The following is a 51262-nucleotide window of genomic DNA, read 5'->3' as shown; positions in this document are numbered from 1 at the left end:
ATCTGGTCGTAGGCCGTGAACGTCGCCCCGCCCGTCTCCGCCAAAACCTTCGTGATCGCCGCCGTCAACGACGTCTTGCCGTGGTCGACGTGACCGATCGTGCCAATGTTGCAGTGCGGCTTGGTGCGGGAGAACTTTTCCTTGCCCATGATTCCCATTCCTGCGGCGGGGACCACGCTGTTCCCCGGATCCTGGTCGGCCGCCCCGAACGTGAAGAGGGGCGAAAAACGCGGTCCGCTTAGAGGCTCGGCCGCCCGCGATCAAGGTCCGGCGCGCACGAGGCCCCCGGTGCGACGCCGTCTGTCAAGCGCCGAGCCGCCACATTGGACGACGCGGATACTGATGCTCACCACTTCCGGTGGACACTTTCGAGACACAGTGTGGCTTGCAGGGCATAGCGGACCTGAAGCGGCCGAGCTTAAGTGGCGACAACCACTGGTCACCCGGGTCCCGCAAACATGATGAAGAAGTTCCTCCTCGCCACCGCCGCCACGGCGCTGGTCTCGACGGCCGCCGTCGCTGCCGACCTGCCGCGTCGCGCCGCGCCGCCGCCGGTCTTCACTCCGGTTCCGGTCTTCACCTGGACGGGCTTCTACGCGGGTCTCGAGTCGGCCTACACCTTCACCGACAACCAGCGGATCACCACGATCGGCGTCCTGCCGGGCAATGCGAATAACGTGCAGGCCGGACGCCGCCCGTTCCTGACCTCGACCTCGCAGGACGGCATCGCCAACATCGGCGGCACCGCCGGCTACAACTATCAGTTCACGCCCGGCTCCGGCATCGTGGTCGGTATCGCCAACAGCATCGACTGGACCGACATCACCAAGAACCGAGTGGTTGTCGGCGCGCCGAACGCCGGCGGCACGATCCCCAACATCAGCCAGTTCCGCCAGAGCCTCGACTGGCTCGGCACCCTCACGGGCCGCGTCGGCTACGCGTTCGACCGGGTCCTGGTCTACGGCATGGGCGGTCTCGCCTACGGCAACGTGTTCCACGATGCCAACTTCTACCGGCCCGATGGCGCCCTGCAGTTCGCCGGCCGCTACGACGACTTCAAGACCGGCTTCGCCTATGGCGGCGGCATCGAGTTCGCGATCCCGACCGACAGCTTCCTGAACAACTTCGCGGTCGGCAAGTATCTCGGCATCAAGTATGACGCCGTGACCATCAAGGCCGAGTACCTGCACTACGACCTCGGTAGCCAGAGCGTCCTCGTCTCGGCCATACCGGGCCCCGGCAACAACGGCGCCTACATCTCGCGCTTCCGGACCGAGGGCAGCATCGTCCGCGCCGGCTTCAACTACAAGTTCGGCGGCTTCTAGGACCGAGCCGACAGGCGCAGCCCGGGAGCGAACCGCTCGGGCTGACATTCGCGGGCGCGTGCCGGGATCGGCGCGCGCCCGTCTTGTTTTCGGGCTGTCGCGCGGCGAGCCGCCCGGCGCGAGACGGCCTAGCAGGCGCGCAGATGCGCGATCAGCCGGGCCGCCGCTTCGTCCGGCGTGCCGGTGTTGAAGATGGTCAGGTCGGCCCGGACCCGGGCCTCGCGGGCCAGGCGCGCGGCGAGGTCGCCGTCCTCCGGCCGATTGCGGGCCGCGATGCGGCTGGCCAGGATCTCGGGGGGCGCCGTAACCTCGACCACGCTGACCGGAACGGTGCCGCCCCGGGCCTCCTCGACGATGCGGCGTGAGACGTTGCAGACCACGACATGCCCGCCCGCGGCGAGATCGGCGGCCTGCGCGGGAATCGCGTAACCGAGGCCGTGGGCGCGCCAATGCAGGGTGAAGGCGCCGGACGCGCAGCCGGTCTCGAAGGCGGCCCCGTCGATCTCGTCGTTGTCCTCGTCGCCGGAGGGCGGCCGGGTCACGAGGCGGCGGGGGAAGACGTAACGCGGGTCGCCCGCCAGCTCCGCCCGGGCCAGCCGGATCAGCGTATCCTTGCCGGCGCCGCTCGGGCCGACCACCAGGACCAGGCAGCCCGCCATCAGGCGACCCGCAGGCCGGCGCGCCAGACCTCCCGGACCACCGGCACCCCTTCCGCGCGCTGGACCCGGACCAGGTCGGCCCGCAGGCCCGCCTGCAGGGCGCCGCGGTCGGTCAGGCCGGTGGCGCGGGCGGGATTGGCCGTGACGGTGGCCAGCGCCTGCGGCAGCGAGATCGCGGGCGCCTGCTCGGGCAGCAGGAAGGCCGCCATCAGCAGGCTCGCCGGCACGTAATCCGACGACAGGATGTCGAGATGGCCGGCCTCGGCCAGCGCCAGGGCGGCGACGTTGCCGGAATGCGAGCCGCCGCGGATCAGGTTCGGCGCGCCCATCATCACGGTGATCCCGCGCCCGTGGGCGGCCTCGGCGGCCTCCAGGGTGGTCGGGAACTCGGCCAGCGCCACGCCCTCGCCGGCGGCGAGCTCGACATCGGCCAGGGTCGTGTCGTCGTGGCTCGCCAGGGGGATGCCCATCTCCTGGGCGAACTGGACCAGAGCCGGACGGTTGCGGCCGTTCAGCGCCTGCCCCTCCCGGATCTTGCGCTCGGTGTTGACCCGGATCTCCTCCAGGGTGCGGCCGCCCCGCGTGGCGTAGGTGTAGTACTTCTCCATATCCCGGAACTGGCGCTGGCCCGGGGTGTGGTCCATCAGCGAGATCAGGCCGATCGGGTAGCGCGCGTTGAAATCCGCCACCGTGTCGAGCACGTCCGCGGACGGCAGCTCGCAGCGCAGATGCGTGTAGTGCTCGGCCCGGAACAGGTTGCCGGCGCGCGCGGTCTCGATCGCCGCGGCGAGCTGCTTCAGTTCGGAGCCGAGGCCGCTTCCGTCGGGGTCGCTGCCGGCGCGCAGGGAATCGAACACCGTGGTGATGCCCGAGGCGGTGATCTGCGCGTCGTAGGCGAGCACCGCGCCGAGGGGATGCCAGCGGACCTTGGGCCGGGGCGCGAAATGGCTCTCGAGGTGATCGGTGTGCAGCTCGATCAGCCCGGGGATCAGGTGGTCGCCGCCGAGGTCGAGGCCGCGCTCGGGCGCGCGCCCGGTGCCGATCTCCGCGATGAGGCCGTCGGTCACGGCGAGCCAGCCGTGCTCGACCCGGTCCGGCAGGACCAGGATCGCGTTCTCGAGGATCAGGTCGCTCATCGGAACTCCTCTACAGCCTCGTCCCGCACGGTGACATCCAGCGTTCGGAAAAAGACGAAGTAAATCAAAAGTCTAGCGCGTCGTGCCGGCTCCGATTCCCGCCACGCCGCGCTAGGCCGCCCGGGCTTGCGCGAAGCGCGTCACGTCGACGATTCGCGTCGCCACAGCATCGCGCATCTCGCTGTCGTGAAAGATGCCGAGTACGCCGGCCCCGGCGGCCAGCTTCTCGCGCACGAGCGCGGCCACCACGGCGCGGTTGCTGGCGTCGAGGGAGGCGGTGGGCTCGTCGAGCAGGAGCAGCGGCCGGTCGGCGATCAGCCCCCGGGCGATGTTCACCCGCTGCTGCTCGCCGCCGGAGAAGGTGGCGGGCGGGAGGCTCCAGAGCCGCTCGGGCAGGTTGAGCCGGGCCAGCAGATCCTTCGCCCGCGCGCGCGCCGCGTCCTCGGACAGGCCGCCCTCGCGGCCGGCGGCCTCGACCACGTCGAGGGTCGAGACCCGGGGGATCACCCGCAGGAACTGCGACACGTAGGCGATGACCCGCGCCCGCAGGGCCAGCATCCGGCGCGGATCGGCCCGCACCACGTCCACCACGGCGTCCCCGTCGCGGACCAGGATCGCGCCGGCATCGCAGCGGTAATTGCCGTAGGCCATCTTCAGGAGCGAGGACTTGCCCGCCCCGGAGGGGCCACCGAGCACCACGCACTCGCCCGGCGCCACCGAGAGGCTCACCCCGCCCACCACCGGAAGAACGACGCCGCCGCGCAGGTGCAGGGTGAAGCTCTTGGCGACGTCCTGGAAGGTCAGAAGCGCGGTCATGCGGCGAGCACCGAGGAGACGAGGAGCTGGGTGTAGGCGTGCTCGGGATCGTCGAGCACGCGGTCGGTCAGGCCGGTCTCGATCACCCGGCCGGCACGCATGACGATGATCCGGTGCGAGAGCAGCCGCGCCACCGCGAGGTCGTGGGTGACGATGATCACCGCCAGGCCGAGCTCGGCCGAGAGCCGCCGGATCAGGTCGAGCAGCCGGGCCTGGACCGAGACGTCGAGCCCCGAGGTCGGCTCGTCCATCAGCACCAGCCTCGGGCCGGTGACGAGGTTGCGGGCGATCTGCAGGCGCTGGCGCATGCCGCCGGAGAAGCGCGTGGGCGGATCGTCGATCCGGTCGGCGGCGATCTCGACCCGGCCGAGCCAGTCGAGCGCCTGCCCGCGGATGCGGCCGTAATGGCGCTCGCCGACCCCCATCAGGCGCTCGCCGACATTGCCGCCGGCCGAGACCGTCATGCGCAGGCCCTGGGCCGCGTCCTGGCGCACGAAGCCCCAGTCGGTGCGCATCAGCGCCCGGCGCTCGGCCTCGCTCAGGCCGGCGAGGTCGCGCAGCACGCCGTCGCGCATCCGGTAGGAGACCGTCCCGGCATCCGGCGCCAGCTCGGTGGCGACGAGGGAGAGCAGCGTCGACTTGCCCGAGCCGGATTCACCCACGATCGCCAGCACCTCGCCGGGATCGAGGTCGAACGACACGTCGGCGCAGCCGAGGCGCGCGCCGTAGCGCTTGGTCAGGCCGCGAACCTGCAGCAGGGGCTCGCTCATCGGGTCACCTCTGCGGCGTCGGGCACGAAGGGCGGATCAAGGCGGAAGCTGTAGCCGTAGCGCTCGAAGCCGAGGCTCTCGTAGAAGGCGTGCGCCGGCTTGGCGTCGACATTCGAGGACAGGGCGAGCTTGTAGCAGCCCCGGGCCTGGGCGATGCGGAACGCCTCGCGCATCATCGCCCGGCCGAGGCCGCCGCCGCGATGCCCGGACGCGACCACCACACTCTCGACGAGGGCCGACGGCATGCCCCAATGGGCGATGTTGTCGAGGATGATGAGGCAGAAGGTGCCGACGATCCCGCCGTCGACCTCCGCCACGTAGACCCCGTAATCGGGATAGGCCGTGACGATCCGGTCGAGGAGCGTCTCGGCCTGATCGATTGTCGCCACCCGGCCGGCGTTCAGCTCGGCGTAGAGGGCGAGGACAGCCGGGAGGTCGGGCTTTCCGGCCCGGCGGACCGTGAGGCCGGTCATACCGCGTCTCCCGTGCCGACATGGCCGTCCGCGCGGCGCCCCTCGCAATGGTCGGTGTCCGAGCAGACGAACATCCGCCGGCCGGCATCGTCGAGGAGCATCTCGTCCAGATAGACGCCCTCGGCGCCGCACAGGGCACAGGGCTGGTCGAATTGCTGTACCCGGAACGGATGGTCCTCGAAGTCGAGGCTGCGCACCGAGGTGTAGGGCGGCACCGCGTAGATGCGCCGCTCGCGCCCCGCCCCGAACAGCTGCAGGGCCGGGCAATCATCCATCTTCGGGTTGTCGAATTTCGGCGTCGGCGACGGGTCCATCACGTAGCGGCCGGCGACCTCCACCGGGTAGGCGTAGGTGGTGGCGATGTGGCCGTGGCGGCTGATATCCTCGTAGAGCTTCACGTGCATGGCGCCGTACTCGCGCAGGGCGTGGAGCTGGCGGGTCTCGGTCTCGCGCGGCTCGAGGAAGCGCAGGGGCTCGGGGATCGGCACCTGGTAGACCAGCACCTGGCCCTCACGCAGGGGCGTCTCCGGGATGCGGTGGCGGGTCTGGATGATCGTCGCCTCGGTGGTCCGGGTGGTGGTGGCGACCCCGGAGGTGCGGGCGAAGAAGCGCCGGATCGAGACCGCGTTGGTGGTGTCGTCGGCGCCCTGGTCGATCACCTTGAGCACGTCCGCGCGCCCCAGGACCGCCGCGGTGACCTGCACGCCGCCGGTGCCCCAGCCGTAGGGCATCGGCATCTCCCGGGAGGCGAACGGCACCTGGTAGCCCGGCACCGCGATGGCCTTGAGGATGGCCCGGCGGATCATCCGCTTGGTGCCCTCGTCGAGGTAGGCGAAATTGTAGCCGGCTTCGGATCGGCTCGGCTCGATCATCGCTGTCGCGCTCACTCGGCCGCCTCCTGCACGCTGTCTGAATCTCGAAAAAACTCCGCGCGCAGGCGCCGGACCAGCTCCAGCTCCGCCTGGAAGTCGACGTAGTGGGGCAGCTTCAGGTGCTCGACGAAGCCGGTGGCCTGGAGGCTGTCGCAATGGGCGAGCACGAATTCCTGGTCCTGGGCCGGGCTCGTCACGGGCTCGCCGAGCTCCGCCGCCCGCAGTGCCCGGTCGACCAGGGCCATGGCCATCGCCTTGCGCTCGCTCTGCCCGAAGGTGAGCCCGTAGCCGCGGGTGAATTGGGGCGGCGTCGTCCCGGAGCCCGTGAACTGGTTGACCATCTGGCACTCGGTGAGTCGGATCCGGCCGAGCGGCACCGGGAAGCCCAGCTCCTCCGGCACGAACTCCACCGCCACGTCGCCGACCCGGACCTCGCCCACGAACGGGTGGGTGCGGCCGTAGCCGCGCTGGGTCGAGTAGCCGAGGCCGAGGACGAAGCCCTCGTCGCCCCGGGCCAGGGCCTGGAGGCGCAGGGCCCGGTCGGCCGGGTAATCCACCGGCTCCCGGGTGAGGTCGCCTACGGGGGCGCCGTCATCCGGAGGCGAAGGCTCGATCAGGCCGTCCTGGGCGAGCAAATCGGTGACCCGCGGGCAGGTGCCGGCATCGTCGCGCGGCTCGGCCTCGGCGGCGGGCTCGACCGTGCCCGCGGCGGCGAGCGCGAAGTCGATCAGCCGGTGGGTGTAGTCGAAGGTCGGCCCGAGCACCTGGCCGCCGGGCAGGTCCTTGAAGGTCGCCGAGACCCGCCGCGCCACCGCCATGGCGCCGGTATCGACCGGCTTCGAGGCGCCGAACCGCGGCAGCGTCGTCCGGAAGGCGCGGACCAGGAAGACCGCCTCGACCACGTCACCGCGGGCCTGCTTGAGGGCCAGCGCGGCGAGGTCGGGATCGTAGAGCGAGCCCTCGGCCATCACCCGGTCGACCAGCAGTGTCATCTGCTCGCGGATCTGCGCGACGGTGAGTTCCGGCACGGCCGGGTCGCCCCGGCGGGTCTCGGCGAGCAGCCGGTGGGCGTTGTCGATGGCGGCCTCGCCGCCCTTCACAGCCACATACATCGGTCAGCTCTCCGTGACGGCGGTGGAGCGCGGGAGGCCGGCGACGCGGCCGGGGGCGGTGAGGATCAGGTCGATTCCCAGGGGGAACCCGGCGCGGTTCTCGGCCAGCTGCCCGACGAACCGCTCCGGCAGGGGCGCGAGCGCGATCCGCGTCGTACCGTCGATCCCGGGACCGGTGAGACGCAGCCCCTCCCCGGCCGTGATCGTGTCCAGAGCCAGCACCAGGGTGGTCGAGGTGTCGGGATAGGCCGGCGTGCCCGGCGCGAAGCGGACGAACGGCGGGCATCGGGCCGGATCGCGGATCAGCGCGAAGGCCGCCCGGGCCGGGTCGTCGGTGAGCGGCGCCCCGGTGTGGAAGCGCAGATAGGCGGCGACCTCGGGCGCGGCCGCGAGGCCGGCATCGAGCCAGACCGGCGTGTCGGCATCGGTGAGCGCCAGCGCGATGGCGGCGAGTTCCGGGGTCAGCGGCGCCGGGGGTTCCAGCCCGGCCTCGAGGCGCCGGGGCAGGCCCGGGCGGGCGAGCGCGTCCATCACGGCGCGGAACGTCCCCTGCGCGTCGTGGACCGGATCGGCGAAGCCGGGTGCGAGCATGCTCAATCCTCCCCGCGGGCCAGCGTCAGGAAATCGACGCGGGTGGCGGCGGTGCGACGGGCCGCCCGATGGCGGGCGGCCTCGGCCTTCTCGGCAGCGGACCGGAGCGCGTCCTCGACCCGGGCGCGGCGGGACGGATCCTGCCAGAGCGCGTCGAGGGTGGCGGCGAGCCGCGCCTTCATGCGGTCGCGGCCGAGATGGTAGGCGAAGCCGGTGGCCCCGTCGGGGAGCCGGATCGCCGCCCGGGTCACGCTGACCTCGCCGAGATTGAACGGCCGCCCGTCGCCGCCGATTCGGCCCGTGGCCATCACCAGCCCGGTCTCGGGCGGGCGCAGATCCTCGATGGGCGGGGCTGCGAGGGTCTGCAAGGCGGCGTCGAGGTCGTCCCGGCTCGCATCGGCGCAGAGCGCCATCACGGCCCGGCGGGCCGCACTCTCATCCCGGCCTTGGTGAAGCGGGCTCGTCGCCATCGCGAATCCCTCTGTCGAGCTGTTGTCTAGTCGTGTAGACAACTAGCGTGCCGGGCGCAAATGAAGTTTGGATGACAGGATGGATGCACAGGAGCAGGCGCCCGGCCTCGTCCGGGGAGAGGGGCTGACGGCGTGGCGGCAGATCGCCGACGCGCTGACCGCCGATATCGCGGCCGGGCGTTACGCGCCGGGCCAGCAGATGCCGACCGAGGCGGCGCTCGCTGCGCGCTTCGCGGTCAACCGGCACACGGTGCGGCGGGCGCTCGCCGCCCTGGCCGAGGGCGGCCTCGTGCGCGCCAGCCAGGGGCGCGGCACCTTCGTGGAGGAGGCGCCGCTCGCCTACCCGATCGGCCCGCGCACCCGCTTCTCCGAGATCGTCACCGGGGCCGGGCGCGAGGCCTGGGGCGACCTGCTCGCCTCGGCCACCGTCCCGGCCGGCCCCAAACAGGCGGCGGCGCTGGCGATCGAGCCGGGCGCGCCGATCCTCGAATTGCTGACGATCCACCGGGCGGACGATGCCCCGATCTCGACCGCGCAGACCTGGCTGCCCCTGCCGCGCTTTTCCGGCTTCGCCGCGGCTTACGCCGAGCGCGGCTCGATCACCCGCGCCTTCGCGGCCTGCGGGGTCCACGATTACACCCGGCTCTCGACGCGGATCCGCGCCCGCCCGGCCGATGCCCAGGAGGCGGAGCGCCTCGACATCGCCCCCGGGCGGGTGGTCATGGTGGTGTCGAGCGTCAACATCGACTCCGCGGGCGTGCCGATCCAGGCGAACCGCACGCTGTTCGCCGCAGACCGGGTCGAACTGGTGATCGGCGGCTGAAATCGCTCAGCGCGCCGCCGGCCCGATGATCGCCCGGCGCAGGCGGGTCGAGACCCAGTCGATCGCCGCCACGGTGGCGAGGATCATCAGCACCAGGAACGCGACCTGCTGCAGCTCCAGGACGCGGATCAGCTCGGTGAGGTACTGGCCGATGCCGCCCGCCCCGACGATGCCGATGATCGTGGCCGAGCGGGTGTTCGATTCGAAGAAATACAGCACCTGGCTCGCCAGCACCGGCAGCACCCCGGGGATCAGCCCGAAGCGGATGCGGTGCAGGGCCGAGCCGCCCGAGGCGACGACGCCCTCGCCCGGTCGCCGGTCGCAGGTCTCGATCGCCTCGGAGAACAGCTTGCCGAACGCGCCGAAATCCGAGCACGCGATGGCGAGCATCCCCGCGAAGGGGCCGAGGCCAACGACGTTGATCCAGATCAGCGCCCAGATCAGCACGTCGACCGAGCGCATCACGTCGAGGCCCCGGCGCACGGCGAAATGCGCGAACGGGTTGGGCACGACGTTGCGGGCGGCGAGCAGCGCCACCGGGAAGGCCAGGATCGCCGCCGTCAGGGTGCCCAGGAAGGCGATGCCCAGCGTCTCGCCCAGGGCGTGCACAAAGGTGCCGAGATGCCCCTCCGGCGATGGCGGCAGCATCAGCAGCGCGAAGGAGCCGAGGCGCCCGAGCCCGTAGAGGAGGCGCGCGGGCGACATCTCGAACTGCCAGGCGCCGAAGCCGGCCAGCCCGATCAGGCCGCCGAGAAGCAGCGCGGCGCGCAGGCGCGCGGGCCAATCCGTCCGGAACTGCGCCGGGTAGCGGGCGCGCAGGCGCGCGAGCTCGGCCCGAGCCTCGGCCCGCAGGGTTTCGGAGCGGGCCTTGCTCATCGGGCCTCCTCGGTGCCGGTCAGCCGGTGGCGGACCTGCTCGGTGGCGAGGTCGATGCCGATGACGGTGAGGATGATCAGGCCGAGGATCGCGCTGACATCCGCGTAGTAGAAGTTGCGGATCGCGGCCAGAAACTCCTGCCCGATGCCGCCGGCGCCGACGAAGCCCAGCACCGCCGCCCCGCGAACGTTGATCTCGAAGCGCAGCAGCGCGTAGGAGGCGAAGTTCGACAGGACCTGCGGCAGCACGGCGAAGCGCACGGTCTCGATCCAGCTGGCCCCCGAGGCCGACAGGCCCTCGACCGGGCGCATGTCGATATTCTCGACCACCTCGGAGAACAGCTTGCCGAGCGCGCCCGTGGTGTGGACCGCCAGGGCCAGCACGCCGACCATCGGGCCGAGCCCGAAGGCGATGACGAACAGCAGCGCGAACACCACGTCGGGAATCGTGCGGCACACCTCCAGGAAGCGTTTGGCGACGAAACGCACCGTGGGCGACCGTACCAGGTTGGCGGCGGCCACGAAGCTGAGGGCGAAGCCCGCGAGTCCGCCGAGCAAGGTGCCGAGATAGGCCATCAGCACGGTCTCGCCGAGCAGGGCGAGCCATTTGGGCAGGCCCCAGTACCAGGCGCGCACATCCTCGAGCGGATGCTCGAGACCGACCGGCGGCCAGATCTGCGCGAGATAGGCGGTGAACTTGCCGATATTCTCGGCGAAGACCAGCGGCCGCACTTCGGCGGCGAGGGCCGCGAGCAGCGCCAGCACCGCCACGACGGCGAAGCTCGCGAGCGTGCGGCGGCGGGCGGCGCCGCTCGCCGCCGCGTACAGGCCGGAGAGGGCGGCTTCCCGCTCCGGCGGCAGGGGTGTCAGGCCGCGCAAGGCGGGGGTCCGATCAGGCTTGCGATCAGGACTTCTTGCGCTGCTCGTCGTTGAACTTCAGCATGTCGATGATCGGCTGGTAATCCTTGAGCGTCACCGGGGTGAGGCTGAGATCCTTGCCGTCGGACAGCTTGTCGAACGCCGCCTTGTCGGCGGTCGGCATGTCGAGGAAGGCCTGGCGGATCTTGGCCTTCAGGTCATCCGGCAGGCTCGCCAGCACGGCATAGGGGCCCTCCGGCAGGAAGTCGGACTTGAACACCACCCGTAAATCCGACTTCTGCATCGGCGTGCCGTCGGGCTTCTTCAGCATGCCCTTCGTGATCATGCGGGTCACGATCGAGTCGGTCTCGGAGTTCCACAGGTTCGCGGCGGCGTCGACGGTGCCCTGGGTCAGGGCCAGGACGGCATTCTCGTGGCTGCCGGCAAACACCGCCTTGGCGAAATGCTTGTCCACGTCGAAGCCGGCCCGCTTCAGGAAGAAGCGCGGCGCTTGGTTGCCGGAGGTGGAGTTCGGATCGACCAGGGCGAGGTTCTTGCCCTTGAGGTCTTCGATCGTCTTGTACGGGCTAGAGGCCAGCGTGTAGATCACCGAGTAATAGCCCGACGCGCCGGTCTCGTGCTGCGGGTTCACCATCGGATCGACCTTCACGCCGGTCATCACGGCCCGGGCGAAGGAAGCCGGCCCGTAAAACGCGATGTGGATGTTGCCGGCCCGCTGGCCCTCGATCACGGCGGCGTAGTCGCTGGCGACCCGCAGCTTCACCGGCATGCCGACCGCCTTGCTCAGGTAGTTCGCCAGAGGGGCGTAGCGGTCGTTGGTGCCGCTGGCATTCTCCATCGGGATGACCGCCAGGGTCAGTTCGGGATACTTGGCCTTCCAGTCCTGGGCGGCGGCCGGCAGGCCGAGGAGGGCGAGCGCCGCGGCCGCGGCGGCGAGGGTGCGTCGGGTGATCATCGTGTGGTCCTCGGGTGATGGATCGGCCGGCCGCCGGGCGGCGGCATGCCGGTGGTGAGGCGGTGGCGCCCGCAACGCGGCGCGAACCGGGTGAAAGCCGGGATCAGGAGCGTTTGCGCTGCTCGTCGTTGGCCTTCAGCATGTCCATGACCGGCTGGTAGTCCTTGAGCGTCACCGGGGTGACGCCGAGATCCTTGCCGTCGGAGAGCCGGTTGAACGCCGCCGTGTCGGCCTTGGGCAGATCGACGAAGGCCTGGCGGATCCTGGCCTTCAGGTCGTCGGGCAGGGTGGCCAGCACGGCGTAAGCGTCCCCGGGCAGGGCGCCGGACTTGAACACGATGCGGAAGTCCGACTTCTGCATCGGCTTGCCGGCGGCGTCCTTGACGACGCCCTTGGTGAGCATGCGCGTGAGATTGCTGTCCGTCTCGGAGTTCCAGAAGTTCGCCGCCGCATCCACGGTGCCCTGGGTCAGGGCCAGCACGGCGTTCTCGTGGCTCCCGGCATAGACGGCCTTGCCGAAATGCGTGTCGACGTCGTAGCCAGCCTGCTTCAGGAAGAAGCGCGGCGCCTGGTTGCCGGAGGTGGAGTTCGGATCGACCAGGGCGAGCTTCTTGCCCTTGAGGTCCTCGACCGTCTTGTACGGGCTGGAGGCCAGGGCGTAGATCACCGAGTAATAGCCCGCGGTTCCGGTCTCGTGCACCGGGCTCACCATCGGCTCGAGCTTCACCCCGGTCATCGCGGCACGGGCGAGCGAGGCCGCCCCGTAGAACGCGATCTGGATGTTGCCGGCGCGCTGGCCCTCGATCACCGCGGCGTAGTCGCTGGCGACCCGCAGCTTCACCGGCACGCCGAGCGCCTTGGTCAGGTAAGCGGTCAGAGGCGCGTAACGGTCGGCCGTGCCGCTGGCGTTCTCCGCGGGGATCACCCCCAGGCTCAGCTCGGGATACTTGGCCTTCCAGTCCTGGGCGGCGGCCGGCAGGCCGAGCAGCGCGAGCGCTGCCGCGGCGGCGAGGGTGCGTCGGGTGATCATCGTGTGAGTCTCAGATCCGTATCAGGCGCTGGATCGGCCGACCGCAATCGGCACACCAAGCCAGGCGCTTCCCCGCCCCGTCGTTTTTAGCGTTTTGGTCCCGACGCCGCCGGCTCAGGCGCCGATGGCGGCCTCGCGGATGGGCTGGACCGGCACGGGGCCCGGGAGCCCCGGCATGGCCGCCCGCTGCTCCGCCTCGCGCACGGCGGAATCGTCCAGCACCTCGCCGGCCTCCAGGCCGTAGAGGCGGCGCGCCACATCCTCGGTCAGGTCGAACGGGCCGCCATCGAACACCACCCGGCCGGCGGCGAGCCCGACGAGGCGGTCGCAATAGGCGCGGGCGAGGTCGAGGGAGTGCAGGTTGCACAGGACCGTGATGCCGTAGCGCCGGTTCACCGCGGCCAGCGCATCCATCACCAGGCGGGTGTTGCGCGGATCCAGGGACGCCACCGGCTCGTCGGCCAGCAGGATCTCCGGCTCCTGCACGAGGGCCCGGGCGATGGCGACGCGCTGCTGCTGCCCGCCCGACAGGCCGTCGGCCCGCTGGCCGGCGAACTCGCCCATGTCGAAGCTCTCGAGGGCGGCGAGCGCCATGGCCCGGTCCTCGTCGGACCACATCCGGAGCAGGGACCGATGGGTCGGCACATGGCTGAGCCGGCCCATCAGGACGTTGTTCATCACGTCCAGCCGGCCGACCAGATTGAATTGCTGGAAGATCATGGCGCAGCGGGTGCGCCATTCCCGCAGGGCCCGGCCCGTCAGGCCGGTGACGTCGCGGCCGTCATAGAGGATGCGGCCCGAACTCGGGTCGGCAAGCCGGTTGATCAGGCGCAGAAGTGTCGATTTGCCAGCTCCAGACCGGCCGATCACGCCGACGAAGGTCCCGCGTTCGATCTGCAACGAGACACCGTCCACGGCCCGGCGGCCGCCGTACTGACGCGTGAGATCCTCGACGACGAGCATTCATGTCCATCCGCTGCGGAATGCGCGCAGCTAAACGCCTCTTCGACGACGATTGGATGACGAATACCATCCGATTTACTTAGTCGGCACACCAAAGCGGCGGCCGCGCAGAGCGCTGTGCTCTATGTCCCGGACCAACTTGTGTACCGCTCCAGGAAATCCTCGATGGGAAGCGCACGAAAATCCGGCAGCGCCCGGCGCAGGCGCTCGTGGTCCCAGTCCCACCAGGCGAGGCGTTCCAGGCGCTCGGCGATCGCCTCGGGAAAGCGGCGGCGCACCGGCCGGGCCGGGTTGCCGACGACGATCGTGTAGGCCGGCACGTCGCGGGTCACGATCGCCCCCGCGCCGATTACGGCGCCGGTGCCGATGGTGCGGCCGGGCAGCACGACGACCCCGTGGCCGATCCAGACATCGTGGCCGATGGTCACCGGGTTGGACCGGCGGCGCTCGAAGAAGGATTCCTCGTCCACCTCCTCCGGCCAGTAGGCATGGGCCCGATAGGTGAAATGCGCCTGGCTCGCGCGCTCCATCGGGTGGTTGCCCGGGTTGATCCGGACGTGGGACGCGATCGAGCAGAACTTGCCGATGGTGGTGTAGATCACCTCGCCGTCCTGGCTGATATAGGAATAATCGTCGAGGACGGTCTCGGTCAGGCGCGTGCGGGCGCCGACCTCGGTGTAGCGGCCGAGATGGCACTCGGTGACCCGGGCGCTCGGGTCGATCGCGGGCGTGAGGCCCAGATAATGCTCAGCCATGGGCGCCCCCGAAGGGCAGGCGCGCTAGGAGCCGGAACGGCTCGGACCCGTCCTGGGACAGGAGGCACACGGCGTCGATCACCACGGGTTCCGGGCCGGAGGCGGCGTAGGCGTCGGTCAGCCGGCGCAGCCAGGCGGCGCGGTCGGGCTCCGGCAGGGCATCGGTCAGCGTCATGTGGAACCGGAAGGCTTCGAAGACATACGGGTAGCCCCAGCGGGCCAGGAGCGCGCGGCCGCGCGGATCGAGGCGCTCCGGGCGGCGCTTGGCGCGCTCGGCCTCCGAGAGCGGCGCCCGCAGCGGATCGAGGGCGGCGACGCATTCGGCGGCGAGCAGGCCGAGCGCCGGCGGCGGGGCTTCGGGCACCAGGGCGAGGAACGGCCCGAGCGCCGCGACCCGCAGCGGGCCGAGCGAAACCGGCGGGTGCCCGGCCGCGAGGTCCCGGGCGGTCGCGAGAAGGTCCGCCTCCTCGGCCGCCGGGGCGAGGCGCATCGGCGCCTTGAGGGTCGCGTGGAATCCGTAGATCCGGGCCCCCGCGGTGACCGCGGCGAGGTCGCCGAGCCCGTCCGGAGGCGGGACCGGGGCGCCGGCGACGTTGTCGTAGCCAAGCACGGCATTGCCGAAGGCAGCGAGCCCCGAGCCGGGCGCGGGGAGCCAGTAGAGGGCGTAGCGACGCGTCATGTCCCGACCTCCGGCTCCCGCGCGGTCACGCCGTCGGCGCGCAGGCGCGGTCGACGCTCGCCCGGCGCGGGCGCACATCCATGGCGTTGCCGCGCCACACGATGGCGCTCTGCACCCAGGCCCCCAGCCAGATCGCCGGGATCAGGGCGTCGCGCACCAGGAAGGCCGCCCACATCCGCGGCCCGCGATGCCAGCCCGCGCGGGCCGCGAGCCGGTCTTCGGCGCCATAGCACAGCCCGGCGAGGGCCGCAGCGCCCGCGAGCCCGGTCAGGCTGCCGGCCCAGAGGGCGATCAGGAGCGCCGGCAGCAGGACGCCGCTGCCGATCTCCGGGGCGAAGAACAGCGGGAAGGTCACCCGCCGCAGCCGGGCCCAGCGCAGCTGCCGGGCCCAGACCTCGCGGAAGCCGCGGGGGCCGAGCGGCTGCTCGAACGGGCTCGCGACCAGGTGGACGCGCTTGCCCGCCGCCCGCACCAGCTTGGTGGCGGCGGCGTCCTCGGCGATCTCGGAGGCCAGCGCCTGCAGGCCGCCCTGGGCCTCCAGGAAGGGCTTGTGCCAGAGCATGCTCTTGCCCTGCGCGAAGCCCAGGCCGAACGCCTCGGCGGCGTATTGCCAGCGCGCCTGCAGCGTATTGAGGAAGGCGCATTCGACCTCGGCCATGAAGCTGCCCGGACGGGCGCCCGCCGGGGTCGAGCAGACGAGGCCGGTCTCGTCCCGCCAGGCCGCCTGGAGCCGCTGGAGGTAGTCCGGCGGCATGGCCACGTTGGAATCGGCCAGCACGACCCAGTCATGCGCGGCGGCGCGCCAGCCGCGCAGGCAATTGTTGAGCTTCGGATTGTCGCTGATGCGCTCGTCGCCGAGGATCAGCCGGGCCGGCACCTGCGGGTGGTCGGCGATCAGGCGCTGCACCCGCGGCACGATCGGATCGTCGGGATCGGCCACGCAGAAGATCAGCTCGTAGGCCGGATAGGCGAGGTGGAAGCTGCGGGCCAGCATCTCGTCGCTGAACGCCTCGATCCCGTGGAGCGGGCGGACCAGGGAGACGGGGGCGCCGGCCGGGAAGGTGGAGGCGCCGCGGACCTGGCCGATGCGCCGGCCCGCGATCGCGATGCTGGCGATCTGGACGAGGGCCAGCATCGCGCCGAGGGACAAAGCCGACACCGTGGGGTCAATCATGCGGATCCCTCGTGTACGCTCGTGATCGGCCCGGCTCGCCGGCGAGCGCGCGTCGCATCAACGACTTAGAGCCGCACCCAGTCCGGGCGCGGCTCTAGCGGCCGGACCGCGTCAGTCGTGTGACAGAGCGCCCATCAGAACCGGAGGGTGAAATTGCCCTTCACGGCCTGGTCCTGGGCGCGGGCGCCGACCTGGCCGGTATAGGCCACGCCCAGGCTGGCGTTGGGCGCCACCGCCAGGTCGAGCCCGGCGCCGGCCACCAGCGCGTCCCGGTCGATCGGGACGCCGGCGCTCAGGAAGGAAGGCCCGCTGCCGAAGCTCAGCAGAGCCGTCGGCACTACGTCCCCGAATGCCCGCCGGTAGCCCAGCTGCCCGTGCGCCGTCAGCGGAAGCCCGAAGCCCAGATCCAGGCTGGTCTGCGCCCGCACCCCCGCCGTCACCGCGCCGAGGTCGTAGTCGCGCGCGTAGCTCACCAGCGCCGCCGCGCCCCCGGTCTCCGCGAACCCGTCGCGCCGGATGCCGATATAGGCCCCGCCCACGAACGGCTCGATATACGAGGCCGCCACCGCCGGCCCGTCCTTCGAGACCAGGGCCGAGGCCGCGCCGAACGCGAACCGGTAGCCGATCTCGCCGAACCCCTGGACGGTGTGGCCGCCGCCATGGCCGGTCGGGCTGTCCGACAGGCCGTAGAGCACGCTGCGCCGGGTGCGGGTGTCGGTATCGGCGTAGAGGGCGCCCAGCCGCACCGAGACCGGGCCGAACGCGTAGCCGCCGTAGACGCCGCCGAAGCCGCTCTTGAGCGTCGCGCTCTCCGCCCGGGCACCGCCGCCCTGCCGGCCGGCGCTGTCGAGGTTGGTCTCGGTGTAGCCGCCGACCAGGCCGAACCGGACCCCGCTCGGCAGCCGGATGTCGGCGCCGAGCGCGAAGCCGGCGATCTGCCGGTCGAGGTCGAAGGCGTTGCCGCCCCCGCCCGCCGTGCCGAACGCGCCGAAGCCCTGGCCCCAGAGGCCGAACACCTGCGGGTCGAGGGTGCGCACCGGGACCTGGGCCACCGGCGGCGCCCGGCCGGGCAGGTCGGCGGTGTAGGCCGCCGGGACGGTGCCGTAATCCAGGCCCGGGGCGTCGCCCCCCCGGCGCAGGCGGTCGAGCACCGCCTCGCGCACGAAGAACGCGGTCTCGTAGGCGGCCGAGACCGTGCTGGCATGGATGTCGCCCGAGAGCGCCCGGAAGCCGTCGGCGGCCTCGTCGGTGGTGAAGGCCAGGGCGGCGTCGTAGGCCCGGCCGGCCCCGGCCGCCTGGATCGCGTTGGCGGCGGCGATGCCGTTGCGGCCGGTGGCGCCGGCGGCGAGCGGCACGTCGTTGCGGGTGAGGGTCAGGTCGACCTCGTTGGGGCGGTAGCGCAGGCCCGGGGACAGGAAGGCGAGGTTGGCGCTGACCCCGTCGAACCGGCCGGAGACGCCGCCAGCGGCGGTGAGGATCGCGTAGGTGGTGCGCGGGTTGTAGGCGCCCGAGGCCGCCTGCACCTGCACGGTGCCGCCGGCCAGCGTCGCGGCGCCGCCGGCGGCGATCCTGTCGGCCTGTCCGGCGGCGTTGGCCTCGACCCGGTAGGTCGAGCCCGGGGCGAAGGCGACCGCGCCGGCGACGGTGAGCGTGCCGATCGAGTTGCCCGGCGCCACCGCACCGCCCGACAGCGCGTTGACGCCCCCGACGCTGCCCGAGCCGCCCAGCAGGCCACCGGCATTGACCGAGACGGTGCCCGCGATGGTGCCGTTGGCGTAGAGCGCGCCGCCATTGCCGATGCCGACATCGATGCCGAGGCGGTCGGTGGCGTCCATGCGCAGGGTGCCGGTGACGTTCCCGAAATAGCCGGCGGCGGCGTAGAGGTCGATGCGGCTCCAGTAGCTCAGCGGGCTGCCGTAGAAGGCGGCCAGCGCGTTGGTCTCGGTGTTGACGACGACCTGGTTGATCGTGTCGGTCGAGAGCTGGCCGTAGAGGCCGCCCTGGGGGGCGAGGGTGCGGGCGGCCGCGGTCGATCCGCCGTAGAGCGGGGCCAGCAGGATCGAGGCGTCGGGCCCGCCCGCGGGGGCGGCCTCGCGCGGGGCCTGGGCGAAGGACAGGGTCGGCAGGCCGTAGGTCAGGCGGGCCTGGTAGGCGGCCTGGTTGGCGGCGGAGGGGATGTAGGGGTTGCCCGTGATGTTGGGCGCCCCGGCCGCGCAGGCCGCGACGGTGTTGCCGCACTGGGCGGCGAGGTAGGCCTGGATCTGGCCCTGGGCCTGGACGAACTGGTTGGGTAGGTTGAGCGCGACGCCGGTCACCGCGGCGTTGTTGATATAGGCCGGGTTGGTGAAGGCCTGGGCGAGGTCGTAGGCCGAGAGGGCCCGGCTGCCGATGACGTCGAGCGGGTAGTGGACGCCGAGGACGATGCGGCTCTCGCCGTACTCGGAGGCGCGCAGCAGCAGGCTCTGGTATTGCTGCGGCACCAGCATCGCCAGCAGGTAGCCGCTGGTGAACGCGTAGGTGGTGTGGCCGCTCGGAAAGGACGGGTTCGTGGCGATGCCGTTGAGCGCCGTCGGATCGAACGCGTTGAACCGCTTGGGCGCGACCTGGACGGGGCGCGAGGATCCGTAGACGTCCTGGCCGGGTTGGGTGTTGTTCACCCCGTAGGCGAGATCGTAGACGCTGTTGGTGGTGTTGGGCAGGCCGTTATAGGTCGGCAGCGTGTAGCCTGCCGGCGCGACCGCGGGCACCGCCACGTAATTGGCCGGGGTCACGCTCGGATTGTTGGCCGCGCCGTTGGCGAAGTAGTTCTTGGCGACGCCCAGGTTGTTGCCCGTGAACGTGTTGGCATTGACCAGCAGGTTGACCACGCTGCCGAGTGCGCCGGCGGCGCCCTGGGCGACCCCGCGCTGGTAGATCGGTCCGAGCTGCGTGCCGAGGCCGCCGACGAGCTGCTGCGGGACGATGCCGTTGATCGGCGTCTGCCTGGGCAAGCCACCGCCGATATTGGCGGCGACGCCGTAGATGCCGAGCCCGACCGAGGACAGGTTGTTGCTGGCCGAAGCGAGGAGGTTCTTGTCGCTGATCGCCAATTGCTGCCGGGCGAGCCCGGCACCGTTGTTCAGCGCCGCCGTCTGCGACAGGTTCTGGTCCAGCGTCGCCTGCCCGGTCGCCGTCGCGTTGAGCGACAGGAACGGCGACAGCAGGTTGAGGACGTTGACGTCGGAGGCCGTCGTGTTGACGGTCTGCGCCTGCACACCCGAACCGCATGCGGCGACCATCAACGCCGCGATCGAGACCCCGTAGCGAAACGTCATTCCCGGCCCCCAAGCCTGCGACCATTCGGCCCGCGGCGGGACATTTAACGAATTCTACGGATGCGAATGCGTCATAATCCATTCACATTGCGCTGAATCACGGGCTGTATCTCCCGCGCAACAGGCGCTTATCTTAGCCGGCATAAATTTTCCGGTTTCGTTGCTTGCACGTTGCTTCATGCATGCCAGCCGCCGATGACCAAAGCTTCCCACGACTGGTCGAGCCCGTGGCATCGCCCAGCGGACGGCTCGCGTTATCTGCGGACAGATGTCAGTCCTCGGCATCCGCAGTGGGGGCCGCCGTATCAGTAAACACACCAGCCCTGAACTACACGAGGACCGACTGAACTTGGTCCCAATTGATAGCTTCGTATTATCGGCCATAGACGCGCGAATATAATGCTGCCGTGAATCGGCCCGGTAAAACGTCACTGAACCGTCATCGCGTAATCCTAATCCCGCCCCGCTTCCGAAGACGATTCAACGCGAGGGCCCATGTCCGATTCCGCCGTAATGCCGCAGCCGGTGGTGGGAGGCAGGCCAGCGAGCGGTCCGCGTCTCGACCACGGGATGCATCTGGGTGGCGTGGTCGCCTTCCTGGCTGTCCTGGTGGCCGGGCTCGGCTACGCGGTGGTGAGCCTGATCACCGACATGAACGCGGTCGGCGAGGCGCCGCTGGCCTACGGGGCCTTCGCGCTGCTCGGGCTCGCCCTGCTGATCGCCCTCGCCTTCGAATTCGTGAACGGGTTCCACGACACCGCCAACGCGGTGGCGACCGTGATCTACACCCACTCGATGCCGCCGCTGGTGGCGGTGGTCTGGTCGGGCTTCTTCAATTTCCTGGGGGTGATGCTGTCCTCCGGCGCGGTGGCCTACGCCATCGTCACCCTGCTGCCGGTGGAGCTGATCCTCCATGTCGGCTCGGGGGCCGGCTACGCGATGATCTTCGCGCTGCTGCTGGCCGCCATCATCTGGAATCTCGGGACCTGGGCCTTCGGCCTGCCGAACTCGTCGTCGCACGCGCTGATCGGCTCGGTCCTGGGCGTCGGACTGGGCAACCAGCTCATGAGCGGCGGCACCGGCACCGCCGGAGTCGATTGGGGCCAGGCGCTCAACGTGTTCAAGGCGCTGCTGTTCTCGCCGGTCTGCGGCTTCGTCCTGGCCGCGGCGCTGCTGCTCGTCCTGAAATTCCTGGTGCGCCGCAAGGACCTCTACGAGGCCCCCAAGGGTGAGGCGCCGCCGCCGATCTGGATCCGCGGCATGCTGATCCTGACCTGCACGCTGGTCTCGTTCTTCCACGGCGGCAATGACGGCCAGAAGGGCATGGGCCTGATCATGCTGATCCTGATCGGCGCCGCGCCCACCGCCTACGCGCTGAACCGGACCATGTCGGACGACACGACCCCGGCCTTCATCGAGGCCTCCACGTCGGCGAGCCAGGTCTTCGCCGCCCGCGCCGCCGGCGCCCCCCAGCCGGATGCCGTGCAGGCGCGCCGGACGGTGACGGACGCCCTGAAGACCAAAAACCTGAACCAGCCGCCGGTCTACGCCGCCCTCTCGGCGCTCGCGACCGACATCGCCGCCAGCGTGAAGAATTACGGCGCGATCCGCACCGTGCCGGCCGCCCAGACCGAGAACATGCGCAGCGACATGTACCTCGCCGCCGACGCGGTGCGGCTGCTGCCGGGCGCCGGGGTGGAGTTCTCGGACCCCGAGAAGGCGACCCTGAAGACCTATACCGGGCTGCTCAACAACGGCACCCGCTACATCCCGGGCTGGGTGAAGGTCTGCGTCGCCCTGGCGCTCGGGCTCGGCACGATGGTCGGCTGGAAGCGCATCGTCGTCACGGTGGGCGAGAAGATCGGCAAGACCCACCTCACCTACGCCCAGGGCGCCTCGGCCGAGATCGTGGCCGCGGGCACGATCGGGCTCGCCGAGCTCTACGGCCTGCCGGTCTCGACCACGCACATCCTGTCCTCGGGCGTGGCCGGGACGATGGCGGCCAACGGCTCGGGCCTGCAGATGTCGACGGTGCGCAACATGGCGCTCGCCTGGGTGCTGACTCTGCCGGCCGCCATCACGCTGGCGGCGAGCCTGTATTTCCTGCTGCGCCACGTCTTCTGACGGGGCCGGGCTCGCGGTGCAGGATCCTGCGCCGCGGGCCCGGAAGCACGCAGCGCGCTGTCGAGACGGACAGGGCCGTTTCCGTGGTCGACGGAAACGGCCCTGTCCGTTCTGGTCCCGATGTCTCGGGTGGTTACGGGCGCGCCATGGCGCGCACGAAGGCCAGGCAGGTGCGGCGCGCGGCGACGGTCTCAATCGCCATGAAGGCCGTCACGAGATCCGCGGCCTGAGCGACCGTCTCGCCCGGTGCGCGCTCGTCCGGGAAGAACGCGTCGACCGGCAGATGGAGCGTGTCGGCGATGCGTTCCAGGATCGCCGCAGAGCGATCCGCCTCCGGATGCCGGCAAACCGGCTGGGTCATGGCGCGGGCCGCCATTCAATCCACCTGATGACCGAGCTGGATCGCCCGGGCGATCTCGGAGCGCCGCGCGGCGTAGCCGGGGGCGACCATCGGGTAGTCGGCGGGCAGGCCGAACTTGGCCCGGTAGCGCTCGGGCGTCAGGCCGTTGGCGGTGAGGTGACGCTTGAGCGTCTTGTAGGACCGACCGTCGATGAAGCTGATCAGGCCGTCCCGGCCGATCGAGGCCTCGATCTGCTCGGCGGACGGGCCGGTCCAGCCCGCGGCGCGGCCGGTGGGGTTCTTCTGCAGCACCGCGATGGCCGTGTGGACCTGGTCGATCAGCACCGGCAGATCCCCCGCCCCCACGGGGTTCCGCGACACATAAGCGGCGACGATCGCGCCGACTTTCTCGATCAGGAAGGAAGAGCGGGGTTCGGTTTGATTGATCATGTCAGGTGTCGCTGTTCAACATTTCGTTACTAATGGCCCGCGTTGCCGACCGACGGCCCGAAGATCCGCCCCAGTGATCGACATCCGCCGGACACCCCACCGACGGTGAGTTGCCACGCGAACCTCAAGTTGCTTGAGTGCATCTCTTGAGGTGAGAAACAATATACAATATGTGCCCGACGGCGCTTGTCTGAAGACGCGGATCCCTTGTCCTCGACGCGCGAAATGCCGGTCGATAAAAAAATTTACTAATGGAAGCACTGTTTTCGACCGAGGGCCTTAACCCATTGCACAGCTTTCGGCAGTGGCGGGATGCAATCTCTGGGTGGGGCGTGCCCCTCGAACAGTCGCGCCTCGGCGACGGGCCGTTCACCGGCAAGCTCGAGGCCGCCCGCCTCGGGCCCCTGTCGTTGATGCGGATCACCAACAGCGCCATCCGCAGCGAGGCGACGCGCGAGCAGATCCAGCGCAACGGCAAGGACGGCACGGTCGTGGTGATCTTCAAGCTCGCCGGCGTGTCGATGCTCGGCCAGGATGACCGGTCGGCCGTGCAGCGACCCGGCGACATGGTGGTGATCGATCATCGTCCGGCGACCCACGAATCCCATGCCGGCAGCCAGGCGCTGCTCCTGGAGCTGCCGCGCGAGCGCCTGGAGAGCGTTCTGGGATCCACGCGCCTCTATACGGCCATGGCGATGGGCGCGGACGTCGCCTCCACCGCGGTGACAGTCAAATTCGTCCACGAGCTGGTCCGCCTGCGCGCCCAGCTCGATCCCGAATCGGCCGCCCGGATGGCATCGATCGGCGTCGACCTGATCGTCGCCAGCATCGCCGAGCGCCTGGCGCTCGAAGTGTCCCGGCCGATGCAGGGGACCGTCGTGGTCCAGCGCGCCAAGGCGTATGTCGAAGCCCATCTCGGCGACCCGACCCTGGACCCGCCGCATCTGGCGGCCGCGGTCGGCGTATCCTTGCGTCGGCTCCAGGAATTGTTCCACGCGCGCGGCCAGCATATTTCCGACTGGATCTGGCACCGCCGGCTCGAGGTCGCGACCAAGCGCCTGACCGACCCGGGCTGCGTCCACCTGTCGATCGGCCCGCTGGCCTTCGGCTGCGGCTTCGCCAACCAGGCCCATTTCTCCCGCCGCTTCAAGGAACGCCACGGCATGACTCCCCGCGAGTATCGTCAGGCGGCCCTCGTCAGCACCCCGTAGGCCATCGCGCCACCCGGCCCCGCCAGGGAACAGCACCCGTGCAGCCCGTATTCACGACTGACGGCCTCCATCCGAAGAACAGCTTCCAGATCTGGCGGGAGGTGCTGTTCGAGCGGCTCGTGCCGATCGAGATCGAGCGCCTCGACGACAGGCCGTTCGCCGGCAAGATGGAGGTCGCCAGCGTCGGCTCCCTCAACATGAGCCGCGTCACGCAGGGCGCCCTGCGCAGCGAGACGACGCCCAACGCCGCGCGCCATCACGACAGGGCCGGCATGGCCGTCGTGCTGTTCAAGCTCGCCGGCACCTCGACCTGCCTTCAGGACGGCCGGGATTCGGTACAGAAGCCCGGCGACATCGTCGTGCTCGATCACCGGCCGGCCGTGGTGACGACGAGCGCGGGCAGCCAGTCCGTGTTCCTGGAACTGCCGCGCGAGCGCCTGGAGAACATGCTCGGGCCCACCCGGCTCTACACCGCGCTGGCGATGGGGGCGGAACTGGCCTCGACCAGCCTCGCCGCGACCTTCTTCCGCGAGCTGGTTCAGGTGCGCCACCGGCTCGACCCCGACGCGGCCGAACGGATGTCGGCGATCGGCGTCGACCTGATCGTCGCCTGCATCGCCGAGCGGATGGCCAAGGAGGTGCCGCAGCCGCTGCACGGGACCGTCGTGGTCCAGCGCGCCAAGGCGTATGTCGAGGCCCATCTCGGCGATCCGACCCTGGACCCGCCGCATCTGGCCGCCGCGGTCGGCGTTTCGTTGCGCCGGCTCCAGGAATTGTTCCACGAGCGAGGCCAGCACATTTCCGACTGGATCTGGCAGCGCCGGCTCGAGGCCGCCGCCAAGCAGCTGGCCGATCCGAGCGGCGCCCATATCCAGATCGGAGCCGTGGCCTTCGGCTGCGGCTTCGCGAGCCAGGCCCATTTCTCCCGCCGCTTCAAGGAGCACCACGGCATGTCCCCGCGCGAGTACCGGATCGCGGCCCTCCTGGGCACGCCGTAGGGGCGTCCGCCCCATCGCGGCGGGGCGCGGGCCGCAACGGACGCCCGCATGACCGCACGATGCCCGGGCGTGCTGCAGGGCGGCCACGGCATGTGTTGCCCCCCCGCAGGATGCTTGGTGGCCCATGAAAAAGCAGAGTGGCATTTGCATCGGCAGGGGAAATTTTGATATAGGCCCCTGCAACACCTTGCTCAGGTGGCGGCGAGCCCGGTCGATATTTGATCTAGATCAATATAAATGCCGCCAAGCAATCAAATATCCAAAACAATACTTCAGAACCACATAACGCGATGACCCCGCACATCATATTTGTGAAAACGGAATTATCTTTATGAGACTATTGTTTTCAACCGACAATCTTCCTGTCAATACCAGATTCAAACGGTGGCTGGAGACACTGGAAGAGCAGCGCCTGCCCCTCGAGCAGGAGCGGCTCGGCTCCGGTCCGTTCGAGGCCAAGCTGGAGAGCGCCACCCTCGGCCCTCTGACGATGACGCGGGTCTCGGAGGGCCCCCTCCGCAGCGAGGCGACACCGCGCGCGATCCGTCGCCTGGGCGACGAGGGCTGGATCAGCGTGGCCTTCACCCTCGCCGGCGCGACGACGGTCGGGCAGCGGGATCGGACATCGAAGCAACGCCAGGGCGACCTGGTCGTGATTGAGCATCAACCGACGGTGATCACGACGAGCCCCGGCAACCAATCACTCTACCTGAAGATACCGCGCGAGCGCCTGGAGAGCGTGCTCGGGCCGGCCCGCCGCTACGCGGCCCTGACCGTGGGCGCCGAGCTGGCCACCGCGACCCTGGCGATGAGCTTTTTCGAGGAGCTGAGCCGCATGCATCACCGGCTCGATCCCGTCACGGGCGCCCGGATGGGGTCGATCGGCGTTGACCTGATCGTGGCCAGCATCGCCGAGCGGATCGCCCTGGACGCGCCCCTGCCGGCCAGCGGCGACATCATGGTCCAGCGGGCCAAGGCGTATGTCGAAGCGCATCTCGGCGACCCCGCTCTCGATCCGCCCCGGCTCGCGGCGGCGGTCGGCGTCTCACTGCGCCGGCTCCAGGCGCTGTTCGACGAGCGCGGCCAGCACGTCTCCGACTGGATCTGGCAGCGCCGTCTGGAAGTCGCGGCCGATCGCCTGGCGGACCCGACCTGCACCCACCTGACGATCGACACCCTGGCCGGCGGCTGCGGCTTCGCCAGCCGGGCCCATTTCTCCCGCCGGTTCAAGGGCCGGTTCGGCCTGGCGCCCAGCGACTTCCGGCGCGCCGTCGGGCTGGGTCTGCAATAACGGCCCGGCGCGCCCCGCTCAGGGGCCGCGATCGCTCCGGCGCAGGCTCGCCGGCATGGCGAACAGCAGGAGGCCGGCCGCCACCAGGCAGAGCGAGCCGATGACGTAGAGGGCCGGCGTCGTGGATCCGGTCAGGTCCTTGACCCAGCCGACCATCACCGGGCTGACGATGCCGCCGAGCTGGCCGAGCGTGTTGATCAGCGCGATGCCGCCCGCCGCGCCGACGCCGGTCACCAGCTTGGCCGGCAGGGTCCAGAAGGTCGGGATCGAGGCGACGATCCCAGACCCCAGCAGCGCCAGCGCGATCATCAGGGGCACGATCTGCCGGTCGAACAGGCCCGCGGTGAAGAAGCCGATGGCCGCGGCGATCGCCAGCGCGGCGACGAATTTCGGCCGCTCGCCCGAGGCGTCGGACAGGCGCCCGACCACCACCATGCTGATCGCCCCGCAGATATACGGGACCGCGGTGAGGAAGCCGACATAGGCCGCACTGCTGCCGCTCGCGGTCTTGATCAGGTCCGGCCCCCAGAAGTTCAGGCCGTAGGAGCCGATCTGGAGCAGGAAGTAGACCAGCCCGATCATCAGGAAGCCCGGCTGGCGGAGCGCGCCGAGGAGCGAATGGTCGCCGATCTCGCGGTTGTGGTGGGCGATCCGGGCTGACAGCAGGTCCTTCTCCGGCTGCGAGAGCCAGCGCGCGTCGGAGATCCGGTCGTCGAGGCGCATCAGCACCAGGGCGCCGAGCAGGAGGCAGGGCAGGCCGCCGGCCAGGAACAGCCATTGCCAGCCGGCGAGCCCGGCGACGCCGTTGAGCCCGCCGAGGATCAGGCCGGCCACCGGCGCCCCGACGATCCCGGAGAAGGCCGAGGCCACGAACAGGAACGAGGTGATCCGCCCGCGATGGGAGGCTGGGAACCACAGGGTCAGGTAGTACAGGATGCCGGGCGCGAAGCCCGCCTCCATGGCGCCGATGAGGAAGCGCAGGGTGTAGAAGTGCCACTCGGTGCGGATGAAGATCATCAGCGCGGTGGCGATCCCCCAGGAGATCATGATCCGGGCGATCCAGCGGCGCGCGCCGACCCGGTACAGGAACAGGTTCGACGGCACCTCGAAGATGACGTAGCCGACCACGAACATGCTGGCGCCGAGCCCGTAGGCGACGTTGCTGAAGCCGAGGTCGCTCTGAAGCTGGAACTTGGCGAAGCTGATGTTGATCCGGTCGAAGAACGCGAACAGGTAGCAGACCATGATCAGCGGCATCAGCCGCCACGCGACCTTCCGGACGATTCCGGTCTCGGTCACGTCCTCTGGGCGCGCGGGCGCGCCGGTCACCGCGATGGCCATCGTGTTCCTCCCTGGAGAAGTCCGGCCGCCCCGTCGCGGAAGGGCCGGATGCGCGGAGCCGCCTTCGATGGGCGGCTTTGTCGCGCGGCGTTCGTCGAGACGTCAGGCGGCCCGGGGGACCGGATGCAGGTCGCAGGGCCGGCCGGCCTTGGCGACCTGGCCGGGCACCTCGTGGCCGACGAGCCGCGGCAGGTCCCGGGACAGGGCGATCAGGGCCGGCAGGTCGAGGCCGGTCCGGATCCCCATCTCGTGGGCCATGCTGACCAGATCCTCGGTGCAGATGTTGCCGGTGGCGCCCGGCGCGAACGGGCATCCGCCGAGACCGCCGAGCGCCGCGTCGAAGCGGCGGGCGCCCGCCTGCCAGGCAGCCAGCACGTTGGCGAGGCCGACCCCGCGGGTGTTGTGGAAGTGCAGGGTCAGATGCTCGGCCGGGACGATCGCCAGGACCCGGGCGACGAGCCGCTCGACCTGGCGCGGGTTGGCCATGCCGGTGGTGTCGGCGAGCGTCACGCCGGTGATGCCGAGCGAGCGGTAGCGCTCCACCTGCGCGATCACCTTGTCGACGGGCTGATCGCCCTCGAACGGGCAGCCGAAGGCGGTGGCGACCGTGGCGTTGGTCAGGACCGACGCGCCCGTCACGGTCTCCATGATCCGGGCGAATCCCGCGATCGAGTCGTCCGGGCTCATGCCCATATTGGCGCGGTTGTGGGTCTCGCTCACCGAGGCGACGAGGTTGATCTCGTCGACCTTGGCGGCGAGCGCCCGCTCGGCCCCCTTGGGGTTCGGGACGAGCGCCACGTAGACGGTACCGGGCCGGCGGCGGATCCCGGCGAACAGCTCGGCGGCGTCGCGCAGGGCCGGTACCGCCTTGGGCGAGACGAAGGACGAGACCTCGATGCGGGAGAAGCCCGCATCCGAGAGCGCGTCCACCAGGGCGATCTTGTCCGCGGTCTCGACCCAGGCGGCCTCGATCTGGAGGCCGTCGCGGGGCGCGACCTCCTGGACCAGCATCGTGGCGTCGCTCATTTCACGGCTCCCGCGTCGCGCAGCGTCCGGATCGCGGCCGGGTCGAGGCCGAGATCGGCCAGGACCGCGTCGGTATGGGCGCCGAGCGCCGGGCCTTGCCAGCGCACCGCCCCGGGGGTGCCCGAGAGTTTCGGCACGATGCCGGGCATCTTCACCTGGGTGCCGCCGGGCAGCTCCGCCTCGAGGATCATGTCCCGGGCCTGGTAATGCGGGTCGGCGACGATGTCGGCCACCGAGTAGATCCGCCCGGCCGGCACGTCCGCGGCGTCGAGGGCGGCCAGGGCGTCGGCGACGCTGCGGGCCTTCGACCAGTCGCCGATCACGCCGTCCAGCATGGGCGCGTGCTGCGAGCGGCCCTCGTTCGAGCGCATCCGGGGATCCTCGGCGAGGTCGGGGCGGCCGATGGCCGTCATCAACCGGCGGAAGATCGGATCGCTGTTGCCCGCGATCACGACGTAGCCGCCATCCTGCGTCGGGTAGGTGTTGGACGGGGTTATGCCGGGCAGCGCGCCGCCGGTGCGGGTTCGGATCTCGCCGAGCAGGTCGTATTCGGGGACCAGGCTCTCCATCACGTTGAACACGCTCTCGACCAGCGAGACGTCCACGACCTGCCCGGCGCCACCATTGACCTTGACGTTCAGGATCGACATCAGCGCTCCGATCACGCCGTGGAGCGAGGCGAGGGTGTCGCCGATGCTGACCCCGACCCGGGCCGGGGGGCTGTCGGGGGAGCCGGTGGTGTAGCGCAGCCCGCCCATGGCCTCACCGATGGCGCCGAAGCCCGGCCGGTCGCGATAGGGCCCGGTCTGGCCGTAGCCGGAGATCCGCACCATCGTGAGCTTCGGGTTGAGGGACGAGAGCACGTCCCAGCCGAGCCCGAGCTTCTCCAGGCCGCCGGGCCGGAAATTCTCGACCACGACATCGGCGCTGGTGGCGAGGCGCTTGACGATGTCGAGCCCCTCCGGCGTCTTGAGGTTGACCGCGATCGACTTCTTGTTGCGCGACTGGAGATACCACCACAGCGAGGTGTCGCCGTGCATCTTGCGCCAGGTGCGCAGGGGGTCGCCGCCTTCCGGCGCCTCGACCTTGATCACCTCGGCACCGAACTCGGCCAGAAGCTTGGTGGCGAAGGGGGCGGCGATGAGCTGGCCGAGTTCCAGCACACGGATCCCGCTGAGCGGACCTGACACCGTTATTCTCTCCCTGTCTTTGCCCGGAGGATACGACCGGCTTCCGGGCGATGTCCAAACGCGATGCGCCAGCCTGCGTTCTCCTGATGCGAACGCAGGCGCCTCCTACCCGCCGGCCGTGCGCAGGTGATCCAGCAGCAAGGCGGCAGCGGGCGGCAGGGCGCCGGGCCGGACCACGAGGGTGAGCGTCCGCGTGGCCCAGGGATCGGTCAGCGGCACCGCGGCGAGATGCAGCTGCGGACCGAGCAGGGCGAAGACCCCCTCGGGGATCGTGCCGAGCCCCATCCCGGCCTGCGCCATCCGGCAGATCCCGTCGAAGCTCGGCACGTGGATCCGCAGGCGCAGAGGCCGCCCGAGCCGCCGGGCCTCATCCCGCAGGGCGGCGTGGATCGAGCTCTCGACGTGCAGGCCGACATGGTCGTAATCGAGGGTCTCGGCGAGGGCGATGGCGGTTCGCCCGCTCAGCGGATGATCGGCCGGCATCACCAGGACCAGGCGGTCGCCGCGATACGGATAGGCCGTGAGCGAGCGGGTGTCGGTGCCGCCGGCGCAGATCCCGAGATCGGCCGCGCCCTCCTCGACGCCCAGCACCACGCCGCCGCTCGGCCGTTCCGCCAGGTCGACGCGGATCCGCTCCTGCGCAGCCAGGAAGGTCTGGAGGTCCTCGGGCAGGAATTGGACGATGGCCGAGAGGTTGGCGAGCATCCGGACGAAGCCGCGCACCCCGTGCGCGTGCTCGGCGAGTTCGAGGGCCATCTGCTCGGCGCTGGCCAGCATCCGGCGGGTGTGGTGCAGCAGGGTCTCGCCGGCCGGCGTCAGGCGCATCCCCCGCGGCTCGCGGGTGAGCAGCGTGCAGCCCAGGGCGTGCTCCAGCTCGGCCAGCCGCTTGCTCACCGCCGAGGGCGCGATCGAAGCCCGCCGGGCCGCGCCGTTGAGCGTCCCCGCCTCGCAGATCGCCGCGAACAGGCGCAGCGTCTTGAGGTCGAGACGGCTGACGGTCGCCGCGGTGGGGAGCGTCTCGCGAATGCTCAGGATCCTTTCTTCGCGGCCTCCTGCGGCCCGCGCCAGTCCCGCGCGCCGACCGGTTGGCCATACGCGCCGTGGCCGAGCTTGGCGCCCTGCCGGTTGACCAGGCCGAAGCGCAGGACCGCCTGCTCCAGATAGTCGATCGCGTCGACCAGATGGGCGCGGGCCGCCGCGATCGCGTCCTCGCCCTCCTCGACCGGGGTCTCGGCGAGGTTCACCGCGGCGATCAGCACCCGGTCGCGCTCCTCCTCGATCCGCCGGTCGCGCTCGACATGGCCGCGGACGCGGGCGTCGAAGGCTTCGATCACCGACCAGGGCAGCGCGTCCTTGTCGACCGGCGCCCGGAAGGCCAGCGCGTGGCGCCGCGCCGCCGCGGCGGCCGCCCTGACGTGATCGGCGAGTTCTGCATCCATCCGGGTCTCTCCGTGGGGTCTCTGGTTCGGGTCGGGCCGATGCCCGCACATGCTGTCTCGAACGCGCGCCCGCCAGGCCCGTTGCCGGGCGGCCGATCGGGTCGCAGCCCGAGCCTTCCAAACCGGAATCGCGCGAAGGCCTTACCTTGACAAGGCGAGGCCTTATCTCTCGGAAGTGTGATCCGTGTACCGGGCCCCGCCCGGAAGGGAGCTACCCTGAATGGTCTCGATGCTGAACGCCGGCGCGCTGCGCCCGACATCCGCGGCGGCGCGCCTGCTGAGCGCGCTCACGATCCTCCTGGTCGCCACCGGCCTGTCCGGCTGCGGCGCGGTCAACCGCGTGCCGACCCTCGAGGAGCAGGCCAAGTCGTCCTGGAGCGAGGTGCAGAACCAGTACCAGCGCCGCGCCGACCTGATTCCCAACCTGGTCGAGACCGTGAAGGGCTATGCCCAGCAGGAGAAGGACGTGCTGATCGGCGTCACCGAGGCCCGGGCGAAGGCGTCGAGCGTGAAGGTCGACGCCTCGACGGTGAGCGATCCACAGAAATTCAAGGAGTTCCAGGACGCGCAGAACCAGCTCTCCGGCGCGCTCGGGCGCCTGCTGGTCACGGTGGAGAAATACCCCGACTTGAAGTCCAACCAGAACTTCCTGGCCCTGCAATCGCAGCTCGAAGGCACCGAGAACCGCATCGCCGTGGCGCGGCGCGACTATATCGGCGCGGTCCAGGCCTACAACACCGAGCTGCGCACCATCCCGGGCCGCTGGATCGCCGCGATCCTGTATCCCGAGGCCAAGCCGATGGAGACCTTCTCGGCAACCCCGAACGCCGACCGGCCGCCGAACGTGAAGTTCTAGAAGCGGCACCATTAAATGCGGTTCATGGGCCTGAGCACCGGGACGCTGGTGCGGCTGTTCCTGGCGCTGGTCGTCCTGTTCGGGTGTCTGGCGGTCTACGCGGTCGGGGCGCTCGCCGCCGACCTGACCTTCCCGCCGCTCACCGGACGCGTGGTCGACGGCGCGGGCATCCTGACGCCCGACCAGCGCGCGGCCCTGGAGGCCAAGCTGAAGGCGCACGAGGACAAGACCTCGGACCAGGTGGTGGTGGCGACCGTGCCCAACCTCCAGGGCACGACCATCGAGGACTTCGCCAACCGCCTGTTCCGGGACTGGAAGCTCGGGCAGGCCAAGACCAACAACGGCGCGCTGCTGCTGGTGGCGCCGAGCGAGCGCAAGGTGCGGATCGAGGTCGGCTACGGCCTCGAAGGGGCGCTGACGGACGCGCTCACGCGGGTGATCATCGCCAGCGCGATCACGCCACGCTTCAAGACCGGTGACTATTACGGCGGGATCAATGCCGGCATCGACGGGATCCTGGGGATCCTGTCGGGCGATGCCGAGGAATGGCAGCGCAAGCCGCAGGTCCGGGCCGACGAGGTGGATCCCCGGCAGGTCGCGGTCTTCGTCATCCTGTTCCTGGTCGTGCTGTTCGTGGCCTGGCGCATGAGCCGCGGCGGCGGGGGCGGCCGCGGCGGGCGCGGCGGCGGCATCGTGTTCCTGCCGGGCCCCGGCTCCGGCGGGTGGAGCGGCGGCTTCTCGGATGGCGGCTCGTCGGGCGGCTTCGGCGGCGGATTTTCCGGCGGGGGCGGCTCGTCGGGCGGAGGGGGATCCTCGGGTGACTGGTAGGATCGCCGACATTCTCCCGCCCGCGGCCTGCGAGCGCCTGGCCGCGGCGGTGTCCCGGGCCGAGGCCGGCACGTCCGGCGAGATCGTCGTGATGATCAGCCGGCGTGCGGGCGCTTACCGCTCGGTGGTGCTGCTGACGGCGCTGATCGCCGCGCTGATCCTGCCCTGGCCGCTGATCGTGCTGACCGGATGGAGCGCCACCACGATTCTGCTGGCGCAGGCGGCCCTGGTCGCGGCCATCCTGGCGGCCAGCCAGAATGCGCGGCTGCGGCTTGCCCTGGTGCCGCGCCGGCTGCGCAGCGCCCGGGCCCGCGAGGCCGGGCAGCGGGCCTTCTGGTCCCGCGGCCTGAGCCGCACCCGGTCCCGCACCGGCGTGCTGCTCTACCTGTCGCTGGCCGAGCGCCATGCCGAGATCGTCACGGATCTCGGCGTGCTGAAGCGCATCCCGGCCGAGTCCTGGGACGGGATCCTGGCCGAGCTCGGCCGTGCCCTGGCGGGCGGCGACATCGAGGGCGGGCTGACCGTCGCGGTCGAGCGGATCGGCGCCATCCTGGCGGAGCATCTCCCGGCCGGCCCGCACGATCCGGACGAATTGCCGAACCGGGTGATCGTCGCGGATTAGCCTCGCGTCCCAGGACGGAATACATCAGGGCCTGCAGCGCCGATCCATCGATCGAGCGCGGTGACGGACTTGGTGCGCTGCCGCACGACCCCGATCCGAGACCGGTAACCCGAGGGGTCCGCTCGCGATTTGACCGCATGGGACTCGGGGCCGGGCCGCGTTCGCGCCCGGCACCGAGATCGAGACGAGGCGCGAGGCCGCCATTTCGGCCTCGCCCAAGGAGGCCGTCATGAAGATCCTGATCGCCGCAACGCCGCTCACCGGCCATGTGAACCCGATGCTCGCCATCGGCCGCGCCGCGGCAGCCCGGGGCGACGACGTGCGCATGCTCACCGATCCGGCCTTCCAGGCGAAGGTCGAGGAGGCCGGCCTGCGCTTCACGCCCTACGCGGACAACGAATCCGCCGGATATCTCGAGACGGAGCTGCCCGCCGGGCCAGAGCGCTTCCGGCACGAGTTCCAGCGCCGCTTCATCGATCCGATGCCGGTTCAGACCGCGGCTTTGAAGGCGCTGATCGCCGCGGATGCGCCGGACGTGATCGTCGCGGGCAGCATGTTCCTCGGCGTGCTGCCGCTGCTCCTCGACACCGCGCCACGGCCGCCGATCGTCACCGCCAATATCAGCATCCTGTTTCTCGACCGGCCGGACCACGCCCCGGTCGGGCTGGGCCTCCCGCCGGCCCGCGACCAAGCCGAGCTCGCGCGCTACGCCGCGCTCAAGGTCGGGATGGATGCAGCCTTCGCCAACCCGGTCCGGGCCTACGCGGACGCGCAACTCGCCCGGCTGGGCGTGTCCCCGCTGCCGGCATCGCTGCCGCACTCCGTCGTCGTGCTGCCCGACCTGTTCCTGCAGCCGACCGTGCCGGGCTTCGAGTACGATTACGGAACGCTGCCTCCGGGCGTGCGCTTCATCGGCCTGCTGCAGCCGCCTGCCCCGCCGGCCCCCCTGCCGGATTGGTGGCCGGAGCTGGAGCGGGCCAACGAGGCGGGCAAGCCCGTGGTCCTGGTCACCCAGGGCACCCTCGCCAACGCGGATTTCGGCACCTTGGTCGAGCCGGCGCTCGCCGCCCTCGCCGACCGGGACGATCTCCTGGTCCTGGCCACCACGGGCGGCCGTCCGGTCGAGGCCCTGCGCGGGCCGATCCCGGCGAACACGCGGGTCGCGCGCTTCCTGCCGTTCCGCGAGTTGCTGCCGCGGGTGAGCGTGCTCGTCACCAATGGCGGCTATGGCAGCGTCTCGCTCGCGCTGTCGAACGGCGTGCCGATCGTCTCGGCTGGCCTGACCGAGGACAAGGCGGAGGTGAATGCCCGCATCGGCTGGTCGGGCGTCGGCATCAATCTCGCCACCAACACGCCGAGCGTCGACGCCCTGCGCGAGGCGGTGACGCGGGTGCTCGACGAGCCGAGCTTCCGGAACCGGGCCGGAATCCTGCAGGCCGCCTTCGCGGCGCGGGACGCGATGAGCGGGATCCTGGGCGCGATCGACGACCTCGCCCGCTCTGGGCCCGTGCGCCGCGCCGGGACGGGCGCCGCGGTGTCCCGGGCGAAGTCGGCCTGACCGGTCGGGCCTTGACCGTCTTCGGCGATCCGGGTGGGTCGCCATACTGATTGCGAAACCGTGAAGCCCAAAATGTTTCCCGTGAAACATTTTCGGACAGGTGACTCGGCCCCGGCGGGCGGAAGCGTCCCGCCGGGGCGTCTTTCCGGCTTGGTCAGCGACGCACCGGCACCGGGCCGTTCATTCCCGGCCAGTCCGAGTAGCCGTTGGTGCCGCCGCCATACCAGTAGGGCTTGGGTGCCTCGGCCAGGGGCGCGCCGCTGGCGAGACGACCGACGAGGTCGGGATTGGCGATGTAGGGCCGGCCGAAGCTGAACAGGTCGGCCCGGCCCTCGGCCAGCTCCTTCTCGGCGAGATCCAGGGTCAGCTGGTTGTTGCCGATATAGGCGCCCTTGAACCGGCGGCGCAGGTCGAGGAAGTCGATCCCGTCCGGCACGTCGCGGGTCTGCTGGGTCACGCCCTCGATCGTGTGGACGTAGAGCAGGCCGAAGCCGTTCAGCGCATCGACATAGGCGCCGTAGGTGGCGTGCGGGTCGGAATCGAGCGGCGTGTCGCCGGGCTGCGTGGTCGCCGGCGAGAGCCGGATGCCGACCCGGGCGCCGCCACCCCAGACCTCGGTGACCGCCCGGACCACCTCCAGGGGAAAGCGCAGGCGGTTCTCGATGGAGCCACCGTAGCGGTCGGTGCGCGTGTTGGTGGAATCCCGGACGAATTGCTCGAGCAGGTAATTGTTGGCCGAGTGGATCTCGACGCCGTCGAAGCCCGCCCGCTTGGCGTTCTCCGCAGCCCGCCGGTAATCGGCGACGATCCCCGGGATCTCGTCGGTCTCGAGCGCTCGCGGCGTCACGTGGGGCTTCATGCCGTCCTGCGTGAAGGCGGTACCCTCCGGCTTGATTGCGGAGGCCGAGACCGGGAGCTCGCCGCCGGGCTGGAGCTCGGGATGCGAGATCCGGCCGGTATGCCAGAGCTGCAGGAAGATCAGCCCGTCATTGGCATGGACCGTCTTCACGATCCGCGACCAGGCCTCGACCTGCGCGTCCGACCAGATGCCCGGCGTGTAGGCGTAGCCGACACCCTGCGGTGAGATGTTGGTCGCCTCCGAGATGATCAGGCCCGCATTGGAGCGCTGGCCGTAGTAATCGGCCGCGAAATCCGGCGGCACGCCCTCGTTGTTGGAGCGGCTGCGGGTGAGCGGCGCCATCACCACGCGGTTCTTGAGGGTGAGGTCGCCGATGGTGACCGGCTGCAGGATCGGGCTGTTCGGCATGAAACCTCGGTTGGGACGTCGTGGGCGGCGGAACGGCCCCGGCGAAGGGCGGGCCTCGCGGAGCTGGCACGCGCAAGAGGGATGGTCGTTAACAGGCCGAGGTCCCGCCCCGGTTCCACGGACACGTTCCGATCCGTCCGAGCCCGGCCGGGCGACGGCCGCGGCGCGGAATGCCGCGGGAACCGGATTCCGGCGCGTGTCTTGGCTCCCCAGCGACATCGCGAGCGGCAGGACGCCCCGTGCATCTGCGCGGAATCTGGCCGCATCGCCCGGGATTTGGCCCGGCGAGGCCGCGTCCCGCCTCTGCGCTCCCCCGCGATCTGGAGAACCGACGCCATGAAGGCACTCTGCTGGCACGGCAAGAACGACATCCGCTGCGACACGGTCCCGGATCCGGTGATCGAGGATTCCCGCGACGTGATCATCAAGGTGACGAGCTGCGCGATCTGCGGCTCGGATCTCCACCTGATGGACGGCCAGATGCCGACCATGAAATCCGGCGACGTGCTCGGCCACGAATTCATGGGCGAGGTGGTCGAGGTCGGCCAGGGCTTCACCAAGTTTCGGAAGGGCGACCGGATCGTCGTCCCGTTCAACATCAATTGCGGCGCCTGCCGCCAATGCAAGCTCGGCAACTGGTCGGTCTGCGAGCGCTCGAACCGCAACGGCGAGATGGCGGCCGCGCAGTTCGGCTACCCGACCGCGGGCCTGTTCGGCTACTCGCACCTCACCGGCGGCTATGCCGGCGGCCAGGCCGAATACGTGCGCGTCCCCATGGCCGACGTGGCCCCCATGAAGGTGCCGGACGGCATGGATGACGAGTCGGTCCTGTTCCTCACCGACATCCTGCCCACCGGCTGGCAGGGCGCCGAGCATTGCGAGATCCAGGGTGGCGAGATCATCGCGATCTGGGGCGCCGGCCCGGTCGGCCTGTTCGCGATCCAATCCGCCAGGATCATGGGCGCCGGGCGCATCATCGCCATCGACACCGTGCCCGAGCGGCTCGCCCTGGCGAAGACATCCGGCGCCACCGACGTCATCGACTTCATGAACGAGGACGTGTTCGAGCGGATCCAGGAGATCAGCAAGGGCCAGGGCGCCGACGGCGTGATCGACTGCGTCGGCATGGAGGCGAGCGCCGGCCATGGCGGCCTCACCGGCGTGCTCTCGACGCTCCAGGAGAAGCTGACCTCCACCGAGCGCCCCTACGCGCTGGCCGAGGCGATCAAGGCGGTGCGGCCCTGCGGGATCGTCTCGGTGCCGGGCGTCTATGGCGGCCCGGTGCCGGTCAACATGGGCTCGATCGTCCAGAAGGGCCTCACCCTCAAGAGCGGGCAGACCCACGTGAAGCGCTACCTGGAGACGCTCACCAAGCTGATCCAGGCGGGCAAGTTCGACATGACGTCGATGATCACCCACCGCTCCACCGACCTCGCCGACGGCCCGGACCTCTACAAGACCTTCCGGGACAAGGCCGATGGCTGCGTGAAGGTGGTCTTCCACCCGAACTGAGCCCGCGCGCCGCGCTCGATACCGCTGACACGACCCCGGTCCGCCCGGACCGGGGCTTCGTGACCATCGCCCCGATCCCAGGATTGCTCCCGTATGACCAACCCGGCTGCCCGTACCCTGCTGCCTCTCCTCCTCTGCACCGTCGCCGGGCCGGCCCTGGCGCAGGAGCCCGTCGCCGCGACGTCGCCGCCGGGCGGATCATCGGCGCTGACGCAGATCGCCCGGTTCCAGCATCAGGTCACCGGCGTGACCGTGGCGCAGGACGGCCGGATCTTCGTGAACTTCCCGCGCTGGACCGAGGATTCCCCGGTCTCGGTGGCGGAGCTGAAGGACGGGAAGCCCGTCCCCTACCCTGATGGGGAGTGGAACAGCTGGCGCAACGCCCGCAAGGACGCGGTCGACCCCAAGACCCATTTCGTCTGCGTGCAGAGCGTGGTCGCCGACAAGCAGGGCCGGCTCTGGGTGGTCGATGCCGCCGCCCCCGCCATGGCGGCCGTGGTCAAGGACGGTCCGAAGCTGGTGGCGATCGACCTGAAGACCAACGCGGTCGCCAAGACGATCGCGTTCGACCCATCGGTGGCCCCGCAGGGATCCTACCTGAACGACGTGCGGATCGCGCCGGACGGGAAGACGGCCTACCTCACCGATTCCGGTGCCGAGGGCGCGCTGGTCGTGGTCGATATCGAGTCCGGCAAGGCCAAGCGGCTGCTGGCGGGCGTGGCCGCGACCATGCCCGACCCGGCCGTGACCGTGACCTATGACGGCAAGCCGCTCCGGCGGCCAGATGGACGCGGCGTGGAGTTCTCGGCCGACGGCATCGCCCTCTCGCCGGACGGCAAGACGCTCTACTGGCAGGCGATCAAGGGCAAGACGCTGTACAGCCTGCCGACCGACACGCTGACCGGCTGGCTGACGGCCCCGATGATGCCGGAGGCGCTGGCCGACAAGACCCTGGCCGGCAAGATCGTCACGGTCGGCGAGAACGGCCCGGCCGACGGGCTGCTGATCGATCGCGACGGCAGCCGCCTCTACGTGACCTCGCCGCAGGATGATTCGATCAAGGTGCGCGACCTCGCCGCCAAGCAGACCGGACTGACGACGCTGGTGCAGGATCCGCGGCTGCGCTGGCCGGACACGTTCAGCCAGGGCCCGGACGGGACCCTCTACGTCACGACCTCGCACATCCAGGATTCGGCCTTATACAAGGAGGGCGCACCGATCGCCCTGCCGACCGAATTGTGGAGCTTCAAGCCGGCGACTGCGCAACGCTGAGGTCGCCGAGGACCCGCATCCCCGGTCAGCACGATCGGCCGGGGGTGCGATCGGGCTCGTCCCGGACGTGCCAATACCAATATCGCTCAGGCTTATCGGTCGGTTACAGGGGCTCCCGGCACGCGTCGATAAGAATGATTCTAAATTACGTTTAACAGACTTCAGAAATATTCTGATCTCATTAATACAATACATATCGATTATTGATGATAACAAGAAATTTTCGGATCCATACAGATGGCACTTGACTCAAGGCCTTAGCGTTCCGTTAACGGCAAGATGTCATCGTCTTTTCGCAGATTCCCGTCCGGCTCGCGCCAGACCTGATCCACTGCCGTTGAGACATCACCAGAGACCCGACCGACCCATGGGCATGCTGTTTTCGAGGGATCTCCACGCGAAGGTGGAGGCGCTGGACCGGTCCCAGGCGGTTATTGAATTCGCGCTCGACGGCACGATCCTCACGGCCAACAAGAACTTCCTCAATGCGGTCGGCTACAGCCTCGACGAGCTCCGCGGCCGGTCTCACGCGACCCTGGTCGACCCGGCCTATCGGGAGAGCGACGCCTATCGCGCGTTCTGGGCGGCACTCCGGCACGGCGACTTCCAGGCGGGCGAGTTCAAGCGCATCGGCAAGGGGGGCCGCGAGATCTGGCTCCAGGCGACCTATACCCCGATCCTCGGCCGGGGCGGCAAGCCGATCAAGGTCGTCAAGTTTGCGAGCGACGTGACCGAGCAGGTCATGCGCACCATCGGGTATGAGGGCCAGATCGCCGCGATCAACCGGTCGCAGGCGGTGGTCGAGTTCGCGCTCGACGGCACGGTGCTGACCGCGAACGACAACTTCCTGACCACGTTGGGGTATCGCCTGGAGGAGGTCCAGGGCCGCCACCACAGCCTGTTCATCGACCCGACCGAGCGCGACAGTGCCGAATACCGGCGCTTCTGGGACAGTCTGGGCCACGGCGAGTACCAGATGGCCGAGTACAGGCGGCTGGCCAAAGGCGGGCGCGAGGTCTTCATCCAGGGCAGCTACAACCCGATCTTCGACCGGGACGGACGCCCGCTTCGGATCGTCAAGTTCGCCACCGACGTCACCGCCACGGTGCTGGAGCGCCGGCGCCGGGCGGCGTTGCAGGACACGATCGCCCACGACCTGAACGCCATCGCGGACGCCGCCTCCGGCGTCTCGCAGCAGGCCGGGCAGGCGGTCCAGGCGTCGGCCCATGTCTCCGGCGACATCCAGACGGTGGCCTCGGGCGCCGAGGAGCTCGCCGCCTCGGTCGCGGAGATCAGCGCGCAGGTCACGCAGGCATCGGAGATCTCCGGGCAGGCCGTGGGCCAGGCCCGGGAGACGCACCGGATCATCGCCGGCCTCAGCGCGTCGGCGGCCCAGATCGGCGAGGTCGTCGCGCTGATCCAGAGCATCGCGGCGCAGACCAACCTGCTGGCCCTGAACGCCACGATCGAGGCCGCCCGCGCCGGCGAGGCCGGTCGCGGTTTCGCGGTGGTCGCCGCGGAGGTGAAGGAACTCGCCAACCAGACCGCCCGGGCCACCGAGCAGATCGGCACGCAGATCACCGGGAGCCAGGACGCGACCCGGGGGGCCGTGGAGGCGATCGGCTCGATCCAGGGCACGATCGTGAGGCTGAACGAGGTCGCGACCGCGATCTCGAGCGCCGTCGAGCAGCAATCGGCGGTCACGCGCGAGATGTCGGCCAGCATGCAGACGGCCGCTCAGGGTGTCGGCGCGATCACCACCAACCTCGAACGGATCGCCCAATCGGCCGAGCAGGCCGACAGCGCCACGCAGCAGCTGCGCACCGCCGCGCGGGATGCCGCCTAGGGCGCTCGCCGCGGACCTCGCAGCGCGGATTGCAGCCGCTCAGGCCACGGTGTCGGCCGCCAGGGTCGCCGCCACCTCCCTGCCGAGCATCATCAGGAGCGAATCCACCGCGAGCAGTGCCGCCGACGGTGCGGGGCCGGCCGCCTGCAGGGTTCGGCGGGCGGCCAGGACCAGCTCGATGCTGGTGAGGAGAGCGGCGCTGTCCGGTGCGGATTCCGCATCGTCGGCGAGGGTGAGGACGAGGCCGTGGCCGAAGCGGGGACGTCCCCCCTCCCCCGCCTCGAAGCGCCCCTGCATCAGGACCGTCCGGACCGTTCCGGCCACCGGCGCGGTCCGGAAGGTCGTGCGCAAAGTCCCGCCCGCCTCACGGAACAGCCGGATCGCTGCGAGGACGGCGTGGCGATCCTCCGGATGCACGAACGCCGCGGCGTGCCCGAGCGGCAGTCCCGGGCTTCGATCCGCCGCGGGAATCCCCAGGATCCGGGCCGCTTCGCGGGAGAACCGCAGATGCGCGCCATCGTAGCGCCAGAGACCCGCCTGCGCGGCGCGCAGGGGCGACCGTTCGACGGCACGAGGGTGCTGCGCGTCGGCGTCGGAGCGGATATCCGGCAGCTGCGGCATGGCGCGTCCCGCGGAAGGCTTCTTCGGTTCGAGCCGCGGTCGTAGGGAAGTCCTCGGTCGGGACGCACGCGCGCATCCACACAACCGATCGACCGCTCGCCGGAACTTGCTAATCTATATCAGTTTAGACTCGTGAATATCTGCATGCCGTACTTGTGATGCTGAGAAAAGAGCCCGGCGCTGCGACGAAGCGGCGCTGGTCGTTTCGTCGCCCCGCCGTCCCGATCGAGCCCTCACGAGACCGCCATGTGCAACCTCTACAGCCTGCGCACCGGCCCAGCGCAGCTGCGCCGGGCCTTCGGGATCGTCCAGGACCGCACCGGCAACCTGCCGCTGCTGCCGGCGATCTTTCCGGACCAGATGGCACCGGTGGTCTGGAACGGGCCGGATGGCCGGGAACTCGCCCTGATGCGCTGGGGCATCCCGGGCCCGAAGGCGTTCGGGGAGCATCCGATCACCAATGTCCGCAACGCCGCGAGCCCGCATTGGCGCCCCTGGCTCGGCCCGGCCCATCGCTGCCTCGTCCCGGCGACCGCCTTCAGCGAGTATGCCGACACCAAGCCGCGCAAGACGCCCGTGTGGTTCGCCCGCGACGACGACCGATCGCTCTTCGCCTTCGCGGGCATCTGGCGGCCCTGGACCGGCGTGCGCGGGACGAAGCGTGAGAATCCGGACCGCGTGGCGGAGGAGCACCGCCTGTTCTCGTTCCTGACCACGGAGGCGAACGGCGTCGTCGGCCCGGTCCATCCCAAGGCGATGCCGGTCCTGCTCACCGAGCCGGAGGAATGGGCGGCCTGGCTGGAGGCGCCGACCCCGGAGGCGCTCAAGCTGCAGCGTCCCTTGCCGGATGCGGCGATGCGGGAGGTAGCCCGAGGTCCCCGTGCGGACGGGCCCGAGACGGAGGCCGAGCCGGAGCGGTGAAGGGAGGGTCGGGCGGTTACTGGAGCGAGCCGCCGTTCCGCGCCTGAAGCAGCCGCAGGGCCTCTTCCAGCACCGCGTGGAGGTCCGCCGCCCCCTGCGCGCTGAGCGGCAGGCCGACCCGCTGGCCGTGGATCGTGTCGAGGACGATCATGGCGAGGTCCTCGCCGATCAGCAGGCTGGGCTTCGGCAGGCAGAGCGGCAGCACGAAATCGCCCTCGCGCTCGCCGAGGGCATCGACCGCCTCGCCGGGGCGGAAGGGCTTGGTCTTGTCGCTCATCGCGGGCTGTCCTCGCGGGCATGTCCGGTATGATGCAGAAGGCTACGCCATCGGGCGCCACCCGGCCAGCCTCGGGCGCCGACGACCGCCGTCCGATGACGCTTCAGCGCGTCCCGTCCGGCCGGCGCAGCGTCCGGACCGTCAGCGTATCGATCTCCAGGGATCCGACCTTCAGGGACCCCACCTCCAGCACGCCGACCCGGGCGCGGCCGACCGAGAGCCGGCCGATGGCGAAGGCGCCGAGCGCCACCGCGCCGAAGGCCACCGCGCCGAAGGCCACGGCCCCGATCGCCAGCGCTCCCAGCGCCGAGGCGCCGACGGCCCCGGCTCCGAGGGCCCCGGCCCCGAGCGCGGCCGCCTCGCTGGCACGGGCGGCTCCGGGCTCGGCCAGGCGGCGGCGCACCGCCTCGGGTCTGTGGGATTCGCGCATGCGGGACCGTCTCGTTGCGGAGCCTCGGGCATCGTCCTCCCTCCGGAACGCGCCAGGGCCGGATCGGGTCCGGATGCGCGTGGACCGAACGGCAAGCGCGGCATCACGGCGGCAGGGTCGGCCGATCCATGCCGGCCGATGCGGCCTCTCAGTAGAGCCGCGTGCGGTAGGATTCCGCGATCCGCCCCTCGGCCTCCGCGACTCCGGATGCGGCGGTCTGCTCGGCCAGGATGCGCCCGAGGCTGGGAAAGGTGTCGCGGGCGACGTGGCGCGACCGGTCCCAGAGCTGCGCGCGCATCAGCGCCTTGCCGCAATGGAAGAACGCCTCCCGCACCCGCACGATCAGCCCGATGGTCGGCACGGTGCCCCGGGCGCCCAGGGGCTCGAGCAGGGTGCGGTCCTGCGTCACCGCCGCGGTGCCGTTCACCCGCAGGGTCTCGTCGATGCCCGGCACGAAGAAGATCAGCCCGACACCGGGGTTCTCGATGACGTTGCGAAAGCTGTCGATCCGGTTGTTGCCGCGCCGGTCGGGGATCACCAGGGTGCGGCTATCGGGAACGGCCACGAAGCCCGGCGCGTCGCCCCGGGGGCTCGCATCGGCCTGGCCGGCCGCGTCGGCGCTCGCCAGCACCAGGAACGGCGCGAGCGCGATGAACCGGCGGGCGTAATCGTCGAGGTGGTCGAGCACCTTGGCGGCGGCGAGCGGGCCGACCGCGCCGAACTGCGCACGCAGCTCCGCCCCATCCCGGATCGTCGCGGAAACCCCGGTGTCTGCGTCCATGCGATCCTCGCTGCGGCGGTGATGCCTGAGGCGGCTGAATCTCGCCCGTCGAGCGACAGCATCGGCGGGCAGGATGGCTTGAGGCTTTCGGAACGCCCGGGTCAGGGCCAGACGCGAATCGCCACCGGGCGGCGCAGCAGGTCCCGGTCGGAGGTGATCGTGCAGCCCTCGATCCGCAGGCTCGCGTAGGTCAGGAGCGCCCGGTCGCCGACATCGTCGAAATTGCGCCCCTGCGCCGCAGGATCGAGCAGCGACGGGTAGGCGATCAGCGGCGCGGTCGCCTTGCACGGGTCGTCGTACAGGGTCGCGCCGTCGAGGAGCAGGCGGGGCGTGTCCCAGGCGATCAGGTCGCGCGAACTCGTCCAGTAGAAACCGGACCGGGCGAAGCCGTCGCCGGCCTTGGCCATGAACACCGCGATCCAGGCGCCCGTCGCGCGGTGGCGGACCACGGCTCCCACCGGCCCCGGGAACGGCCCCACCGGCCGGCAGGTGGCTGCGGGCGAGACGGGCTTGCGGTAGGGGTCCGGGAAGGCGGCGGTGAAGCCGGTGCCGGTCCAGGCGCGCCAGCGGGCCGGGTCGGCCGGGTCGTCGCTGCGGAACAGGCAGAGTCCGGCCGCCTGGTCGCTGCCGGGGCGGTCCCAGCCGGTGGTGGAGACCAGGACGTAGCGCCAGCGCCCCTCCGCCACGATGTTCGACGGGTTGAAGAAGCCGCGATGCCGGCCCTGATCGACCTCCTGGCGGAACGGGGCTCCGGCGACCACCACGGGCGGGTTCCGGCGCGCGAAGCTGCGCCCGCCATCCGCGGAAGCCGCGGCCGTGATCGTGTTGTACCAGCACGCCATGTAGGAGCCGGCCGGGCAGCGGCCGGGATGCTCGTTGGCCTGGTATTCGTGGTGCAGCAGCGCGGCGACGTGCCGGCCGTCCTCGGTCCAGGTGGCGGTGATCCAGGACCGGTCGTCATAGGATGCCGGATCGGGCTTCTCGCCCGAATCGAGCACCACGGCGCAGTCGAGCTTGAGGTGGTCGAGGTCGGGCCCGCGCAGGGCGCGGTTGCGGTAATGCATCCCGAACAGGGCCACCGCCCCGGCGGCATCCCGGAACGCCCGGGCCGGCGCATCCGGCACATCGGCCCCGTCGCAGGCATCGCGCCCGGCCTTGAACACGATGGCGGGGGGCCCGACCAGGGTCAGGGCCGAGAGCGGCGGCTCGGCGGCGGCTTGGGCTTCCGGGGGGATGAGGAGGAGCGGCACGAGGGCAGCTGCGAGCAGGGCGAAACGCTGCCGGATTCCGCGCCGCACATAGGGTCTCAAATTTACAGATTGCCCGGTGAAGGCCGCGACACGCCCGCTCTCCCGTTCGGGAGAGGGTCGGGGTGAGGGACCAGGATCTTCCGGATAGGTCGCACCCCTCACCCTGTCCCTCTCCCGCACGGGAGAGGGGACCCGCGCCCCGTCTTGAGATCGGCGAACACCCGCCCCCGCGGAGGGGGAAGGGAAACGCGGCGTCGGCGCACGCCCTGTTCCAGCCATCCTGTACGCCAAGCCCATCGCGGAGATCCGGGTGCGTCCCGGCTACGCCTGGACAAAGCGCGCCAGATTCGCTTGAGAACCGTTACAGAGTACTTGCCGCCCGGCCGTCGCCCGAAAGTCTTACATGCTCCTCCTGATCCTCGGGCTCGTGCTGTTCCTCGGCACGCACGCCTTCTCCATGGTCCGCTCGCAGCGCGCCGCGATCGTGGGCCGGATCGGCGAGGGCCGGTTCAAGCTCGGCTACACCGCCCTGTCGCTGCTCGGGCTGGTGCTGATCGCGGTCGGCTTCCACGATTACCGGCTCGCCGGCTACATCCCGGTCTGGGATCCGCCGGTCTGGACCCGCCACCTCGCCCTGACGCTGGTGTGGCTGGCCTTCGTGTGCCTCGCCGCCGCCTATCTGCCGGGCCATATCCGGGCCAAGGCCAAGCACCCGATGCTGCTCGCCGTGAAGATCTGGGCGACCGCCCACCTGCTCGCGAACGGCGATCTCGGCTCGATCCTGCTGTTCGGCGGCTTCCTGGCCTGGGCGGTGGCGGCGCGGATCAGCGCCAAGCGCCGGGCGCTCGCCCCCGGGGCGGTGGTCGCCCAGCACGGCGGCCCGGCCGTGGCCCCGCATGGCTGGCGCAACGACATCCTGGCCGTGGTGATCGGGACGGCCGTCTGGTTCGTGTTCGCCCGCTACCTGCACTACCCGCTGATCGGCGTGCCGGTCTGGCCCGGAACCGCCTGAGACCCACCGCCGCCTCAAGCCCGCTGTCGCCAACCCGGCGCCCGTGTGTTAGGCGCGGGGCTCGATCGCTGTGCAAGGTGGCCCGCGGATAGACGCGGGCCGGGAAATGATGGCCGAGAACAACGAGTTCATTCGCGAGGTCGACGAGGATTATCGCCGCGACCGGATCCTCCAGATCTGGAAGCGCTACAGCGGCGTGATCATCGCGCTCGCCGTGCTCCTGGTCGTGGGCGTGGCGGGCTGGCGCTACTGGCAGAACCAGCAGCGCGTGGCCGCCGAGGCCGCCTCGGTGCAGTTCGACGAGGCCAACCGCCTCGCCCGCGACGGCAAGGTCGCGGAGGCCGACAAGGTTTTCGACGCGCTGGAGGTCCAGGGCCCCGCCGGCTACCGCCTGCTCGCCCGGTTCCGCTCGGCCGCGGAGGCCGGCAAGCGCGACGCGGAGGCGGGCGCGAAGGAATTCGACACGCTCGCCGGTGACACCGGCCTCGGCGACGGCCTGCGCGATCTGGCGCGGCTGCGCGCCGCCCTGCTGCGCCTCGACAGCGCGAACCCGGACCCGGCTCTGGCCAATCTCCAGGGGCTCGCGGCCGGCACGCCGTTCCGCCACACCGCCCGCGAGATGCTCGGCCTCGCCGCCCTGAAGAAGGGCGATTTCGAGGAGGCCGGCCGCTGGTTCGACCAGCTGGTCGCCGATCCCGAGACCCCCCGGAACCTGCGTGAGCGGATCGAGGTCTACGCGGCCCTCGTGGCGGGCGGCCCGGTCACCGTGACCGAGGCCAAGCCCGAGGTCGCCGCCCCGCCCCCGCCGATCACGCGCTGATTTTTCTTCGACCACTTCGAGACATACCATGGACATGCCGACCGTCGCGATCGTCGGGAGGCCGAACGTCGGCAAGTCGACCCTGTTCAACCGCCTCGTGGGCAAGAAGCTCGCGCTCGTGGACGATCGGCCGGGGGTGACCCGCGACCGGCGCGAGGGCGATGTCAGATTCGGCGGCCTCCATTTCCGGGTGATCGACACCGCCGGTCTGGAGGAATCGGACGCCGCCACCCTCATGGGCCGGATGCGGATGCAGACCGAGGCGGCAATCCTCGCCGCCGACGTGGTGCTGTTCGTGATCGACGCCCGCGCCGGCGTGCTGCCGGCCGACCAGCCCTTCGCGGAACTCGTGCGCCGGGCCGGCTGCCCGGTCATCCTGATCGCCAACAAGGCCGAGGGCGGCACCGGCCTCTCCGGCGCCTACGAGGCCTTTACCCTCGGGCTCGGCGATCCGATCCCGTTCTCGGCCGAGCACGGCGAGGGCCTGGGCGAGCTGCATGAGGCGCTGAAGGGCGTCCTGCCCAAGCCCGACCCGGAGGACGACGAGGAGGACGAGGACGCCCCCGGCGGCCGCTCCCTGAAGGTCGCCATCGTGGGCCGCCCCAATGCCGGCAAGTCCACGCTGATCAACCGCATGCTCGGCGAGGACCGGCTGCTGGTCGGCCCCGAAGCCGGCATCACCCGCGACTCGATCTCGCTGGACTGGGAGTGGCGCGGCCGCAAGATCAAGCTCCACGACACCGCCGGCATGCGCCGCCGCGCCCGGATCGACGACAAGCTGGAGAAGCTCGCGGTCTCGGACGGGTTGCGCGCGGTCCGCTTCGCCGAGGTGGTGGTGGTGCTCCTCGACGCCACGATCCCGTTCGAGAAGCAGGACCTCACCATCATCGACCTGGTCGAGAGCGAGGGCCGGGCCGTGGTGATCGGCCTCAACAAGTGGGACCTCGTCGCCGACCAGCCCGGCCTGCTGAAGCAGCTGCGCGAGGATTGCACCCGCCTGCTGCCGCAGGTGCGCGGCGTCGCGGTGGTGCCGCTCTCGGGGCTCGCCGGCGAGGGCCTCGACAAGCTGATGCAGGCGGTGGTGCAGGCCGCTGAGGTCTGGGACAAGCGGATCTCGACCTCGCGCATCAATGACTGGCTGAGCGAGGCGACCTCCCGCAATCCGCCCCCGGCGGTGTCGGGCCGGCGGATCAAGATCCGCTACGCCACCCAGGTGAAGAGCCGGCCGCCGCATTTCGCCCTGTTCGGCAACCAGCTCAACGCCTTGCCGAAATCCTACACCCGCTACCTGGTGAACGGCCTGCGCGAGGCGTTCGAGCTGCCGGGCACGCCGATCCGGCTGAGCTTGCGGACCTCGCAGAACCCGTTCGACAAGGGCTGAGGCGTTTCCCGCCAAACGATCGCGCCGTCATTGCGAGCGCAGCGAAGCGACCCAGGGCAGCGCGCGATCCTCGGGTGTGGTGCATCCCTGGGTCGCTTCGCTCCGCTCGCGATGACGAAATGGGGGCGAGCAGAGCGGTCACCGGGCCGCGTCGGCGATCCAGTCCACCGCGGCCGACAGCGCGGCGCGCTCGTCCTTTCCGTCAGCCAGAGCCGCCTCGAACGCCCCGACCTGCCCGTCCGCGCTGGTGCCCTCGGCCACGATCGCCCGGGCGCGGGCGACGTCCGCCGCGCAGCCCAGCGCATCCGCATCCTCCGCCACCAGGGCGAGGACCGCCTCCAGCGCCGCGGCGAACGGCACCGCCTCGGCCTTCGCCTCGTCGATCAGCGTCGCGCGCACGCCGCTGTGCTGGGCCCGCCACAGGTTCTCCGAAGCCAGCGACCGCGAGACGCCGTCGAGCCCGGCATTCAGCTCGGGCCGGCGCACGCAGAGCCGCACCAGGCAGCGGTACAGGGCGGCGACGCAGAGCGAATCGTCGAGCCGGGTGCAGGCATCGGCGATGCGCAGCTCCAGGGTCGGGAACTTGATCGAGGGCCGCAGGGACCACCACAGGAAGCTTGCATCCGCGATGGCGCCGGAGCGGGTCATGATGTCCACGAACCGGGCATGGGCGGCTGCGTCCAAGAAAAGCTCGGGCAGGCCGGTGCGGGGCAATTCGCCGAAGACGCTGAGCCGGTAGGCCATCAGCCCGGTCGCCTCCCCCTGCCAGAACGGCGAGGAGGCCGAGAGCGCCAGCAGCAGCGGCTGGAACGGCAGCAGCCGGTTCATGAGGTCGACCCGCGCCTCCGGGTCCGGCACCTCGACATGGACATGCATGCCGCAGATCAGCGCCCGCCTCGCCGCGATGCCGACATCCGACAGGATGCCCTTGTAGCGCGCGCCGTCGGTGGCGGTCTGGCGGGACCAATGCGCGAGCGGATGGGTGCCGCAGGCGAGCAGGCTCAGCCCGCTCTCGGCCGCGATGCCGGCGAGCTGCGCCCGCTGGCCACCGAGATTCTCACGGGCGGCCTGCGCATCGTCGAGCGGCGGCGTGCAGACCTCGACCTGCGCGGCGACCAGCTCCCGCCCGGTCTCGGGCAGCTCCGCCTTCACCCGGGCATGAAACCCGGCGAGGTCCCCCCGGGGCGTGCCGCGTGTCTCGGCATCGGCAAGGAAATACTCTTCCTCGATGCCGAAGCGGTAGCTATGGGCGTTCATCGACACTCCGGACGCACGACACGCACGCCAACGCGCCGGGCCGCCCGAAGGTGCCGGTCGTTACGGCCGCAGCGCCCCGCCCACCAGCCAAGCCGGGTCGAACCAGCGGTCGGCCTCGCCGTCATAGGGGAGGCGCGTGATGTCCCAGTTCTGGATGTACTTGGCGTAGACGTTCCACACCGCGATGCCGCCGCCCACGAAGATCCGGCGGCCCGGGTAGCGCTTGAGCACCTGCTCCGGATCCTCGTGGCTGCGGATCACGTCGATGGTGCGGTCCTTAAAGGCGAAGTCCGGGACCGAGGCCACGGTCTTCGGCCCGGCGATCAGCACATGGCCCATGGTGAGCGCGAAGAACCGCGTCACGTCCTCTACGAAGAGCGGGTCGGTGTTGCCCTCCCAGGGCAGGTGCCCGTTCAGGCCGAGCTGGCCGCGCAGGCCGATCGCACAGATGCAGCGGACGTCGATCATGAGGTCACCAGATGTGAGAGACGGGAATCACCCGGCCGATCCCACCCATCCCCTCATCCTGAGGTGCCCGGCGATCGCAGATCGCTGGGCCTCGAAGGAGCTCTCCAGAGGCCTCTGCGATCCCTGAAGGCCTCCTTCGAGGCTGCTGCGCAGCACCTCAGGATGAGGGTGGATCGGATGGATTCACCCGGTCGTAAAAGGGCGCTGTCCGTCACTCGGGCGCGCGGAACTGCAGCACCCGGTCGGTGGGGAAATCGTAGAGCTTGCCGGTCTCGGTCCAGTCCGGCGCGGCGAGCCGCACGAAGTGGGGGACGAGATCCTCGGGGGTCTTGAGGGTTTCGGGATCCTCGCCCGGCATGGCCGAGCGGCGCATGCCGGTGCGCAGCGGCCCCGGATTGAGCAGCATCGCCCGGATCGCGGTGGTCTCGTTCTCGGCCGCGTAGGTCCGCACCATCGCTTCGAGCGCCGCCTTCGAGACCGAGTACGGCCCCCAATAGGCCCGGCATTTCGAGGCTGCGCCCGACGAGACGAAGATCGCCCGGCCGGCATCGGACATGCGCAGCAGCGGGTCCAGCGAGCGGAGCAGGCGCCAGTTGGCGGTGACGTTGACCTGCATCACTTGGTCCCAGACCTTCGGGGTGATGTGGCCGATCGGCATGAGCGCGCCGAGGATGCCGGCGTTGCCGACCAGGATGTCGAGCCGCTTCCAGCGCTCGTTGATCGCCGCGCCCAGCCGGTCGATGGCGTCGTAATCGGCGAGGTCGAACGGCACGAGCGTGGCGCTGGATCCGGCCGCCCGGATGGCGTCGTCCAGCTCCTCCAGGGCGCCGACCGTGCGGGCCACCGCGACCACATGGGCCCCGGCCCCGGCCAGGGCCAGGGCGGCCGCCCGCCCGATGCCGCGGGACGCCCCGGTGACGACCGCGACGCGGCCTTCGAGCTTTCTCTGAGGATCAGCCATGCCCAGGACCTAGCGCATTTCCGCGCCAGGGGGATCCAAAAATTCCGGTTTCAAAAGGTCCGTGACCTTTTGCGGGCTCAGGGAAGAGCCCCGCGAAGATCCCAGGGGCGCCGCCCCTGGACCCCGCCAAAGGGCTGAGCCCTTTGGGATCCCCCGCTCAGTCCGCTTCGGCCAGCATCGCGAAGCGCTTCGGACCGGCGATGGAGAGGTCGGTCAGGCCGGTCGGGTACTCACCCGTGAA

At 70.5% G+C, this 51262-nt stretch carries 53 protein-coding genes (1 of these 53 cut by a window edge); 17 read left to right on the top strand and 36 right to left on the bottom strand.

The annotated features are described in order from the left end of the window. Positions 1-149: GTP-binding protein (locus tag LGR69_RS25115; protein ID WP_230367714.1), on the bottom strand; the 149-nt coding region annotated here is incomplete at its 3' end. 309 nt (positions 150-458) lie between these two features. Here LGR69_RS25115 and LGR69_RS25110 point away from each other — a divergent pair. After that, positions 459-1325 carry an outer membrane protein gene (locus LGR69_RS25110; RefSeq protein ID WP_230367708.1) on the top strand — a complete coding sequence of 289 codons (867 nt, stop codon included), beginning with the start codon at positions 459-461 and terminating at the stop codon, positions 1323-1325. Positions 1326-1453: 128 nt separating this feature from the next. On the opposite strand, the gene phnN is transcribed toward LGR69_RS25110, so the two are convergent. The 9 genes from phnN to phnG form a co-directional block, all read right to left on the bottom strand. Further along, positions 1454-1984 (bottom strand): phosphonate metabolism protein/1,5-bisphosphokinase (PRPP-forming) PhnN, encoded by a 531-nt coding sequence (gene phnN / locus LGR69_RS25105; protein ID WP_230367707.1) that lies wholly within the window; start codon positions 1982-1984, stop codon positions 1454-1456. Then, positions 1984-3120 carry an alpha-D-ribose 1-methylphosphonate 5-triphosphate diphosphatase gene (locus LGR69_RS25100; protein WP_230367706.1) on the bottom strand — a complete coding sequence of 379 codons (1137 nt, stop codon included), beginning with the start codon at positions 3118-3120 and terminating at the stop codon, positions 1984-1986. The genes phnN and LGR69_RS25100 overlap by 1 nt, the downstream gene beginning before the upstream one ends. 111 nt (positions 3121-3231) lie before the next feature. Then, entirely contained in the window at positions 3232-3936 is a 705-nt protein-coding gene (gene phnL, locus LGR69_RS25095; protein ID WP_091865485.1) for a phosphonate C-P lyase system protein PhnL, read from the bottom strand. Further along, a complete protein-coding gene (gene phnK / locus LGR69_RS25090; protein WP_091865488.1) occupies positions 3933-4706 on the bottom strand; it encodes a phosphonate C-P lyase system protein PhnK in 774 nt (257 codons plus the stop codon). Before phnK ends, phnL begins: the two co-directional genes overlap by 4 nt. Continuing rightward, positions 4703-5179 (bottom strand): GNAT family N-acetyltransferase, encoded by a 477-nt coding sequence (locus LGR69_RS25085; RefSeq protein WP_230367705.1) that lies wholly within the window; start codon positions 5177-5179, stop codon positions 4703-4705. The genes phnK and LGR69_RS25085 overlap by 4 nt, the downstream gene beginning before the upstream one ends. Then, complete coding sequence (locus LGR69_RS25080; protein ID WP_039902374.1) at positions 5176-6051, bottom strand: alpha-D-ribose 1-methylphosphonate 5-phosphate C-P-lyase PhnJ; 876 nt, start codon at positions 6049-6051, stop codon at positions 5176-5178. The genes LGR69_RS25085 and LGR69_RS25080 overlap by 4 nt, the downstream gene beginning before the upstream one ends. Positions 6052-6062: 11 nt before the next feature. Continuing rightward, a complete protein-coding gene (locus LGR69_RS25075; protein ID WP_230367704.1) occupies positions 6063-7163 on the bottom strand; it encodes a carbon-phosphorus lyase complex subunit in 1101 nt (366 codons plus the stop codon). 3 nt (positions 7164-7166) lie between these two features. Continuing rightward, the gene (phnH, locus tag LGR69_RS25070; RefSeq protein ID WP_230367703.1) at positions 7167-7754 is read right to left on the bottom strand and encodes a phosphonate C-P lyase system protein PhnH; all 588 of its coding nucleotides are present in this window, start codon (positions 7752-7754) and stop codon (positions 7167-7169) included. A 2-nt stretch (positions 7755-7756) separates the two neighbouring features. Then, positions 7757-8224: a phosphonate C-P lyase system protein PhnG gene (phnG, locus tag LGR69_RS25065; protein ID WP_230367702.1), complete on the bottom strand. Its 468-nt coding sequence runs from the start codon at positions 8222-8224 to the stop codon at positions 7757-7759. Between the two features lie 79 nt (positions 8225-8303). Here phnG and phnF point away from each other — a divergent pair, with 79 nt between their 5' ends. Further along, positions 8304-9047 carry a phosphonate metabolism transcriptional regulator PhnF gene (gene phnF / locus LGR69_RS25060; RefSeq protein WP_230367701.1) on the top strand — a complete coding sequence of 248 codons (744 nt, stop codon included), beginning with the start codon at positions 8304-8306 and terminating at the stop codon, positions 9045-9047. Positions 9048-9053: 6 nt separating this feature from the next. Here phnF and phnE (LGR69_RS25055) read toward each other — a convergent pair whose 3' ends face one another. The 9 genes from phnE (LGR69_RS25055) to LGR69_RS25015 form a co-directional block, all read right to left on the bottom strand. Next, positions 9054-9923, bottom strand: a complete 870-nt coding sequence (gene phnE / locus LGR69_RS25055) for a phosphonate ABC transporter, permease protein PhnE (protein WP_091865502.1) — start codon at positions 9921-9923, stop codon at positions 9054-9056. After that, positions 9920-10801: a phosphonate ABC transporter, permease protein PhnE gene (phnE, locus tag LGR69_RS25050; RefSeq protein ID WP_091865504.1), complete on the bottom strand. Its 882-nt coding sequence runs from the start codon at positions 10799-10801 to the stop codon at positions 9920-9922. The genes phnE (LGR69_RS25055) and phnE (LGR69_RS25050) overlap by 4 nt, the downstream gene beginning before the upstream one ends. Positions 10802-10826: 25 nt before the next feature. After that, positions 10827-11756, bottom strand: a complete 930-nt coding sequence (gene phnD / locus LGR69_RS25045) for a phosphonate ABC transporter substrate-binding protein (protein WP_230367700.1) — start codon at positions 11754-11756, stop codon at positions 10827-10829. A gap of 103 nt (positions 11757-11859) precedes the next feature. Next, a complete protein-coding gene (phnD, locus tag LGR69_RS25040; protein ID WP_007560213.1) occupies positions 11860-12786 on the bottom strand; it encodes a phosphonate ABC transporter substrate-binding protein in 927 nt (308 codons plus the stop codon). A 114-nt stretch (positions 12787-12900) separates the two neighbouring features. After that, positions 12901-13749 carry a phosphonate ABC transporter ATP-binding protein gene (phnC, locus tag LGR69_RS25035; protein ID WP_230367699.1) on the bottom strand — a complete coding sequence of 283 codons (849 nt, stop codon included), beginning with the start codon at positions 13747-13749 and terminating at the stop codon, positions 12901-12903. Between the two features lie 122 nt (positions 13750-13871). Further along, positions 13872-14504, bottom strand: coding sequence for an LbetaH domain-containing protein (locus LGR69_RS25030; protein WP_230367698.1), 633 nt, complete (start codon positions 14502-14504; stop codon positions 13872-13874). After that, positions 14497-15183, bottom strand: coding sequence for a DUF1045 domain-containing protein (locus LGR69_RS25025; protein WP_230367697.1), 687 nt, complete (start codon positions 15181-15183; stop codon positions 14497-14499). Before LGR69_RS25025 ends, LGR69_RS25030 begins: the two co-directional genes overlap by 8 nt. Before the next feature lie 25 nt (positions 15184-15208). Continuing rightward, positions 15209-16357: a ceramide glucosyltransferase gene (locus LGR69_RS25020; protein ID WP_230367696.1), complete on the bottom strand. Its 1149-nt coding sequence runs from the start codon at positions 16355-16357 to the stop codon at positions 15209-15211. Between the two features lie 134 nt (positions 16358-16491). Further along, a complete protein-coding gene (locus LGR69_RS25015; protein WP_230367695.1) occupies positions 16492-19671 on the bottom strand; it encodes an autotransporter family protein in 3180 nt (1059 codons plus the stop codon). Positions 19672-20166: 495 nt separating this feature from the next. Here LGR69_RS25015 and LGR69_RS25010 point away from each other — a divergent pair, with 495 nt between their 5' ends. Continuing rightward, complete coding sequence (locus tag LGR69_RS25010; protein WP_230367694.1) at positions 20167-21795, top strand: inorganic phosphate transporter; 1629 nt, start codon at positions 20167-20169, stop codon at positions 21793-21795. A 133-nt stretch (positions 21796-21928) separates the two neighbouring features. Here LGR69_RS25010 and LGR69_RS25005 read toward each other — a convergent pair whose 3' ends face one another. Continuing rightward, positions 21929-22171, bottom strand: coding sequence for a hypothetical protein (locus LGR69_RS25005; RefSeq protein ID WP_091863969.1), 243 nt, complete (start codon positions 22169-22171; stop codon positions 21929-21931). Further along, positions 22172-22585, bottom strand: a complete 414-nt coding sequence (locus LGR69_RS25000) for a Ros/MucR family transcriptional regulator (RefSeq protein ID WP_091863970.1) — start codon at positions 22583-22585, stop codon at positions 22172-22174. A gap of 251 nt (positions 22586-22836) precedes the next feature. Between LGR69_RS25000 and LGR69_RS24995 the strand changes: the two genes are divergently transcribed. The 3 genes from LGR69_RS24995 (at position 22837) to LGR69_RS24985 (ending at position 26085) form a co-directional block, all read left to right on the top strand. Beyond that, entirely contained in the window at positions 22837-23796 is a 960-nt protein-coding gene (locus LGR69_RS24995; protein ID WP_230367693.1) for a helix-turn-helix domain-containing protein, read from the top strand. A 38-nt stretch (positions 23797-23834) separates the two neighbouring features. Next, positions 23835-24794 carry a helix-turn-helix domain-containing protein gene (locus LGR69_RS24990; protein WP_122162036.1) on the top strand — a complete coding sequence of 320 codons (960 nt, stop codon included), beginning with the start codon at positions 23835-23837 and terminating at the stop codon, positions 24792-24794. A gap of 331 nt (positions 24795-25125) precedes the next feature. Further along, complete coding sequence (locus tag LGR69_RS24985) at positions 25126-26085, top strand: helix-turn-helix domain-containing protein (protein ID WP_230367692.1); 960 nt, start codon at positions 25126-25128, stop codon at positions 26083-26085. 18 nt (positions 26086-26103) lie between these two features. On the opposite strand, the gene LGR69_RS24980 is transcribed toward LGR69_RS24985, so the two are convergent. The 5 genes from LGR69_RS24980 to LGR69_RS24960 form a co-directional block, all read right to left on the bottom strand. Continuing rightward, the gene (locus LGR69_RS24980) at positions 26104-27426 is read right to left on the bottom strand and encodes an MFS transporter (protein WP_122162034.1); all 1323 of its coding nucleotides are present in this window, start codon (positions 27424-27426) and stop codon (positions 26104-26106) included. Between the two features lie 102 nt (positions 27427-27528). Further along, positions 27529-28452, bottom strand: a complete 924-nt coding sequence (locus LGR69_RS24975) for a hydroxymethylglutaryl-CoA lyase (protein WP_230367691.1) — start codon at positions 28450-28452, stop codon at positions 27529-27531. Beyond that, positions 28449-29642, bottom strand: a complete 1194-nt coding sequence (locus tag LGR69_RS24970) for a CaiB/BaiF CoA transferase family protein (protein WP_230367690.1) — start codon at positions 29640-29642, stop codon at positions 28449-28451. The genes LGR69_RS24975 and LGR69_RS24970 overlap by 4 nt, the downstream gene beginning before the upstream one ends. 105 nt (positions 29643-29747) lie before the next feature. Further along, a complete protein-coding gene (locus LGR69_RS24965; RefSeq protein WP_230367713.1) occupies positions 29748-30668 on the bottom strand; it encodes a LysR family transcriptional regulator in 921 nt (306 codons plus the stop codon). Positions 30669-30670: 2 nt separating this feature from the next. After that, positions 30671-31081, bottom strand: coding sequence for a hypothetical protein (locus LGR69_RS24960; protein WP_050733977.1), 411 nt, complete (start codon positions 31079-31081; stop codon positions 30671-30673). 220 nt (positions 31082-31301) lie between these two features. Here LGR69_RS24960 and LGR69_RS24955 point away from each other — a divergent pair, with 220 nt between their 5' ends. The 4 genes from LGR69_RS24955 (at position 31302) to LGR69_RS24940 (ending at position 34945) form a co-directional block, all read left to right on the top strand. Continuing rightward, positions 31302-31937, top strand: a complete 636-nt coding sequence (locus LGR69_RS24955) for a LemA family protein (protein WP_007560245.1) — start codon at positions 31302-31304, stop codon at positions 31935-31937. A gap of 15 nt (positions 31938-31952) precedes the next feature. Continuing rightward, positions 31953-32765: a TPM domain-containing protein gene (locus LGR69_RS24950; RefSeq protein WP_230367689.1), complete on the top strand. Its 813-nt coding sequence runs from the start codon at positions 31953-31955 to the stop codon at positions 32763-32765. After that, positions 32755-33387, top strand: a complete 633-nt coding sequence (locus LGR69_RS24945; RefSeq protein ID WP_230367688.1) for a TPM domain-containing protein — start codon at positions 32755-32757, stop codon at positions 33385-33387. The genes LGR69_RS24950 and LGR69_RS24945 overlap by 11 nt, the downstream gene beginning before the upstream one ends. Positions 33388-33616: 229 nt before the next feature. Beyond that, positions 33617-34945, top strand: a complete 1329-nt coding sequence (locus LGR69_RS24940; protein WP_230367687.1) for a nucleotide disphospho-sugar-binding domain-containing protein — start codon at positions 33617-33619, stop codon at positions 34943-34945. 154 nt (positions 34946-35099) lie between these two features. Here the strand turns inward: LGR69_RS24940 and LGR69_RS24935 are convergent, their stop codons facing one another. Further along, positions 35100-36212 carry an alkene reductase gene (locus LGR69_RS24935; protein ID WP_230367686.1) on the bottom strand — a complete coding sequence of 371 codons (1113 nt, stop codon included), beginning with the start codon at positions 36210-36212 and terminating at the stop codon, positions 35100-35102. A 336-nt stretch (positions 36213-36548) separates the two neighbouring features. On the opposite strand from LGR69_RS24935, the gene LGR69_RS24930 reads away from it, so the two are divergent. The 3 genes from LGR69_RS24930 (at position 36549) to LGR69_RS24920 (ending at position 40842) form a co-directional block, all read left to right on the top strand. Further along, positions 36549-37724, top strand: a complete 1176-nt coding sequence (locus LGR69_RS24930; RefSeq protein WP_230367685.1) for a zinc-dependent alcohol dehydrogenase — start codon at positions 36549-36551, stop codon at positions 37722-37724. A 93-nt stretch (positions 37725-37817) separates the two neighbouring features. Next, positions 37818-38996, top strand: coding sequence for an SMP-30/gluconolactonase/LRE family protein (locus tag LGR69_RS24925; RefSeq protein ID WP_230367684.1), 1179 nt, complete (start codon positions 37818-37820; stop codon positions 38994-38996). A gap of 367 nt (positions 38997-39363) precedes the next feature. Continuing rightward, a complete protein-coding gene (locus LGR69_RS24920) occupies positions 39364-40842 on the top strand; it encodes a methyl-accepting chemotaxis protein (protein ID WP_230367683.1) in 1479 nt (492 codons plus the stop codon). A gap of 39 nt (positions 40843-40881) precedes the next feature. On the opposite strand, the gene LGR69_RS24915 is transcribed toward LGR69_RS24920, so the two are convergent. Further along, on the bottom strand, positions 40882-41463 hold the full coding sequence (locus tag LGR69_RS24915; RefSeq protein ID WP_230367682.1) for a PAS domain-containing protein: 582 nt from the start codon (positions 41461-41463) through the stop codon (positions 40882-40884). A gap of 246 nt (positions 41464-41709) precedes the next feature. Between LGR69_RS24915 and LGR69_RS24910 the strand changes: the two genes are divergently transcribed. Next, positions 41710-42384, top strand: a complete 675-nt coding sequence (locus LGR69_RS24910; protein WP_122162023.1) for an SOS response-associated peptidase — start codon at positions 41710-41712, stop codon at positions 42382-42384. A gap of 16 nt (positions 42385-42400) precedes the next feature. On the opposite strand, the gene LGR69_RS24905 is transcribed toward LGR69_RS24910, so the two are convergent. The 4 genes from LGR69_RS24905 to LGR69_RS24890 all read right to left on the bottom strand — a co-directional run bounded on the left by LGR69_RS24905 (position 42401) and on the right by LGR69_RS24890 (position 45419). Beyond that, positions 42401-42661, bottom strand: coding sequence for a hypothetical protein (locus tag LGR69_RS24905; protein WP_230367681.1), 261 nt, complete (start codon positions 42659-42661; stop codon positions 42401-42403). Between the two features lie 103 nt (positions 42662-42764). Beyond that, on the bottom strand, positions 42765-43091 hold the full coding sequence (locus LGR69_RS24900; protein ID WP_230367680.1) for a hypothetical protein: 327 nt from the start codon (positions 43089-43091) through the stop codon (positions 42765-42767). Between the two features lie 148 nt (positions 43092-43239). Then, positions 43240-43872, bottom strand: a complete 633-nt coding sequence (locus tag LGR69_RS24895) for a pyridoxamine 5'-phosphate oxidase family protein (RefSeq protein WP_230367679.1) — start codon at positions 43870-43872, stop codon at positions 43240-43242. Positions 43873-43973: 101 nt separating this feature from the next. Further along, positions 43974-45419 carry a hypothetical protein gene (locus tag LGR69_RS24890; protein ID WP_230367678.1) on the bottom strand — a complete coding sequence of 482 codons (1446 nt, stop codon included), beginning with the start codon at positions 45417-45419 and terminating at the stop codon, positions 43974-43976. Positions 45420-45525: 106 nt separating this feature from the next. Between LGR69_RS24890 and LGR69_RS24885 the strand changes: the two genes are divergently transcribed. From LGR69_RS24885 to der, 3 genes are all read left to right on the top strand, one after another. Then, the gene (locus LGR69_RS24885) at positions 45526-46134 is read left to right on the top strand and encodes an NnrU family protein (protein WP_091863986.1); all 609 of its coding nucleotides are present in this window, start codon (positions 45526-45528) and stop codon (positions 46132-46134) included. A 109-nt stretch (positions 46135-46243) separates the two neighbouring features. Continuing rightward, positions 46244-46954, top strand: coding sequence for a tetratricopeptide repeat protein (locus LGR69_RS24880; protein ID WP_007560272.1), 711 nt, complete (start codon positions 46244-46246; stop codon positions 46952-46954). Positions 46955-46982: 28 nt separating this feature from the next. Further along, the gene (gene der / locus LGR69_RS24875; RefSeq protein WP_091863987.1) at positions 46983-48335 is read left to right on the top strand and encodes a ribosome biogenesis GTPase Der; all 1353 of its coding nucleotides are present in this window, start codon (positions 46983-46985) and stop codon (positions 48333-48335) included. Between the two features lie 138 nt (positions 48336-48473). Here der and LGR69_RS24870 read toward each other — a convergent pair whose 3' ends face one another. From LGR69_RS24870 to purF, 4 genes are all read right to left on the bottom strand, one after another. After that, complete coding sequence (locus tag LGR69_RS24870; RefSeq protein ID WP_230367677.1) at positions 48474-49592, bottom strand: carboxylate-amine ligase; 1119 nt, start codon at positions 49590-49592, stop codon at positions 48474-48476. Positions 49593-49652: 60 nt separating this feature from the next. Next, positions 49653-50060, bottom strand: coding sequence for a dihydrofolate reductase (locus LGR69_RS24865; RefSeq protein WP_050733992.1), 408 nt, complete (start codon positions 50058-50060; stop codon positions 49653-49655). A 211-nt stretch (positions 50061-50271) separates the two neighbouring features. After that, positions 50272-51021, bottom strand: coding sequence for an SDR family NAD(P)-dependent oxidoreductase (locus tag LGR69_RS24860; protein ID WP_230367676.1), 750 nt, complete (start codon positions 51019-51021; stop codon positions 50272-50274). A gap of 157 nt (positions 51022-51178) precedes the next feature. Beyond that, on the bottom strand, positions 51179-51262 hold the 3' portion of the coding sequence (gene purF / locus LGR69_RS24855; RefSeq protein WP_007560282.1) for an amidophosphoribosyltransferase. 1386 nt of this gene lie beyond the right edge of the window; the window shows 84 of its 1470 coding nt (coding positions 1387-1470); the start codon falls outside the window, past its right edge — the gene reads right to left on this strand; it ends in the stop codon at positions 51179-51181.

The organism is Methylobacterium brachiatum (assembly GCF_020523825.1).
Lineage (GTDB): Bacteria > Pseudomonadota > Alphaproteobacteria > Rhizobiales > Beijerinckiaceae > Methylobacterium > Methylobacterium brachiatum.
The sequence above is the reverse complement of the archived record's forward strand: the minus strand, read 5'-3'. Positions and strand labels throughout refer to the sequence as shown.

Bases quoted from the DNA above. Each gene is read 5' to 3' on its own strand.
- LGR69_RS25110 (WP_230367708.1), top strand. From the start codon at position 459: ATGATGAAGAAGTTCCTCCTCGCCACCGCCGCCACGGCGCTGGTCTCG.
- phnN (WP_230367707.1), bottom strand. From the start codon at position 1,984: ATGGCGGGCTGCCTGGTCCTGGTGGTCGGCCCGAGCGGCGCCGGCAAG.
- LGR69_RS25100 (WP_230367706.1), bottom strand. From the start codon at position 3,120: ATGAGCGACCTGATCCTCGAGAACGCGATCCTGGTCCTGCCGGACCGG.
- phnL (WP_091865485.1), bottom strand. From the start codon at position 3,936: ATGACCGCGCTTCTGACCTTCCAGGACGTCGCCAAGAGCTTCACCCTG.
- phnK (WP_091865488.1), bottom strand. From the start codon at position 4,706: ATGAGCGAGCCCCTGCTGCAGGTTCGCGGCCTGACCAAGCGCTACGGC.
- LGR69_RS25085 (WP_230367705.1), bottom strand. From the start codon at position 5,179: ATGACCGGCCTCACGGTCCGCCGGGCCGGAAAGCCCGACCTCCCGGCT.
- LGR69_RS25080 (WP_039902374.1), bottom strand. From the start codon at position 6,051: ATGATCGAGCCGAGCCGATCCGAAGCCGGCTACAATTTCGCCTACCTC.
- LGR69_RS25075 (WP_230367704.1), bottom strand. From the start codon at position 7,163: ATGTATGTGGCTGTGAAGGGCGGCGAGGCCGCCATCGACAACGCCCAC.
- phnH (WP_230367703.1), bottom strand. From the start codon at position 7,754: ATGCTCGCACCCGGCTTCGCCGATCCGGTCCACGACGCGCAGGGGACG.
- phnG (WP_230367702.1), bottom strand. From the start codon at position 8,224: ATGGCGACGAGCCCGCTTCACCAAGGCCGGGATGAGAGTGCGGCCCGC.
- phnF (WP_230367701.1), top strand. From the start codon at position 8,304: ATGGATGCACAGGAGCAGGCGCCCGGCCTCGTCCGGGGAGAGGGGCTG.
- phnE (WP_091865502.1), bottom strand. From the start codon at position 9,923: ATGAGCAAGGCCCGCTCCGAAACCCTGCGGGCCGAGGCTCGGGCCGAG.
- phnD (WP_230367700.1), bottom strand. From the start codon at position 11,756: ATGATCACCCGACGCACCCTCGCCGCCGCGGCCGCGGCGCTCGCCCTC.
- phnD (WP_007560213.1), bottom strand. From the start codon at position 12,786: ATGATCACCCGACGCACCCTCGCCGCCGCGGCAGCGCTCGCGCTGCTC.
- phnC (WP_230367699.1), bottom strand. From the start codon at position 13,749: ATGCTCGTCGTCGAGGATCTCACGCGTCAGTACGGCGGCCGCCGGGCC.
- LGR69_RS25030 (WP_230367698.1), bottom strand. From the start codon at position 14,504: ATGGCTGAGCATTATCTGGGCCTCACGCCCGCGATCGACCCGAGCGCC.
- LGR69_RS25025 (WP_230367697.1), bottom strand. From the start codon at position 15,183: ATGACGCGTCGCTACGCCCTCTACTGGCTCCCCGCGCCCGGCTCGGGG.
- LGR69_RS25020 (WP_230367696.1), bottom strand. From the start codon at position 16,357: ATGATTGACCCCACGGTGTCGGCTTTGTCCCTCGGCGCGATGCTGGCC.
- LGR69_RS25015 (WP_230367695.1), bottom strand. From the start codon at position 19,671: ATGACGTTTCGCTACGGGGTCTCGATCGCGGCGTTGATGGTCGCCGCA.
- LGR69_RS25010 (WP_230367694.1), top strand. From the start codon at position 20,167: ATGTCCGATTCCGCCGTAATGCCGCAGCCGGTGGTGGGAGGCAGGCCA.
- LGR69_RS25005 (WP_091863969.1), bottom strand. From the start codon at position 22,171: ATGGCGGCCCGCGCCATGACCCAGCCGGTTTGCCGGCATCCGGAGGCG.
- LGR69_RS25000 (WP_091863970.1), bottom strand. From the start codon at position 22,585: ATGATCAATCAAACCGAACCCCGCTCTTCCTTCCTGATCGAGAAAGTC.
- LGR69_RS24995 (WP_230367693.1), top strand. From the start codon at position 22,837: ATGGAAGCACTGTTTTCGACCGAGGGCCTTAACCCATTGCACAGCTTT.
- LGR69_RS24985 (WP_230367692.1), top strand. From the start codon at position 25,126: ATGAGACTATTGTTTTCAACCGACAATCTTCCTGTCAATACCAGATTC.
- LGR69_RS24980 (WP_122162034.1), bottom strand. From the start codon at position 27,426: ATGGCCATCGCGGTGACCGGCGCGCCCGCGCGCCCAGAGGACGTGACC.
- LGR69_RS24975 (WP_230367691.1), bottom strand. From the start codon at position 28,452: ATGAGCGACGCCACGATGCTGGTCCAGGAGGTCGCGCCCCGCGACGGC.
- LGR69_RS24960 (WP_050733977.1), bottom strand. From the start codon at position 31,081: ATGGATGCAGAACTCGCCGATCACGTCAGGGCGGCCGCCGCGGCGGCG.
- LGR69_RS24955 (WP_007560245.1), top strand. From the start codon at position 31,302: ATGGTCTCGATGCTGAACGCCGGCGCGCTGCGCCCGACATCCGCGGCG.
- LGR69_RS24950 (WP_230367689.1), top strand. From the start codon at position 31,953: ATGCGGTTCATGGGCCTGAGCACCGGGACGCTGGTGCGGCTGTTCCTG.
- LGR69_RS24940 (WP_230367687.1), top strand. From the start codon at position 33,617: ATGAAGATCCTGATCGCCGCAACGCCGCTCACCGGCCATGTGAACCCG.
- LGR69_RS24935 (WP_230367686.1), bottom strand. From the start codon at position 36,212: ATGCCGAACAGCCCGATCCTGCAGCCGGTCACCATCGGCGACCTCACC.
- LGR69_RS24930 (WP_230367685.1), top strand. From the start codon at position 36,549: ATGAAGGCACTCTGCTGGCACGGCAAGAACGACATCCGCTGCGACACG.
- LGR69_RS24925 (WP_230367684.1), top strand. From the start codon at position 37,818: ATGACCAACCCGGCTGCCCGTACCCTGCTGCCTCTCCTCCTCTGCACC.
- LGR69_RS24920 (WP_230367683.1), top strand. From the start codon at position 39,364: ATGGGCATGCTGTTTTCGAGGGATCTCCACGCGAAGGTGGAGGCGCTG.
- LGR69_RS24915 (WP_230367682.1), bottom strand. From the start codon at position 41,463: ATGCCGCAGCTGCCGGATATCCGCTCCGACGCCGACGCGCAGCACCCT.
- LGR69_RS24910 (WP_122162023.1), top strand. From the start codon at position 41,710: ATGTGCAACCTCTACAGCCTGCGCACCGGCCCAGCGCAGCTGCGCCGG.
- LGR69_RS24905 (WP_230367681.1), bottom strand. From the start codon at position 42,661: ATGAGCGACAAGACCAAGCCCTTCCGCCCCGGCGAGGCGGTCGATGCC.
- LGR69_RS24900 (WP_230367680.1), bottom strand. From the start codon at position 43,091: ATGCGCGAATCCCACAGACCCGAGGCGGTGCGCCGCCGCCTGGCCGAG.
- LGR69_RS24895 (WP_230367679.1), bottom strand. From the start codon at position 43,872: ATGGACGCAGACACCGGGGTTTCCGCGACGATCCGGGATGGGGCGGAG.
- LGR69_RS24890 (WP_230367678.1), bottom strand. From the start codon at position 45,419: ATGGGCTTGGCGTACAGGATGGCTGGAACAGGGCGTGCGCCGACGCCG.
- LGR69_RS24885 (WP_091863986.1), top strand. From the start codon at position 45,526: ATGCTCCTCCTGATCCTCGGGCTCGTGCTGTTCCTCGGCACGCACGCC.
- LGR69_RS24880 (WP_007560272.1), top strand. From the start codon at position 46,244: ATGGCCGAGAACAACGAGTTCATTCGCGAGGTCGACGAGGATTATCGC.
- der (WP_091863987.1), top strand. From the start codon at position 46,983: ATGGACATGCCGACCGTCGCGATCGTCGGGAGGCCGAACGTCGGCAAG.
- LGR69_RS24870 (WP_230367677.1), bottom strand. From the start codon at position 49,592: ATGAACGCCCATAGCTACCGCTTCGGCATCGAGGAAGAGTATTTCCTT.
- LGR69_RS24865 (WP_050733992.1), bottom strand. From the start codon at position 50,060: ATGATCGACGTCCGCTGCATCTGTGCGATCGGCCTGCGCGGCCAGCTC.
- LGR69_RS24860 (WP_230367676.1), bottom strand. From the start codon at position 51,021: ATGGCTGATCCTCAGAGAAAGCTCGAAGGCCGCGTCGCGGTCGTCACC.